The 57,671-nt window shown below is 37.1% G+C and carries 41 protein-coding genes and 1 other RNA gene (1 of these 42 running past the window's edge); 25 read left to right on the forward strand and 17 right to left on the reverse strand.

Translation table 11 applies throughout. The features are described 5' to 3' along the window. Both H344_RS0100005 and H344_RS19415 read right to left on the reverse strand, forming a co-directional pair. A partial coding sequence (locus H344_RS0100005) for an IS1/IS1595 family N-terminal zinc-binding domain-containing protein (protein ID WP_026808404.1) occupies positions 1-284 on the reverse strand: 284 nt, incomplete at its 3' end. Between the two features lie 2 nt (positions 285-286). After that, positions 287-952 carry a BKACE family enzyme gene (locus H344_RS19415; RefSeq protein WP_051253963.1) on the reverse strand — a complete coding sequence of 222 codons (666 nt, stop codon included), beginning with the start codon at positions 950-952 and terminating at the stop codon, positions 287-289. Positions 953-1,229: 277 nt separating this feature from the next. On the opposite strand from H344_RS19415, the gene H344_RS0100015 reads away from it, so the two are divergent. Continuing rightward, the gene (locus tag H344_RS0100015) at positions 1,230-2,867 is read left to right on the forward strand and encodes an ABC-F family ATP-binding cassette domain-containing protein (protein ID WP_026808405.1); all 1,638 of its coding nucleotides are present in this window, start codon (positions 1,230-1,232) and stop codon (positions 2,865-2,867) included. Positions 2,868-2,982: 115 nt separating this feature from the next. Here the strand turns inward: H344_RS0100015 and H344_RS0100020 are convergent, their stop codons facing one another. From H344_RS0100020 to H344_RS0100040, 5 genes are all read right to left on the reverse strand, one after another. Beyond that, entirely contained in the window at positions 2,983-3,591 is a 609-nt protein-coding gene (locus H344_RS0100020) for a YkgJ family cysteine cluster protein (RefSeq protein WP_026808406.1), read from the reverse strand. 393 nt (positions 3,592-3,984) lie between these two features. Continuing rightward, positions 3,985-4,176 carry a cold-shock protein gene (locus tag H344_RS0100025; protein WP_026808407.1) on the reverse strand — a complete coding sequence of 64 codons (192 nt, stop codon included), beginning with the start codon at positions 4,174-4,176 and terminating at the stop codon, positions 3,985-3,987. A gap of 297 nt (positions 4,177-4,473) precedes the next feature. Further along, positions 4,474-4,899 carry a hypothetical protein gene (locus tag H344_RS0100030; protein WP_026808408.1) on the reverse strand — a complete coding sequence of 142 codons (426 nt, stop codon included), beginning with the start codon at positions 4,897-4,899 and terminating at the stop codon, positions 4,474-4,476. Between the two features lie 310 nt (positions 4,900-5,209). After that, on the reverse strand, positions 5,210-7,000 hold the full coding sequence (locus H344_RS0100035) for a TonB-dependent receptor domain-containing protein (RefSeq protein WP_240484922.1): 1,791 nt from the start codon (positions 6,998-7,000) through the stop codon (positions 5,210-5,212). Beyond that, a complete protein-coding gene (locus H344_RS0100040) occupies positions 6,990-10,013 on the reverse strand; it encodes a tetratricopeptide repeat protein (protein ID WP_026808410.1) in 3,024 nt (1,007 codons plus the stop codon). Before H344_RS0100040 ends, H344_RS0100035 begins: the two co-directional genes overlap by 11 nt. 146 nt (positions 10,014-10,159) lie before the next feature. Between H344_RS0100040 and H344_RS0100045 the strand changes: the two genes are divergently transcribed. From H344_RS0100045 to H344_RS0100060, 4 genes are all read left to right on the forward strand, one after another. Continuing rightward, complete coding sequence (locus H344_RS0100045) at positions 10,160-10,843, forward strand: cell division ATP-binding protein FtsE (RefSeq protein ID WP_026808411.1); 684 nt, start codon at positions 10,160-10,162, stop codon at positions 10,841-10,843. Between the two features lie 532 nt (positions 10,844-11,375). Further along, the gene (locus H344_RS0100050) at positions 11,376-11,984 is read left to right on the forward strand and encodes a hypothetical protein (RefSeq protein WP_026808412.1); all 609 of its coding nucleotides are present in this window, start codon (positions 11,376-11,378) and stop codon (positions 11,982-11,984) included. A 347-nt stretch (positions 11,985-12,331) separates the two neighbouring features. After that, complete coding sequence (locus tag H344_RS20915; RefSeq protein ID WP_051253965.1) at positions 12,332-13,369, forward strand: sensor histidine kinase; 1,038 nt, start codon at positions 12,332-12,334, stop codon at positions 13,367-13,369. Then, complete coding sequence (locus H344_RS0100060; protein WP_026808413.1) at positions 13,366-14,127, forward strand: LytR/AlgR family response regulator transcription factor; 762 nt, start codon at positions 13,366-13,368, stop codon at positions 14,125-14,127. The genes H344_RS20915 and H344_RS0100060 overlap by 4 nt, the downstream gene beginning before the upstream one ends. 163 nt (positions 14,128-14,290) lie before the next feature. Here the strand turns inward: H344_RS0100060 and H344_RS19425 are convergent, their stop codons facing one another. After that, positions 14,291-17,335 (reverse strand): ThuA domain-containing protein, encoded by a 3,045-nt coding sequence (locus tag H344_RS19425; RefSeq protein WP_084148707.1) that lies wholly within the window; start codon positions 17,333-17,335, stop codon positions 14,291-14,293. 329 nt (positions 17,336-17,664) lie between these two features. Between H344_RS19425 and H344_RS0100070 the strand changes: the two genes are divergently transcribed. Together H344_RS0100070 and ppgK are read left to right on the forward strand one after the other, a co-directional pair. After that, the gene (locus H344_RS0100070; RefSeq protein ID WP_026808414.1) at positions 17,665-18,480 is read left to right on the forward strand and encodes an NUDIX hydrolase; all 816 of its coding nucleotides are present in this window, start codon (positions 17,665-17,667) and stop codon (positions 18,478-18,480) included. Between the two features lie 67 nt (positions 18,481-18,547). Further along, the gene (gene ppgK, locus H344_RS0100075; RefSeq protein ID WP_026808415.1) at positions 18,548-19,285 is read left to right on the forward strand and encodes a polyphosphate--glucose phosphotransferase; all 738 of its coding nucleotides are present in this window, start codon (positions 18,548-18,550) and stop codon (positions 19,283-19,285) included. 94 nt (positions 19,286-19,379) lie between these two features. On the opposite strand, the gene typA is transcribed toward ppgK, so the two are convergent. Together typA and H344_RS0100085 are read right to left on the reverse strand one after the other, a co-directional pair. Further along, positions 19,380-21,179 carry a translational GTPase TypA gene (gene typA, locus H344_RS0100080; protein WP_026808416.1) on the reverse strand — a complete coding sequence of 600 codons (1,800 nt, stop codon included), beginning with the start codon at positions 21,177-21,179 and terminating at the stop codon, positions 19,380-19,382. Between the two features lie 235 nt (positions 21,180-21,414). Then, positions 21,415-21,900, reverse strand: coding sequence for a DinB family protein (locus tag H344_RS0100085; protein WP_026808417.1), 486 nt, complete (start codon positions 21,898-21,900; stop codon positions 21,415-21,417). 164 nt (positions 21,901-22,064) lie between these two features. On the opposite strand from H344_RS0100085, the gene kdsA reads away from it, so the two are divergent. The 3 genes from kdsA (at position 22,065) to H344_RS0100100 (ending at position 25,222) form a co-directional block, all read left to right on the forward strand. Then, entirely contained in the window at positions 22,065-22,886 is an 822-nt protein-coding gene (gene kdsA / locus H344_RS0100090; RefSeq protein WP_026808418.1) for a 3-deoxy-8-phosphooctulonate synthase, read from the forward strand. 390 nt (positions 22,887-23,276) lie between these two features. Then, positions 23,277-23,636, forward strand: coding sequence for a hypothetical protein (locus H344_RS0100095; protein ID WP_026808419.1), 360 nt, complete (start codon positions 23,277-23,279; stop codon positions 23,634-23,636). 11 nt (positions 23,637-23,647) lie between these two features. After that, a complete protein-coding gene (locus H344_RS0100100; RefSeq protein WP_026808420.1) occupies positions 23,648-25,222 on the forward strand; it encodes an FAD-binding protein in 1,575 nt (524 codons plus the stop codon). 605 nt (positions 25,223-25,827) lie between these two features. Here H344_RS0100100 and H344_RS0100105 read toward each other — a convergent pair. Beyond that, positions 25,828-27,042 carry an NAD(P)-dependent oxidoreductase gene (locus tag H344_RS0100105; protein WP_026808421.1) on the reverse strand — a complete coding sequence of 405 codons (1,215 nt, stop codon included), beginning with the start codon at positions 27,040-27,042 and terminating at the stop codon, positions 25,828-25,830. Positions 27,043-27,423: 381 nt separating this feature from the next. Between H344_RS0100105 and ssrA the strand changes: the two genes are divergently transcribed. From ssrA to H344_RS0100180, 15 genes are all read left to right on the forward strand, one after another. After that, positions 27,424-27,821, forward strand: a transfer-messenger RNA (tmRNA) gene (gene ssrA / locus H344_RS21320). Positions 27,822-28,050: 229 nt separating this feature from the next. Continuing rightward, entirely contained in the window at positions 28,051-28,764 is a 714-nt protein-coding gene (locus H344_RS22325; protein WP_316929549.1) for a phage integrase SAM-like domain and Arm DNA-binding domain-containing protein, read from the forward strand. Continuing rightward, positions 28,736-29,302 carry a site-specific integrase gene (locus H344_RS22330; RefSeq protein WP_316929550.1) on the forward strand — a complete coding sequence of 189 codons (567 nt, stop codon included), beginning with the start codon at positions 28,736-28,738 and terminating at the stop codon, positions 29,300-29,302. The genes H344_RS22325 and H344_RS22330 overlap by 29 nt, the downstream gene beginning before the upstream one ends. 1,134 nt (positions 29,303-30,436) lie before the next feature. Next, the gene (locus H344_RS0100120) at positions 30,437-30,649 is read left to right on the forward strand and encodes a helix-turn-helix domain-containing protein (RefSeq protein WP_026808422.1); all 213 of its coding nucleotides are present in this window, start codon (positions 30,437-30,439) and stop codon (positions 30,647-30,649) included. After that, a complete protein-coding gene (locus H344_RS0100125; RefSeq protein WP_026808423.1) occupies positions 30,646-30,978 on the forward strand; it encodes a HipA N-terminal domain-containing protein in 333 nt (110 codons plus the stop codon). The genes H344_RS0100120 and H344_RS0100125 overlap by 4 nt, the downstream gene beginning before the upstream one ends. Beyond that, a complete protein-coding gene (locus tag H344_RS0100130) occupies positions 30,971-31,930 on the forward strand; it encodes a HipA domain-containing protein (protein WP_026808424.1) in 960 nt (319 codons plus the stop codon). The genes H344_RS0100125 and H344_RS0100130 overlap by 8 nt, the downstream gene beginning before the upstream one ends. A gap of 602 nt (positions 31,931-32,532) precedes the next feature. Then, a complete protein-coding gene (locus tag H344_RS0100140) occupies positions 32,533-32,940 on the forward strand; it encodes a hypothetical protein (RefSeq protein WP_026808425.1) in 408 nt (135 codons plus the stop codon). Positions 32,941-32,949: 9 nt separating this feature from the next. After that, positions 32,950-34,404, forward strand: a complete 1,455-nt coding sequence (locus H344_RS0100145) for a DUF692 domain-containing protein (protein WP_051253967.1) — start codon at positions 32,950-32,952, stop codon at positions 34,402-34,404. A 238-nt stretch (positions 34,405-34,642) separates the two neighbouring features. Next, on the forward strand, positions 34,643-36,214 hold the full coding sequence (locus tag H344_RS0100150; protein WP_026808427.1) for a M81 family metallopeptidase: 1,572 nt from the start codon (positions 34,643-34,645) through the stop codon (positions 36,212-36,214). 658 nt (positions 36,215-36,872) lie between these two features. After that, positions 36,873-37,115, forward strand: coding sequence for a hypothetical protein (locus tag H344_RS0100155; protein ID WP_026808428.1), 243 nt, complete (start codon positions 36,873-36,875; stop codon positions 37,113-37,115). A 118-nt stretch (positions 37,116-37,233) separates the two neighbouring features. Then, on the forward strand, positions 37,234-38,988 hold the full coding sequence (locus tag H344_RS19435; RefSeq protein WP_051253968.1) for a S8 family peptidase: 1,755 nt from the start codon (positions 37,234-37,236) through the stop codon (positions 38,986-38,988). A 106-nt stretch (positions 38,989-39,094) separates the two neighbouring features. Further along, on the forward strand, positions 39,095-39,355 hold the full coding sequence (locus H344_RS0100165; protein ID WP_026808429.1) for a hypothetical protein: 261 nt from the start codon (positions 39,095-39,097) through the stop codon (positions 39,353-39,355). A 30-nt stretch (positions 39,356-39,385) separates the two neighbouring features. Continuing rightward, on the forward strand, positions 39,386-39,697 hold the full coding sequence (locus H344_RS0100170; protein WP_026808430.1) for a hypothetical protein: 312 nt from the start codon (positions 39,386-39,388) through the stop codon (positions 39,695-39,697). Between the two features lie 390 nt (positions 39,698-40,087). After that, the gene (locus H344_RS0100175; protein ID WP_026808431.1) at positions 40,088-44,173 is read left to right on the forward strand and encodes a cache domain-containing protein; all 4,086 of its coding nucleotides are present in this window, start codon (positions 40,088-40,090) and stop codon (positions 44,171-44,173) included. Positions 44,174-44,429: 256 nt separating this feature from the next. Then, entirely contained in the window at positions 44,430-45,209 is a 780-nt protein-coding gene (locus H344_RS0100180; RefSeq protein WP_026808432.1) for a matrixin family metalloprotease, read from the forward strand. A 70-nt stretch (positions 45,210-45,279) separates the two neighbouring features. Here the strand turns inward: H344_RS0100180 and H344_RS20920 are convergent, their stop codons facing one another. The 6 genes from H344_RS20920 to H344_RS0100210 form a co-directional block, all read right to left on the reverse strand. Next, positions 45,280-45,777, reverse strand: coding sequence for a hypothetical protein (locus tag H344_RS20920; protein WP_051253970.1), 498 nt, complete (start codon positions 45,775-45,777; stop codon positions 45,280-45,282). 11 nt (positions 45,778-45,788) lie between these two features. Further along, complete coding sequence (locus tag H344_RS0100190; RefSeq protein WP_026808433.1) at positions 45,789-47,591, reverse strand: amidohydrolase family protein; 1,803 nt, start codon at positions 47,589-47,591, stop codon at positions 45,789-45,791. An 11-nt stretch (positions 47,592-47,602) separates the two neighbouring features. After that, entirely contained in the window at positions 47,603-50,380 is a 2,778-nt protein-coding gene (locus H344_RS20925) for a S8 family serine peptidase (RefSeq protein WP_026808434.1), read from the reverse strand. A 665-nt stretch (positions 50,381-51,045) separates the two neighbouring features. Further along, on the reverse strand, positions 51,046-52,791 hold the full coding sequence (locus H344_RS0100200) for an efflux RND transporter periplasmic adaptor subunit (RefSeq protein WP_026808435.1): 1,746 nt from the start codon (positions 52,789-52,791) through the stop codon (positions 51,046-51,048). A gap of 198 nt (positions 52,792-52,989) precedes the next feature. Then, positions 52,990-54,225: a TolC family protein gene (locus tag H344_RS0100205; protein WP_240484923.1), complete on the reverse strand. Its 1,236-nt coding sequence runs from the start codon at positions 54,223-54,225 to the stop codon at positions 52,990-52,992. 5 nt (positions 54,226-54,230) lie between these two features. Further along, positions 54,231-57,671: the 3' portion of an efflux RND transporter permease subunit gene (locus H344_RS0100210; protein ID WP_026808437.1), read on the reverse strand. Its footprint extends 360 nt past the window's final position; only the last 3,441 of its 3,801 coding nucleotides appear in the window; the start codon falls outside the window, past its right edge; it ends in the stop codon at positions 54,231-54,233.

The following is a 57,671-nucleotide window of genomic DNA, read 5'->3' on the forward strand; positions in this document are numbered from 1 at the left end:
TTCTTGTGCAGCCCCGCCATCCAAGTGCCCGTATATTCGGTAAAGCTTCTCTTGCAGGACTTGCATTTATAGCGCTGTGCACCCTTGTCCTTTCCGAAACGGACATATTTGGTATGGCCACAGTGCGGGCACTCGCCCATCATATTGTCGAGAAGATGTCGGCGGGAGGCCTGTGCCCTTGGACTTCCCGTAGTCACATCGTGCTTTTCGATATCCTTGAGCAATCTCCGCCTGTCCACCAGAGGAAGCGAAAGGATCTTTTGTTTTAATTCTTCTAGTTCCATACCTAAAGATACAAATAATAGCTATTATAAACTAGAGCCCCAATTCCTGCTAAACTAAATAAGGAATCTTTTGGAAGATCTTTTATCATAACCCCTATATGCAATAAATCTGCTTGGGCACATGCAATATTCCCCAACAATAGATTAAAATAGTAAGGAGCTTCAATAAGACCTTTTCTCTCTAGGTATTTGGCATAATTAATCATACCTATATCAAATACTTCCAATTCCGGAACTATTCCTTTTTCCTTCATAATTGCCGCCAGACCTTGTACCGTTTCGGGAGAATTTATACTAGCGGTAGCATTAAAGTTTAGCGAGCTTAGGGTTAAACTCCCATAATCTGGCTTTAAAAATCCTTCCAAAGACAGTGGATCTGCCCGTAGTTCCAATTCGCTTATATTTCTTCCACTTAAAGAAACACAAACAACCAAATAAGGAGCATATTTCCGAATTCCTTCGATTATTTCTCCATATACCTCTTTCTTGTAAGTTGGCTCCTCTGTAATATCATCCCTAGCATGTAAATGTACCATGGTTATCCCCAACTCATTAGCCCAAAGAACTTCCTCTACTATTTCCGAAACACGCACCGGAACATATTGAGTCATGCTTTTGGTAGGTATCATTCCTGTGGGGGTAAAATTGATCACTAATTTATCATCCATCGTACATTAATTAACCTCTAATAAATATAGAGGATTGATTTTTAGCGTACTATAAAAACAATATTTATTCGACATTACCTCCTTAAAGACCGTTGAAATAAAACATACACTAAATCAGCATGAGATTAATGTCCTAATTCTTTTTCCAACATCAATCCTTAGAGCGAATACCATTAACCTAAACAGCATTTAGTTTTCCCGTGAACTTTCTAATAGCATAATTTAAATAACCAAGGTATCTTACTTTTATCTAGTTTTGCACATTTAAAATCCGATTATGATTTCAGTAGACGCAATAGCGGTAGAGTTTAGTGGCGACACCTTGTTCAGTGACGTATCCTTTGTAATTAATGAGAACGATAAAATTGCCTTGATGGGCAAAAATGGAGCGGGAAAATCTACCATGATGAAGATTATCGCAGGAGAGCAAAAACCCACTAAGGGAAACATACGCTTCCCTAAGGATGCCGTTATCGCTTATTTACCTCAGCATTTACTTACCGATGATAGTTGTACTGTTTTTGAAGAAGCCTCTAAAGCATTCAAAGAAATCTTTGATATGCGTGATGAGATGGCGCGCCTAAATAAGGAATTGGAAACACGCACTGATTATGAGTCGGATTCCTATATGAAAATAATACAGAAAGTTTCGGACCTAGGGGAGAAATTCTATGCTTTGGAAGACATAAACTACGAGGCAGAAGTAGAGAAAGCCTTGCGTGGTCTCGGTTTTAAGAGAACGGATTTTAACCGACTCACTAGTGAATTTAGCGGTGGGTGGAGAATGCGGATAGAACTAGCTAAAATTTTATTAAAGAAGCCAGACCTAATTCTTTTAGACGAGCCCACCAACCACGTAGATATTGAGTCGGTCATCTGGTTAGAAGATTTCTTGTTAAACAAAGCCAAAGCCGTCGTAGTCATTTCTCACGACAAAACCTTTATAGATAATATTACCAATAGGACCATTGAGGTTACCATGGGCAGAATCTATGATTACAAGGCCAATTATTCCCATTACTTGCAACTGCGAGAAGAAAGAAGAAGTCACCAAATAAAAGCATACCAAGAGCAGCAAAAATTTATTGCAGATAACCTGGCATTTATAGAACGTTTTAAAGGGACTTACTCTAAAACTAACCAGGTGAACTCTAGGGAACGTATGCTAGAAAAATTACAGTTAATAGAGATTGATGAGATAGATAATTCTGCCTTAAAACTGCGATTCCCTCCCTCTATCCGCTCTGGAGATTACCCTGTGCGTGTAGAAGATCTTTCTAAAAGCTATGGAGATAAGGTAGTATTTAAGAATGCTAGTTTTTCTATCAGTAGAGGAGAAAAAGTCTCTTTTGTAGGTCGAAACGGGGAAGGTAAATCTACCATGATAAAAGCGATTTTGGGAGAAATTGAGGTAGAAGGGCAATGTTCCTTGGGCCACAATGTGAAGGTGGGCTATTTTGCACAAAACCAAGCCTCCTTATTAGACCCAGAATTAACCATCTTCCAAACGGTAGACGAGGTTGCTGAAGGAGAAATACGCACGCAGATAAAAAATATTTTAGGTCAATTTATGTTCAGTGGAGACGACCTAGAGAAAAAAGTAAGCGTACTATCGGGAGGAGAAAAAACGAGGTTGGCAATGGTAAAGCTACTTTTAGAACCCGTTAACCTGCTAATCTTGGACGAACCTACCAACCATTTAGACCTTAAATCCAAAGAGGTTTTAAAAGAAGCGTTATTGGCTTTTGATGGCACGCTTATATTGGTTTCCCACGACCGTGATTTTCTTCAAGGATTATCACAAAAAGTATTCGAGTTTAAAGAGAATCGAGTGATAGAACACTTTGAAACTATAGATGCTTTTCTTGTACGAAACAGAATAGAAAACCTAAAGGAAATAGATTTAAAGGCTTAAGATCTACCCTATTAAAGAATGTGAAAAAATAAAAAATCTCCTTCCCATTATTAAGGGAGGAGATGTTATTATACAATCCATAGTAGGATTAAAACACTAACTGGCTTTCTTTTTTCTAAGCAATATCTTTAAATCCATTAGGAAATGGACGGTAGGCAAAATATTGTAATACTTCCTCAAGAGCTACCTTCAATGCTTTATTAATAGGGAGAATAGAATTTCCTAATTTAAAATCGATTTGATTAAGATTCATATAGTAATCCGTGAAAACAGGAACATATAGTCCCTTTTTCATAGCCTCCACTGCATTACTATAGTTTTCTGCCAGCCCTTCTTTTATAATTTTACAAGTAGCCAAACGCAGTTCTCCAAATTTATCTCTATTGGCTCCAAATCCAAATAGCCTACAAATTAAACCACGGTAAATATAGTCCCCACACCTTCCACTGTTTTGATCTAAGACTGTAAGAGGTTGGTATACTAAACAAATAGCACTTTTGCTTGCTTTTAATTTCTCTAAAGTTTCTTCTGCCTTTCCATTTAAAAATATATGAAAAGCCCAAGGAAGAAACTCAAGTGGAGATGCCTCTACTTCTGGATGTTTACAACATTTGCCACATCCTGTTTTGCAACCCAACCCGGTTTCGGTTTGAAAAGTCGCTATTTCCTTATCTAATTTGGCAAACAATTCCTCTACTGCTTTTACTTTAACCTCTATACTCATTCAATATTTTTGACAAATTTACGCCATAAATAAAAACGGTTAACATAAAAATAATGTTTCGCTAATTTATTTTCACAAAGCGCTATCCTCCTAGTAAAGAGTAGATAACACTACACATCTAGCTTATAAAAGCCTAATTATTTTCGGCCTTTCAAGCTCAATAGGCACTTAAATAGATAGCGAAATTTAGATTATTACTCCACCCTTTTATAACCTATCTATTATTAACAGTGCAGTCAATTAACTATACAGAAATACCAACCTTGTTATAGGTCTAGGACTGTACGGTTACAGTAGTGATTCAATCAAGCCCCAATTGCAATATCCCTAAAATGTAAAAAGCCTATTCAAAAATGAATAGGCTCTAAGTCATAAGAAATTAAAAAGCACTTATTAAATTACTCTAACATTAACTGCGTTTAATCCTTTTCTTCCTTCCTTTAGTTCAAACTCAACTTCATCGCCTTCGCGAATCTCGTCGATTAACCCTGAGACGTGTACAAAATGTTCTTTTTCAGAACCTTCTTCAACGATAAATCCAAATCCTTTGGCATCGTTAAAGAATTTCACTGTTCCTTTACCCATTACTAAAAATTAAATTAATTAAATACTCTTAATCAAATATAACTCCAAAAGTTTGAATCACAAATATTTAAAACATACATTTTTTAGTAATGAACTAAAGATTTTGAAAATGACTACTAACTATTTTTTATTTTCAATTTTATAAGAGCAACCTATTACCCGCCTCTCATTAGCTGAAAGCCCCTATTTATTTTCCGCTTAAAAACAAGTACACCTTACCGTTATTTCCTTTATCTACACTACTCTAATAAGAGTATAATTAGAGTTAACAAGTAAAGCAACTCTACGAAACAACTTTTACGCTTCGCTGCGCTTTCCCATTAAGGTCATTTCTCCAATAGAAGCCTTAGCTTTCCCTGTTAATTTATCTTCCATAATTGTCAAAGAAACATCCACTTTTTCTCCTTCTACCCAAACAGAAAAATTCATTTTATTCTTTTTTAGAGACACATCGGTAGCCTTAATAGTACCGTATTGCAATTTTACTTCTACCACATATTCCTCCTTTTTTTTAGAAATTAATAAAACCCCCGTTTTATACTCATAAGGAACATCGGAAACAGTATAATCCCATGAACCTTCAAAGGAGTTTGCAACTAGAGAAAACTCTTTTAAGTCTTCTGCATTTTCAATGATAAGTGCATTTGTATTTGCAGCCGAAAGAGATGCACTTGCTACCATAAAGAATATAGCAGCATAAAATAAACGTCCAAAATTTTTCATCGTTTTAAAACTATTTAGGTTTAATATTAATTTTAGATGAAATTAACTGTATTCTATTAATATCCCTTTGTTTTACCTACTTCTGTGACTAAATGCACCATAGCTGTGACAAATGGGAAGATGTGTAGTCTCTATTAAAGTATATAATGTTCTTAATAATAGAACTGAAGAGACTTGTTAATCATTTAAATCTTCTACTATTCCGCAAACCTAAAAAAACAAAATAGGCGTATATGGAATTCACCACATACGCCTATTGATTATTGACTTGCAAGGAATATAAATCCCTACCTAAGATTTATGATATAGCTTAGAGATCAAACTTGTAGGTAGCCCCAGCCAATACCTGAAAACCTTGTACCTTAAAGTTGTTCCACCTCATATAGTTTTTATTGGCAATATTATTAGCCTTGGCAAAAACTGATAATTGCTGATTGAAACGATACCCTACATGGGCATTAGCATCAAAGTAACTTTTTAAGGTTACTGGAGTCATCGTAAAGTCTGAGGGTAAAGAACCCGGTGTAGCTACAGAGTAAACATCATCTCTTTCTCCTACAAAAAACAAATTAGCCCCCATATACCACTGCTCGTCTATCTGATAATCCAAGAACAAAGAGCTAGTAAAACTAGGAAGATTCCAAGCTGGATTACCTGTTTCGGTATCATAATCAAAAGCTTCGGCATTAATACCAATACTAAAGTTACGATTTACATCCACGTTTAATTCTCCAAAAATCCCTAAGGTTCTTACATCATCATAAAAGACCTGAAAACTATTCCCATAATAATAACCTTTCTTATCGGTCCTGTTTGTGTTCTCTGGGTTAAGCATAAAAAGCGGCTTTCTGTTTTCTGCGGTATAAGATCCTTTTAAGTTATAGCTAAGGTTAGACAATAATTGCCCTTTTATTCCTATATATCCGTCATATTGTTGATCTGTAGGCTGAATTTCTAAAGTTGGAGACACATAAGGGTTCTCTTCCACATATCCGTAAAAAGAATTTTGTTTTAGTCCCCCTTCAATACCTCCATATACAATAGCAAGGTCATCTACCAATCTATAAGAACCCGTTACTTTAGGGTACACATAAAAGTTATTTCCCTTATTTTCAATATCCATTCCGTATACAAAGGTAGCCCCTAGATTAAGGGTAATATCGTCATTTACAATTTGAATGTTTGGGTTTACTCCAACCTGCAAAAAGGAATATTTTGTTTCGGGGTCTTTAGTATCATTGCTTACTGGAGCATTTTTAAAAACACCTCCAAGGTAATCAAACTCCGCTTTTATGGTTAGCATCTCATCACCAATAGGCGCCTCAAATGTCGGCTTTAATACCGCCCTATTCTCAGCAGAGTTTGTTGCATCCCAAAAACGTCTTAATAATAGATCAGCCCCTTTAAAGAATGAATCTTCCATTTTAATATGAGCTCCCGCATGTACATTAAAATAGTTTTGTTTTTCATCGATACTGTTAACCAACTCCTCAGTATAATACCCATTAGGAATTCCATACCAATTATACATCTGATGTTGGAAACCTACATTGGCACCCCAACTTAAATACCTATCGTATTTGGAATAATTAGCATCCAATTTTGAATTGTAAAACACATTATCCAATGCAGAAGTAGGAATATCACCTCGCGAAGAATAGTGATTTAATGAAATATCTAGTCGTTCATCTCTATTTAATGCTCTACTAGTATAAAAATCTACCAACGCATTATTATAATTCCCCAAACCAATAGAGGCCGAAGAATTAAAAAGCTTCGGTGCAGGGGTCTTTTTTACTCCAGAAGCCTTCCCTTTAGCGGGAGTAAAGGTAGAAGCTACCGGCACCGAAAAGATGCTATAAGAAATTGGCTTTTTCTGCAATACTATAGAATCGTTCAACGTAGGGACAGATTTAATCTTAAAAGCATCCGAAATAGAAGGAGCATAGGCCTTTACTACAGTCACCGTTTCTGTCCCTATATCTTTTTTATCTTCTTCCTGTGCTTGTATGGTTTGTATAAGTCCGACCATTACAAACAGGCTTAATTTTATATAATTACGCATATAATGTTCTTTTTGTTGGGGTTGTCTAGTTCCCATTGGAGTTAATTGAGGAATTACTTTGAGCTTCTTTTGCTTTAATAATGGTCAACTCCCTCTTAGCTTCTTCAACTATTGAAGGATAATCACCAAAGTTTGCTATTACACTATCTAAAATATAGGTAGCCTGAAAAGCATCTCCCAGTGCGTAGAAGTTCTTAGCCATTATAATTAGGCCTTTAGCACTCCATTCCTTATAACCTGGGTAATCTTTAGCCAATTTCTGTACAGAGGCATTAGAAGCCTCATACTTTTGATCCTTATTCTTAAAATAGGCATCGTAGTAATATGCTTCTGCTGCCAATTCCCCTGTAGCAATTTTCAGCACCTCAGCATAAGCGGTTTTAGCCCTACTCTCATTATTTGTCTTAATTGCCGATCTAGCAATCATAATATGGGCATCACTCTTAATACGGTTATCAATTTTAGAAGTTGCCAATACTTTCCCCGCATAGTCCATAGTTTTATTATAATTGGACTGCTCGTAATACCCTTTCATAAGGTTAGATTGGGCATAGGTAACGTTTTGCTGGATCTGTGCTGTAGCTTCCAACTCCTCTAAATACGGAGTTGCCGCAGCATAATTATTATTACCAACATAAATTTCACAAATTCTTGTAAGGGCCTGTTCTCCATATTCATTATTACCCTTCCCTGCTACAATTTTAAAATAAGGCAACGCTTTGTCTTTCTGACCTTTCCCAAAGTAAAGTTGAGCAAGATTAAAATTGGCTTTTAAGGAATTTAAACCATTAGGAAATTGTTTTAAATAACCTTCATACCCTTTAATAGCAGCATCTATCTTACCTTCTAACTGTTGCTTGTCTGCCGACTCATAGGTTGCGTTATCCAATTCGGCATCGGTGACTTCTACAAAATCTAATCCGTCTACCCACTGCCCATATTCATTCACCCTTCCCAGGTCTACATAGATTAGTTTAGCAGTAGTTACCGCTTGTATTGCTTCTTGAGAATTAGGATAATCACTCACCACAGTCTTAAATTTCACTAAGGCCTGCTCTCCCCTATTGGCATTATAATGAATTAATCCCTGCCTCATTAACGCTTGCGGCACTAAAGAACTTCCGCGATACTCTCTAATCATCTGGTCATATAACTGCAATCCTTTTTCTGTATTATTAGATCGCACATAAGAATTTGCTAGTTCGAATAGTGCATCATCTTTAAGTGTAGATTTAGGATAATTGGAAATAAAATTACTGAGCTCTTCTATTTTTGTCGCACTCCTATCTATAAATCCATAACTCAATGCCTTTTGGTAGGCGGCATAATCCTGTTCTGGAATATTCCTTGCAATTGCTTTATTATAGGTTTCAATCGCTGGCCAGTATTTACTACTAACAAAATAGCTGTCTCCCAATCGTAAATAGGCATCGTTTAATTTCTCCGTATCATCCCCCTGTGCCGACACATAATTAGAAAAGGCGGTAATAGCCCCAGTATAATTTCTGAGTTTAAAATATGCATAGGCAAGATTATAATCTACATCTTTATATTCTGGAGTAGATTTTGATGCAGCATTCTGTTTAAATGCCAAATATCCTGCTACCGCATCTTCAAAACGGTTGGTTGCAAAATCTGATTCTGCTTTCCAATAATTTGCTCTAGCCTTAAAAACCTGATCCACTGCACTTTTCAACGATTTTTCAAAAGCCTGTGAAGCCGCTTCGTAATCGGATTCCAAAAATAATTCGACCCCTCTATAGAAAGCTACTTTCTGATAGGTAGTTTTACTGGCATAATTTTTATTGGTTTCCATGAGTACCATAGCTCCCTCAAAATTCTTTGAAGTGATATAGGAATCTACCAAGAGATCTTGAATTTCTTCCTTGTACTTATCATTTGGATATTTTTCCAAATAGGTAGTTAGCACTTTTGGTACCGGCTCATAAGCATTCCCCACCTCATAACTTAGTCGGGCATAATTTAGGTAGGCATCTTTCTGTATCTCCGAATTAAAATCCATTTGAGAAGCATTCCTAAAAGCGTTCAGGGCTTCCTGTTTCTTATCTAATTTTAGGTAACACTCTGCCAAATGGTAATAAGCATTTTGAGAAACAGCATTGTTACCATCAATAATTCTATTGAATTGCTGTACTGCATTAGCATAATCCCCCTGCATATAATAGGAATACCCTAGTAAATAGTAATCAGTATTATTCCATTTTCCTCTTTTCCCCTTGTATTGGGTTAAATAAGGAATAGCATTATCATACTGTTTAAGGTTGAAGTAGCTCTCCCCAATAATTTTATTGAGTTCTGATATTTCGTACCGGTCAGATTTTGGCAATTGCTCTTTAGCCAAAGCGATAGCCTCTTTAAACCTTCCCAATTTAAAGTTCATATCTGCCTGATAGTAGGTTAGTTTTTTATCAATTAGATCTTGATCAGTAATTTGATCGAACCTTTGATTAGCCCCTACATAATCATCTTGCTGATATGCAATATATCCCAAATAATATTTTGCTTGAGAACCGTAGGTACGTGAAGTGGTCACTTTTTCTAGGTATCTTTCTGCCTCTTTAGGTTTATTTGAGGAAAATAGCGCATACCCATTATTAAAGTTAAAGCGCTCTTTGTCTTTACGAGACAGGGCATTCTGATCTACCTTAGCGTACCATTTTAAGGCGTAAGGATATTTGCCTGTTTCAAAATAATAATCTGCTACATCTATATAGGCCGAATTTCTTTTGGTAGATGTAGGGTAGTTATTTACAAAATCCTCCATCAACCTATCTGCGCCTAGTTGATTTAAGCGAATAGCGGCATTAGCCGCATAATAAGCGCTATTTGCCTGTGTTTCCACATTCTTAGTTTTGCGCTGTACTGATTCAAAAATGGTCTGTGCTGCCTGATACTGCTTGTTATTATACAAGGCCAATGCTTCTTGATATTCCTTTTGGTCATGCGTATAAATCTTAGACTCTTGGGAAATACCATAAAATATAGACCCAGCCAAGCAAAGTATTACAGCGGTTTTTTTTCTTAGCATAATGTTCTCTAAAAGTTAAGAGTTACCGTTCATCTATGGATAACGATTAATATTGCACTCAAGTATATGGTAAAGAAAAACATTTTTCAAGTTGTTTTGACCTTATTTCAAAGGAACTTATTACTTTTATATCAACATTTATAACTATGGGCGAGAGTATATTGAAGTTGAAGGACGTAGCCGTATTTCAAGGAGAAAATTTAGTATTGAACGATATAAGCCTTGAAATTAAAAAAGGCGAATTTGTATATCTTATAGGTAAGACCGGAAGCGGGAAGAGTAGTTTTATGAAAACACTCTACGGCGATCTTCCTTTAAAAGAAGGTGATGGCAAAATTGTAGATTTCGATCTTAAAACCTTAAAAGAAAGAGACATCCCTTACCTAAGACGAAAATTAGGAGTGGTTTTCCAAGATTTTAAATTATTACCAGATCGTAATATTAACAACAACCTACTATTTGTTCTTAAAGCGACCGGCTGGAAAAACAAAAGCGAAATGGACGCTAAGATAGAAGAGGTCTTAGGAAAGGTGGGAATGAAAACCAAAGGCTTTAAATTTCCTCACGAATTGTCTGGAGGAGAACAACAGCGTATCGCTATTGCACGAGCCCTCTTAAACGATCCTGAACTTATTTTGGCCGATGAGCCTACAGGTAACTTGGATCCACAAACCAGTGTGGAAGTGATGAAAGTACTTCAGGATATTAACAAGACGGGAAGAACCATATTAATGGCAACCCATGACTATGCTCTAATCCTTAAATACCCTTCCAAAACCCTGAAATGCGATGGCAATAAAGTATTTGAAGTAATCCAAAAGGCGGTATAAGCAAAAAATAACTTTACAACCTACCTCACATATAAGTAAGCTAGGTTTACAATTTATTTTCGAAAAAGCATTCCGACTATTTCGGATAATAGCTATGGCGAAGCATATAAAAATAACAACATTATAAAGGTGAGCCTATTCCTACTAAAAAGCTACAATTTACATCTACTACCAAAAAGGAATAAACTAAATTTTAATTTGGAATGAATTAAATTACCTATCCCTCCAATTAAACTACTGTTTAATTTGCATTATATTTTTCCACAAAAAATATCTCGATAGACAATTAATACATCTCAAATTTTTGCCACGCTTCTATGTGAAACCCGCAGTGTAAAATCTAAAAAAACCGACTAAAAACAATCTCACAACCATTTGATAAACAAGAGGCTACGCATTTCACCTCCCCTATACGACGTTTCACTTCCCAATTTGTACACTTCACCCAAATATACCCAAAATCGGCTATCTATAAGCCTATATTTGTACCTGGATTAATAAAGTAAAGAAAACAAATCAGATTATAAATCTCATGAAAAAACTAAGTATATTATTAGGGATGGTGATGGTATCTACCACACTTCTATCCTTTAGCGACAAAAATAAATGTTCATTATCCTTTGATGCCAATGGGGATTTCTTCAATTTAAATGAAGTGTCCTGTCTTTTTGAAGAAGCATTATCGGATGATAGAGAGGCTAGAAATTTAAGTCTAGATGACATTAAGTTAATCAAGCCTTACGAAGAAGAGGAGATTGAACTAGACTTCAATACAGCAGAGTACCTTCCAATTGGATTCAACGCATATACCCCAATAAAATTAGATTTAGAGAATATTGTTCTCGAGGAAGTAGAAGAGGAGATTGAGCTAGATTTTAACATCGTGGAATATTTACCAATCGGCTTTAATCCTTATGCAGGAATGAAGCTAAATCTAGACGACATGGTATTAGTAGAGATTGAAGAAGAAGTAACTCTAGATTTCAATACAGCAAAATATCTACCCATCGGTTTTAACGCTTATGCTGGTATGGAGCTAGACCTTAACGATATTAAGGTAGAGGAAGTAGAAGAAGAAATTGAACTTGGCAAAGAACTGCGTAATTACCTACCTAAAGGTTTTAATCCTTACGCCAAGTAAACTACCTTGTAAAAAAACCACAAGGCACTAAAAGAAAAAACGTATTGATTTCGGGACCCGCCTGAAGGAATACGGGCAGGCCCGTCTCGGAGCATTCAAATCTCGATTATCGAGTAAAGAGTTAGTTTTATAGGTTAGTTGGTTAATTAGTTTAGATAGGTCTTTGGCAAATGCTAAGGACCTATCGCTTTTATCCCATTGCTTAGAAATCCAAAACCTTAATAACTATACTCATCCGGAATAATCTACCCTTCAACAAAAATCAAGTTTTCCACCAAAGAAATCCTAAAGACAATCACTATAAGGTTTTTGAAATAATTAGGTATCTTTAAAATTTAGATTGTAAAATGCAGCGAGTAAAACAGGTTAAATTACAGGAGATTTTAAAAATTGCTATACTAATTGCAGTATTAGTCACCCTCCCTTTAACACTAAGCCTGTTTAAATCGGTTTGGTTTACAGACCAGCCTTTCCTTAAAGACCTCATTAACGATTTTATTCTAAAACTATTATTTTTCTTTTTGTTTTCTTGGATTGCACTGCAATTCAACACTATTTGGATTTATAAAATCCCTAAAGAGAATAAGTTTATTGATCTCGGACTCCGTTTTGTGGGGAACCTAATATTATTGATCGTAACCACTACCCTATTCAGCAAATTAAACCCCTATTTTGTAGATAAGGTTATTTCTGAACGGGAAGCAGGTTTTGTAAGCTCTATTTTTATTGTGGTTCACATTATTATTCTATTTATTTCTAGAATTCTTCGCTTACAAATTATACAACGAGAAAGTGTTTTAGAAAACGAATACTTAAAACAGCAGAACTTAGAGAACGAACTTACCGCTTTAAAGAATCAGATTAACCCACATTTTTTATTTAACTCATTAAATTCTCTCAACTATCTTATCAGAGATAATAAAGAGGCTGCACTATTTGTAAAGAAACTTTCCTTTATGTATCGCTATATATTACAAAGCGGAGACAGAAATTTAGTGCTATTAAAGGAGGAGCTAAAATTCCTAGAAAGCTATACCTATCTGATAAAAACACGCTATCGTAACCGTTTCTTAATTGAGATAAACATTGATGAAACCTATCTAGAACGGAGAATTCCGCCTTTAGCACTACAGTTACTAGTAGAAAATGCTGTAAAACACAACGAAATTTCGGAGGCCAATCCATTAAAGGTCATTATCTATTCGGATAATGATTCGCTTATTATTGAAAACAAAGTTAGAGCTAGGTCCTCATTGGCGGAAGGGACTGGTAGCGGGCTATTAAATTTGTACAAGCGATATTATATGATTAGAAAACAAAAAATAGTAATTGATAGGAATAACGAATATTTCCGCGTTAAACTCCCATTGAACAAAATGTCATGAAAGTTGTAATTGTAGAAGATGAAGTTGCAGCAAGTGAAAACCTTGCTTTTATGCTTAAGAATATAGATAACTCTATAGAGATATTATCCGTTTTAGATTCGGTTAAAGCGTCTATTGCCTATTTCTCTAAAAACCATGAAGCCGAACTTATTTTTATGGATATCCATTTAGCGGATGGACTTTCCTTTGAAATTTTCGATTCCGTTAAAATAGAGATTCCTATCGTTTTTACCACAGCCTATGATCAGTATGCGTTACAAGCTTTTAAAGTGAATAGCATTGATTACCTATTAAAACCAATAGACGAAGATGAGCTGGCTGAGAGCCTAGAACAATACAATGGGCAGTTTAAAGATAAAGGCCTTTTTACAGATCAGGTAGAAGGATTATTAAACTTAATCAACACCAAAAAGACCACCTATAAATCCATGTATCTGGTCCATCATAGAGACCAATTAGTTCCTGTAAAAACTGAAAATATAGCCTACCTATATATAGAGACCGGCATTGTTAAAGCTGTAACTATTGAAAACCAGACGTTTATTATGGAACAAAATTTAGAGGATATGGAAAATGATCTTGACCCCTCTATATTTTTTAGGATAAATCGTCAGTACATTGTAAAAAAGGACGCAATAGAGAGCATAAAACAATACTTTAATGGAAAGCTTATCGTTAGCGTCAACCCACCTTCCTCTGAAAGGATTGTAGTGAGCAGAGCTAAAGCCCCAGAATTTAAAAATTGGATGAATCAATAAATTACTCCCTTATTATATAAAAGAAACCGGCCCAATAGATTATTAAAACTATTGGGCCGGCTTTTATAAGGATATTACCTCTCGTCTATTGCTACTATCCAATAAGAGTAGGGAAATTTTACAGTCACCTACAAACAAATAGACCTCAGCAATCTTTTCATAATTAGTTTCCTCCCTGGGAAACGTCAGAGGAATAAGACTTGCTCTTCAACATTACCGAATTAGTACCTGTTAGCGGCTTAACGTTATTCTCTCCTTGGTCCGTATAGGAAGCAGAGATGACCATAACCTTGCCACTATCCTCCTTGGAAGGCGTTATTACCCCAGCAGAAGGTAGGGATTTTTGCACTTTCCCAGTATTAGCCAAAGACTGAATATAGGCGGTGATTTGCCTGGCCTCATCTTGAGTCATATTAGGATGTGCCGGCATAGTCACTTCTCCCCATACACCACTACCTCCAGAAATTATTTTCCCTTGCAAGTACGTAGCAGCATTTTTATCGTTCTTATATTTTTTTGCAATTTCGGTATAATTAGGCCCAATAGATTTTTCTAATTCCTTATGACAGGTTCTACAGTCCATAGCTTGCGTTAAGGCCTTTCCTGTAACTGCCGCAGAAACCTCTTGATGCCCCATTGAAAGAGAAGCCTCATCCAAGCTCTCTAGATAATCTACAGAAACAAAAATATTATCATCTATTATCTGTGATCCATCAGGGTCACTTACTGTAACTTTATAATTTACCGGTTCACCAGGGGTAAAGAAATCGGAATCTCCTCCATTTAAATCTATCGCTACCTCGGGTCTAGAATTCCCTGCTACCACGGATACAGAATTACTTTTTGCAGATGCTCCTTTATCATCTTTAACTTCTACAGAAATAAAGTAGTCTCCCCCATCCTGATACGCATAAGAAATTTGAGGCTCGGTAGTTTCTTTAGTTTCTCCATTACCCAGATTCCACACATACGTCAATTTATCGTTTTCCCTATCAGAAGCGCTCACTTTTGCCGTGATGCTTAATGGAAGTTTCCCCGAAGTTTTATCTACTACCATCTCTTCTACCAAAGGAGGACGGTTCCCTCCGTTATAGTCGATATAGCTTAGTGCAGAATCATCATTTTTAGAGAACCATCCGCTTCCATATTCTAGAAGATATATTCTTCCATCAGGAGCCACTTCCATATCGATAAGGTTATTAAGTTTAATCTGATCGGCAAAAGGCTCCATCTTATTAAAATCCCCGTTCGGGAAGAGGCTTACTGCCATCATCCACCCACGAATCCAATCATACACAAAAACTTTCCCGTCATAATAATCCGGCAATGCATTTTCCCCATTATAGATATCCTTATAGTAAACAGGACCTGCCATAGCATTTCTTCCACCTGTACTCACCTGGGGGAATTCCTGAGATTCTACATAGGGATAATAAACAAAGGCCGGCATAGCCTTAGGCAGTTCCTTAAGACCGGTGTTGTTTCTAGAATTATTAATTGGCTTCTCGGGGTTAAACGCTTCTCCGCTTTCTCCTGTAGCATAGTTATAGCTTCGATAGGGATAATTATCTCCAACAAAAAATGGCCAGCCAAAATTCCCAGCTTTTTTCGCCTGATTTAATTCGTCGTATCCTCTTGGGCCTCTAGTCTGCATACTATCTACACGTGCATCTGGACCTACATCTCCCCAATATACATAGCCTTTTTTAGGATCCACAGAGATTCTATACGGATTTCTGTGTCCCATAGTATAAATTTCTGGTCGTGTTTTTGGAGTGCCCTCCGGGAATAAATTTCCTTCCGGAATACTATAAGACCCATCCTCATTTACTTTAATGCGTAATATTTTACCACGCAGATCATTGGTATTACCAGAAGTACGTTGGGCATCGTATTGCTCACGTCCAGGCAAGTCATTCAAGGGCGCATAGCCTCTGTTGACATACTTAACCCCCTTTTCATTAAATGGCGTACTATTATCTCCAGTAGACAAGTATAAAAGGTTATCGGGACCAAAAGCAATTGAGCCTCCAGTGTGACAACAAATTTCTCGCTTACTCTCTAATTCCAGAATAATCTGCTCAGTATCCATCTGAAGTAGATCATCCTCAAATTTAAAACGCGACAATCTATTTACCCATTTATCTCCAGAAGGACTATAAAAAAGGTAAACCCAACGATTATTAGCAAAATCAGGATCTTTTTGCAATCCCATTAACCCTTCTTCAGCATTTACTCCGGGAGTCTCTAATGTTTTGTGGTAAACATCTAAAAAGCCCACCTGTTTAACTTCATTCGTTTCATGCTTATACAATACAACTCCTCCCCTTCTCTCCGCAATAAGGACGTCCATATTTGGAAGTATAGTCATCTCAGTAGGCTCAAAGAAAGAGCCCACATTAAGAGGCACCTTGGTAAAACGGTCTGAATCTGGTGGTATTTGAGAAGTCACGTTATCATAATTAAGCTTTTTGTTTTCACCGATGGCATAATTAATTCCGCCTAAAAGATGTTTTAGGAACAAATCTTCTGAATAGCTTTCCTCTGTATGCCCTAAAGCGGTATAAAAAGCCCTTCCTCCATCATACTCATGATACCAGCTCATAGGATGAAAATCTCCATTTTCCCCACCCTCATAGGAATTCTCGTCTACCGTCATTACCACATTAACATCGGGGTTTATTTTCTTAAAGTTATACAACTCATCAGAACGACGCCATATAGTATCCTGAAACATATCAGTAGCCATAAATGTGGGGTCTTTAATAATAAAGTCGGCCTCCGGAGCTCCAGGAGGGTGACTTTGGAAATAGGCTCCCACCAACCTACCATACCAATTCCAGTCGTACTCAGTATCGGTAGCAGCATGTACGCCCACAAATCCACCTCCTGCCTGAATATATCTCTCAAAAGCGGCCTCTTGTTTTGCATCCAAGATATTCCCAGTAGTGCTTAAGAAAATTATGGCCGAATACTTTTTAAGTTCTTCATCCGTAAATAATTCCGCATTCTTGGTGGTATCTACTATAAACTGATTTTCCTTTCCCAGTTTTTGAATTGCGGCAATTCCCGCAGGAATAGAAGCATGCTTATACCCCATGGTTTTTGAGAACACTAAAACACGAGGTTCTCCTTCTCGCTTATTACTGTCACATCCCATTAATAAAACCATGGAAATAGATAGTAGTAATACAAAATAGTTTTTCATTTAAATGTTTTTAAGGTGTTTGATTGGATGGTTTGATCCATTTTAAGATTTGTAACAGATGTAGTATCTTAACTAAAATATTATTAGTAAAATCTCCTTTTATTAACAATAAATACTACATATTTTATGAAACCCTCCAAATATAATACTAATTTCAATTTATTAAACCTCAAGCCCACCTTTTTAGGAAATCAAATCCGACCACTACAATCAATTATATAAATGAGCTATAGAGAGCAGCACTTCATATTAATAATCTAGTAAATTTTAAATTCACTTTAAATTAAGATTCCATTTACCATTTAACCAATCTTTAATTTTCCAATTGCATGATCATTAAAAAGCAAACCCGAACCGCAGACAAAAAGGTAAACCCTCTAATTGGAATAGTATTGTTTTTAATTTCAATTTTACTTTTTCTGGTTACAGTACCCTTTGGTCTTGTTTTCGGACTTTTTTATTCCATCTACAAAAAAGGCTTAGCAGGTATTGGAGAGTACTCATTAAAAATGGCAGTTTCTATAGATCAATTGGGTAATGTTGCTATGCAGCATTTATTAAATGTAATCTGGATAAAAAAAAGCGGCTACAAATTTGGAAATAGGGACGAAACAATATCCAGTGTTTTGGGAAGAAATAATAAATTAAAAACCTTAACCGGTTTAGGGAGATTTATTGACAATTTCCTTAACCTAATAGATAAAGATCACTCTTTAAACTCTATAGATTACTATATAGAGCCCACTCCTGAAATCCGGGATATAGTAAGTTGGGTATGTATTGTTGATTTTAAAGTATTAGTGCTTCTTCATAAAAACACGAATACTTATAGATTACCGGGAGGTTTTAGGATAAAAAAAGAATCGGACGCCAAGGTATTAAAAATGCACATGAAGGAACTTTTAGGAGTTAATTTATTAATCCCTAGTATATCGTATCTAGGTGTATTTGAAGCACAGAGCGCTTTTCCGAAACCTGTAATTTTGGATCGAAAAACCTGTTATACCACTGGATATACAGGAGACATTTCTCCTAACCCCTTACATTTAGAGGCTGTCTGGTTTAGCTATAACGAAAGATACAAGTTAAGTGATGTAGACAAATTAATATTCGATTATCTAAAAGAAAGGGGATATTTACACTAAGGTGTAAGTCAATAGTACTATAATTAGATTTTTTTGTTACTTTGTCCTAAATACTTTAAATAATTACATGGAAATCCTAGGAATAGATGTCGGTGGCTCAGGCATAAAAGGAGCTTTGGTGAATATGGAAACGGGGGAAATGATTTCGGAACGATTCAGAATTCCCACACCCAAATCAAGAAAACCTAAGGCAATGGCAAAGGTAGTTGCTGAAATTGTTGACCATTTTAATTATAAAGGACCTATAGGCTGCGGTTTTCCGACAGTAATAAAAAAGGGTGTCTGCAAAACACCTGGAAACCTACATAAATCATGGAAAGGCATAAAAGTGGACGAACTTTTTAGTGAGGCCACTGGATTACCAGTAACTGTAGTAAACGATGCAGACGCAGCCGGCTATGCTGCTGTTAATTATGGCGTAGGTAAAAATAAAGAAGGGTTGGTTGTAATGATAACCATAGGAACCGGACTTGGTAGTGGCGCCTTTTTAAATGGAAAACTCATCCCTAATTTTGAATTAGGTCAGATTCCCTACAAAAAATATAATAAGATAGAACTATGGGCAGCAGCTTCTGCTAAAGAAAAGGATGACTTAAGTTATAAAAAATGGGGAAAGCGTTTTAATACATTCTTAGAGTATGTAGACCTTATTATTTCTCCTGACCTCATTATTTTAGGGGGAGGAACTTCTAAGCACTGGGATGAATTTAAGGAATATATCACTATATCAACTCCAGTAATCCCTTCCTTGTTACAAAACCATGCCGGAATTATAGGTGCAGCGGCAGCAGCCTACGAAAAATAAGATAGAAAGTACAATTAGCTTATTTAGAGAATATAAAAAAATCCCCAAAACAGTTGTTTTGGGGATTTTTACTTGTATTAATAATTCGGAAAAACTACGCGATTTTATTTCGCTTACGTTCGTTCTCCGTTAAATAAATCTTTCTTATACGAAGATGTTTTGGAGTAACCTCAACATACTCATCTTTCTGAATATATTCTAAAGCCTCTTCTAATGAAAACTTAATTGCGGGAACAATTTTCGCTTTATCATCTGCACCTGCAGAACGTACGTTAGACATCTTCTTAGTTTTGGTAATATTAACGGTCATATCGTCACCTCTTGAGTTTTCACCAATTACCTGACCTTCGTAGATATCCTCACCTGGATCTACAAAAAACTTACCTCTATCCTGTAATTTATCAATAGAATAAGGAATAGCTTTTCCGGTTTCCATAGAAACTAAAGAACCGTTCTGTCTTTGTGGAATATCTCCTTTCATAGGTTGGTATTCCAAAAAGCGGTGTGCCATAATTGCCTCACCAGCTGTTGCAGTAAGCAATTGATTTCTTAAACCGATAATACCACGAGATGGAATTAAGAACTCACATATCATGCGGTTACCTTTAGCTTCCATACTTGTCATTTCACCTTTACGAATAGAAACCATTTCTACCGCCTTTCCAGAAACTTCTTCTGGCAGGTCTATAGTTAAATGCTCTATAGGCTCACATTTAACTCCGTCTATTTCTTTAATAATTACCTGAGGCTGTCCAATTTGCAATTCATAACCTTCTCTCCTCATGGTCTCTATTAGAACGGAAAGGTGTAATACCCCACGACCAAATACCAAAAACTTATCTGCACTATCGGTTTGATTTACCCTTAGAGCCAAGTTCTTTTCTAATTCACGCTGTAAGCGTTCATTAATATGTCTAGAAGTTACAAATTTACCATCTTTACCAAAAAATGGACTATCATTAATGGTAAACAACATACTCATTGTTGGCTCATCAATAGCAATAGTTTTCATTTGTTCTGGGTTTTCAATATCGGCAACAGTGTCCCCAATTTCGAAACCTTCAATACCTACTAAGGCACAAATATCTCCAGTAACTACCTCTTTAACCTTTAATCTACCCATACCTTCAAAGGTATAAAGTTCTTTTATTTTGGACTTTACAATAGTTCCATCCCTTTTTACCAAGGAAATTTGCTGCCCTTCTTTAAGAGTACCTCTTTGAAGTCTTCCAATAGCAATTCTACCGGTAAAAGATGAGAAGTCTAATGAAGTAATCAACAATTGAGTATTTCCTTCCTCAGCTTCAAAAGATGGGATATGCTCTATTACCATATCCAATAATGGCTCTAAACTATCGGTCTGGTTTTTCCAGTCCGTACTCATCCAATTGTTCTTTGCCGAACCGTAAACGGTTGGGAAATCTAACTGCCACTCTTCTGCTCCCAATTCGAACATAAGATCAAAAACTTTCTCATGTACCTCATCAGGAGTACAATTTTCCTTATCAACCTTATTAATCACCACACAAGGTTTAAGACCTAAGTCTATTGCTTTTTGCAATACAAATCTTGTCTGTGGCATAGGTCCTTCAAAGGCATCCACCAATAGGAGTACCCCATCGGCCATATTCAATACACGTTCTACTTCACCACCAAAATCGGCGTGACCAGGGGTATCAATAATATTAATCTTGGTTCCCTTATACATAACGGAAACGTTTTTAGAGGTGATCGTAATCCCTCTTTCACGCTCCAGATCGTTGTTATCCAATATTAAATCACCAGTGTTCGTATTTTCACGAAACAATTGGCAATGGTGCATAATTTTGTCTACCAAGGTGGTTTTACCGTGGTCTACGTGAGCAATAATAGCTATGTTTTTTGTTGCTGCCATAAAAAATTTTTATTTGCATTTAAGTAACTTAAATGCGGGTGCAAAGGTACGCTTTTTTTTTATGTCGACTAGAAAAGGTTTATTTTTCTTATCTATTTGATAATGAATACGTTTAACACACTTTTCCACAGTTATTTCCTAGTTTCCGAGAGATTTGTTAATATCTTATTAAAAATAGCTGTAAATCACTGTTTTACAACTATATAAATAATATAAAAATCATCCTAAACACCTACTATTGTTCGTCGGCTGACGGTCCGTAGGTGGCAGGAACTGATAGATTTAACAATCGGAGATACACCCCTAATTGCGCCCTGTGATGTGGCAATTGATTAAACACCATCCCTCTCAAAACCTGATATTTAGGCATTTCCATTACCGTTTTCCCTCCCATAATCATTTTCCAATTCTTATGATATTCTTCATTAGATACTTGTAATGATTTAACTGCTTCTTCTGTTGTAGCATTCAATACTTTTACCATTTCATCTATGGTTTCATTTATTGGAGGTACATATTTATCCATAATCATCTCATCTTCTACCATTGTTGCTATAACCCAACTAGGTATTTCTGCCAAATGACTTCCTAATTCCTTTAGACTCATGGATTTTTCGTGGGGCTTCCAATCTAACTTATCCTTTGGGATTCTCTTTAAGAACTTTTCAGTAATAGCGACCTCGTGTTTTAACTCTGGAATAAACAGCTCGTACAGTTCCATGGTAGTCTACTTTATTAATTATCTCTATAATTTACAATATTCAGCCCAATTTTAAGTCCTATTCTTAGGATTTATTATATCACATCAAACAAGATTAGCATCAGTAAAATTTTGAAATAAATTACAGCGATCTAATTCCTATCTTTGCAACAAAATAATAACTAATGGATTTAGCGTTAATACCACAACTTAAACACCATCAAAGCAATAATTTTTTTCTTCTTTGCGGACCTTGCGCCATTGAAGGAGAAGAAATGGCTATGCGCATTGCCGAGAAAGTAGTAACCATCACAGACAAACTAAACATCCCCTACGTATTTAAAGGAAGCTTTAAAAAAGCAAACCGTAGCAGGGTAGATTCATTTACAGGGATAGGAGATGAGAAGGCGCTAAAAATACTTAGAAAAGTTTCTGAGACGTTTAAGGTACCTACGATTACAGATATCCATGAGGTTTCTGATGCTACTATGGCAGCAGAATATGTTGATGTCCTCCAGATTCCAGCTTTTCTAGTTCGTCAGACCGATTTGGTAGTAGCAGCTGCTGAAACCGGCAAGGTAGTTAACCTTAAAAAAGGACAATTTATGAGTCCTGAAAGTATGAAACATGCAGTGCAAAAGGTTTTGGACAGCAATAATGGTCAAGTAATGGTTACCGATAGAGGCACTATGTTTGGATATCAAGATATGATTGTTGATTTCCGCGGGATACCCACCATGAAACAATATGCTCCAGTAGTTCTAGATGTAACCCATTCCCTTCAACAACCCAATCAATCTTCAGGAGTAACAGGAGGAAGACCAGATATGATAGAGACCATTTCCCGTGCCGGAATTGCAACAGGGGTTGATGGTATATTTATAGAAACCCATTTTGATCCTGCCAATGCAAAAAGTGATGGAGCCAATATGTTGCATTTAGATCATTTAGAAAAATTGCTAACCAACTTAACAGCACTTAGAAAAACAGTCAACAGTCTAAAATAATTATAGCAGAGATACATTCCCTTAACAAAAGGAAAGGTAGTAAAATTAAACAGCTGGCTAAAATGTCAGCTGTTTGATTTTATAATAGTTAATTATCTATTGAATATCCACCGCTATAATATCTTTAGCGTCTAAATAATCTTGCAGATACAGGTATCTTTTAATCCTTTCGCAACTAAAAAATATCTTTCCTACCCCCTTTAATTTGAATATTATTTGATTAAAATAAGGAAAACACTACCATATATACGGTTTTCCATTCGGATTATACAACCAGAATACAATAAGCACATTAATTCTGTAACTTAAGTACAGTTAGCTATTTACTTAGTTATACAACTCCCCTAAATACCAATAGTAGTTTACCTAATTTTTAAATAACGGAAACCTATGAAGTCAACTGATCAAATCATCGTTGTTTTTGTATTTCTAGCATTATCAATTACATCTTCCTGTGTTAGCACCCGGGTAGAGGCAAGTCCCTATCAAGACAGTATGGAAAACTTAGAATGTAGAAAAGTTTCTAGCTGGAGCTACTATTGGGGTTTAAAACAAAAAAGAGTGGACGCCAATCCTGAGGTGGCCAATAACCAATGTCCTTGTCGCGAAGGTGCTTTATCTTGGGTAGTGGTTAAATCTTCTTTTGGCGATTTTCTATTAAGTGCATTAACATTAGGAATTGTAAATCACAGAACCGCCACCTTTGGTTGTGCGAGACCCCAACAGGGTGAGGGCAATATGGATAACTAAACAAAAATAATATGACTCCATTAGGAATAGATCCACTACCTATACAACAATGGTCTAATAAGCACCAGAATTTCACCCATGACCTCTTACCTGATTGTTCTTTTAAGCTTTGGAACCCTCCTGCAAGTAAATACAGGGATCGCTATCTTGCTACCACAAAGAATTTTCAATGGTTAATTAAAAATGCCATAAGCAAAAACCATAAATTAAGAGCAATGGGAAGCGGTTGGTCTTTTACAAAAGTTGGACTTACCGAAGGTGGGTTGATTGATACCGCAAGCTTGAATTTCTCCTTCCCTATTTCGTCTAATTATGTAAGTCCACTTTACGCCCAAGAATCCGAAGACCTATACTTTCTTCAATGTGGTGCCATAATCCATGAGGTAAACACACGTTTATCATCCAAAAATCCGCAACGTTCCTTAAAAGCCTCTGGAGCCAGTAATGGCCAAACCATCGCGGGCGCCCTTTCCACTTGTACGCACGGCGCTGCTTTTAATGTTGGAGCGGTACCTGATTTTGTTGTAGGTCTTCATCTGATTACAGGGGCCGATACGCATATATGGTTAGAAAGAGCAACCTATCCTGTAGCCTCCCATAATTTTGTAAATTGGTTGGATGCAGAATTGATACAGGATGATGCTTTATTTAATGCCGCTTTGGTAAGTTTTGGCAGTTTCGGATTTATACACGGGGTAATGATTGAAACAGAACCTCAATTCTTACTTACTGAGCATCGCCATGGTACCATAGCTTACGACGCAACCCTAAAAACTGCTATGAGTACCTTAAATTTTTCTGGTCTTAACCTACCTGGAGTTGGACAAAATGGGGAGATGTACCATTTTGAAGTGGTTTTCAATATTCATGATTTTGAACCAAACAATCCAGCGAAGGGCGCATATATCAAATACATGTTTAAAAAACCTTTTCAACTCCCTCACACCCCCTTACAAAGACGAAACGATTTTACTTATGGCGATGATCTTTTAGGAATAATTTCTACATTAATGGATAAACTACCAGGATCAGGCATGGCAGTTCCTGCATTGGTAAATTTGATGTTCAAGATGGCTTTTAAGCCAGAGCCTCCTCGAGTAGGAACTGTGAGAGAGATTTTTAATTACACTAAGTTTAGAGGCAAAGTTTGCAGTGCGGCTATAGCTATAGATATAGCAGATTCTCCACGGGCAGTAGAACTACTAGTGGAAGTAAACAAACAAAAACCATTTCCTGGCGGACTTTCCCTACGCTATGTAAAAGGCACTAAAGCGACCCTAGGATTCACCAAATTCCCAAAAACCTGTGTTTTGGAAATGGACGGAATTGACGGACAAGCCGCAAGGAAGTTTTATGAAGCGGCATGGAATAGATTGGAACAAGAAAATATTCATTATACCCTTCATTGGGGGAAAATCAATTTTAATTTAAACGAGAATCGGATAAAGAAGATGTATGGCAGTACTCAAGTCGAAGCATGGGTAAATGCTAGAAACACGTTGCTCAACATCCCGACTCTAAACGTTTTTAACAGTCAATTTTTGAAACAATGTGGCTTAGATAAAATTCATGGGGCTATAGCCTAAGTACGGGCCTTACCCTTATCGCATAATCACATCTAGATTGATAAGAATTGCGACAGAAATTCACCCATATTAAGTTAATCACACACCGTAAGTTTAATTCGATATCCTTGGCACAAATAAAGTTGCTTCCTTCTGAAATTACATCATAATTAATCACTTTATTCGGCCCAAATGGAATGTTCTAACTACATGAAAACGGCAAATGGGCATATTCCAAGATACCGAACCACTACCCCGTCGTAGATCAGCCGGTAAGACAGTTCACATCCTAAATATCCAATGTCCACATATTATTTTGAGGAAGAAAGTCTAGAATTAAAGACTCGGTTCATATTGACTACAATCTTAAGACGGACAGAAATGTATAGGCCAAAGATACCTGGCAATGCAAAAGGGCAGTGCAATTTGAAATATAAGCCTAGGAAAATCGTTTATAAGTGCTTTACTCCATACCTCTATTTAACAGAAAGACCCATACCAAGCACTATCGCTATGATACCGGCCACTGTTCATTGAATATTTCCCACCGTTTATCTTTTAATGGCCACTGCCGACTGATTAATGAGGTAATTGATTACTGAAAAAAACTGCTTACTGCTCACCAATTACTGACTACTGATCACAGGTTCAACATAATCTTGTAAGTAAGCATACCTTTTGGTTAGCTTTCCGTTTTTCGTCATCCTTGCCCTTTCTAACACCCCATTCTTATCACCATCAAAGAAGGCGGGAATCACGTGTTTTAGAAAGGCATCACCAAAACCTTCACTCGCATCCCTTGGCAATTCACAAGGCAGATTATCAACAGCCATCACCGCTATAGCATTTGGATCTTTAAAATCTATTTCCGATTCCGACAAGGGATCATAACCATAAATAGGATCGGCAATGGTACTAGGTCTTATAGTTGTTGCAACCGGACCGTCTATATCACAACTAATATCGGCAACCACCTTTATTTTAAAGTCGGGTTTCTTTGCATCTTCGCGAGTATAGAGATAAGGAGCTCCTTCCCCATAAAAATGTCCGGCTATATAAAAATCTGTCACCTTTGCAAAACGATAGAAATTGGACTTATACTCCTCTGGATTATTAAAAAAGTCTGACTTATTACCCCTAACGCCATCCTTTCGCTTGTTATATTCGGAGGCATCTATCTGGCAAAATACCGGCTGTTTAAATTCCTTTTTTAAATAATCTGCAACAGTAATTTTTTTAAGCCCCATGGCTACCAGCATTTCTTCTACTCCATTTCCAACCCTTCCTCTACCGGTGAGAAGAATTTTTATATTGGGAAGCGAAATTTTCCTTAATTCTGCAATAAGCTCCTTTTGGTCTGCCAATGTTTCAGCCTTTGGCAAATTATAGAGATTAAACTTAAGACCATATGCCCTAATACCGTTATAAGCACCTACAATTCCAGCATATCTTCCAAAAGCGACCAATCGCTGTCCTTTTACACCAGTGATAACCTCATGGTCATATAGCTCAATACCATTTGCTAAAACGGCTTGAAGCAAGCTTCTATTATAAGGTTGTTTTTTTATAGTATGTGAAAAGAATATATATTTTTTATTGGGTATTAAATTGGCAATTGGTACTTCCTTCACCCCTATAAGGACATCACATTCCTCCATTTTATTAGCTACCTCAATTCCGGCTTCTTTATAATCGGAATCGGCAAACACTCTAATTGGCGAAGGTTCTACAATAAGTTGGGCCTCGTTATATTTTCCCAACAGTTTTCTACAAGCTTCAGGAGAAAATACCACTCTCCTATCAGGTGGATTTTTACGCTCTCTAATGATTCCGAATTTCATTCAAATAAGGTTTTATAACTTTCTAAATGGTGATAGTTGTAAATATAACATTAAGCATCTAGGGATGCAAAACTTTTTTAGGAATAGTATTTGCACTATCTTTGCAGCCGCGTTAAGGACAGAGGCAAGTACCCTGTTAGCTATTAAGCAAATATGTACTACCGAAAAGCCTAGTCTAGAGCAAATTCTAAAAGGTTTCCAACAACCTTTTAGTTTATTGTGAAGAGAAACGCCCAAAAAAGGAATATACAGTTCATTGAAAAAAATCATTGAGAATTGAAATGACCTTATGGTGTAGTTTACACACTTACTTAGGGGTTCACCTGCCTTTTTGGCGGGTAATTTCAATTATGGTGCGAAAATTGCATCTAACTCATTGAAGGGGCCGACTGGTTTTGACAGCGAGACCAATTGGAATGTAAGCATGTCGAGCGCTGGGATACAGCTCGTAAATCTCATTTTCCACACTTTTTAATTGGCGAAAATAATTACGCTCTTGCCGCTTAATCTGAATTATAGTAAGATTAGCCTCGTCCCTACAAGGTAGGGAAGCGAGATGTTTCTGGGAAGCCCTTGTTGACGGCGTCCCTTTCAGAAGCACCAGCAAAGTCAACACAAGGGTAGTGAAGCTTTGGCACTATCACCAAAATTTAAGAAGCTAAGTGTGTATTAGGCGGTTTCTAGTCAGGTGCACATCGAAAATTAATTAGGAACTAAGCATGTAGAAGGCATTGTAATTGCTTGTTTGGACGGGAGTTCGATTCTCCCCGGCTCCACTGAAATAGTACCATTAAGATACAAAAACCCTGTAATCATCTGATTTACAGGGTTTTTTGTTTTATAACGTATCATATGATATCATATAATACCATCTAAAAGGTGAGTCATTCGGTGAGTACTTTTATTTTGAAAAAACACTCACCGATTTCCTTGTAATTAGCTGATATTATGTTAATTATGAAATTTTTATTTTTTGTACCTTAATTACTGTTAAAAAAGGCACTTAAAATGAGCCATATCTTTTCACAGCTTTTTTACCTAAAAAGGAAACACTCTCAAAAAGGTGTTGAAGTCCCTATTTACCTACGCTTGACAGTAAATGGACGAAGAAGCGAACTGAGCATTTCTAGAAAGGTAGACCCTGAAAAATGGAGTGCTCGAATGGGAAAAATGAAAGGCAATAACTTATTAGCAAATGATTTGAACTCGTATTTGGACAGTGTTCGAAATAAAATAAATAAGATTCATGCCCGGCTTGTAGATGAGAATACCCTTTTTACCTCTTCAGACATTAAGAGCTTGTACCTAGGGAAAGGCGAGAAATTAAAAATGTTGGTAAAACTCTTTGATGAACACAACCAACAAATGGAAAAGCTCGTAGATATTGAGTTTGCCCTTAGCACTTACAAAAGATACTACACTACGCGCAACCATGTTGCCCAATTTATAAAAGCAGAATATGGTGGATCGGATATCCCGATCAGGGATGTAAACCTAAAATTTATAAAAGGTTTTGAGTATTTCTTAAAAGTGACAAAAGAATGCAATCATAATTCTGCACTGAAATATGTCAATAATTTTAAAAAGATCATTCGTATGGCTGTAGCCAACGATTGGATTACCAAAGACCCTTTTTATAACTATAAAGCTAAGTTTAAAACCGTAGAGCGTGAAATTTTAACTAAGGAAGAACTTGAGGCTTTGTCCGCAAAAAAAAATTGACGGGGACCGCTTAAATGTAGTTAGGGATATGTTTCTATTCTGCTGCTTTACCGGGCTTGCTTATATTGATGTACAAAAATTAAATGAGGATAACATTGCAAAGCATATAGATGGAAGTCAGTGGATACATGCCACACGGACCAAAACAAAGTCGAAATTAGGTATTCCCCTACTCCCTACTGCACAGGCAATATTGCAAAAGTATCAAGACCATCCCAAAGTGGTTAACGGGGATTGTGTGTTACCCGTTTTAAGTAATCAGAAGTCAAATGCCTACCTAAAGGAAATTGCCGATCTCTGTGGCATTAATAAGAACCTGACTACCCATTTGGCCCGCCACACCTTTGCTACCACCGTAACGCTTTCCAATGGAGTTCCTATAGAGACCGTGGGGCGTATGTTGGGGCACAAGAATTTAAGGACCACACAACACTATGCAAAGATTGTAGATAGAAAAGTAGGTGATGATATGATGTTGCTCCAGAAGAAGTTGGCGGACGAAAGGCAAAAGAAAAACAAAAAAGTAAAAGGGAAATAAACCAAATACATTCGCTGATATTTTGTAATTTATCACTTCAAACCGACCTAGGAATCAACCCTTATCAATTGTTGGTGAATTAATTAAGATTATCGCAGAAGATTATATACCACATCTTAGCAACAATAATAAGAAAACGTATTTTCAATAGTTCCTAAAGCAATCTTTAAACATTACCTATCCTATTACCAATTGGGTCATATTTTTTCAATGTTTACTGGGACTCCCAAAGAATTTGACCCAATCCACGAACAACCACTAATCCTACAACATCTCCTAAACCACTAAAAACAAGTGCTTTTAAACTCGTAACGCCGCTTTAGCGTGTTACCCTCTTGCTATACCTTTTTTTTCTTCTAGAAAAGCACTATTACAATTTACCATTACTTATCCTTTAAACTAACTTTACAAATTTGACTTAATCCAAAGAATCATAATTCCCAGCAAATTATGATATATTATAGAGCATGCTGTCCCCTAAAGCTTAAATTATAGGTCGCACATAACAATAATTTTTCTTCCCATCCCTACCCTCTCCCTTTTTTTATTATTTTCCAATACGAATCCACCCCTCTGGTTTCGGCTTAAAAAGGATTTATAAAAAGAGTAAACGGAGTCGACTTGTAAAGGAGATAAAGAGCGCCTGATTATGCAATCCGATTAAGAAGAAATTGAGTAACTTTTGCATTGGAAATGAAGAACAATATATACAAATTACTCGGAAAAAAATCTTAAAATATAGGAGATTTTCTCACTTTATTTGATATCATTTAAAATTTTGATCATTAAAATAGATTTTAATGAAAAATGTCCTTGAAAATTAGTCGAATTTTAAAGCCGACTTAAGTCGTTTTATTTTTCTTAAAACGACTTGTGTCCAAGACTTTATTTACGGTGCGATTTTTCAGATCCCGATGGCTATAGGGGAAAGGAAAATGGACGGAGGTTTTGGAACATTGAAAATTATGCGCCACTACCATTAATTTACCCAGCAATTATATGCAATCGCGTATACTTTCGCTTATCCAGTTATCTTTATATGTAAATGCATATAAAAATACTCACAGTGCAATAATTATATGTTATTGCATATAAATACGTATATTTGTTATGAATTATACTTAAAAGCATATAATGGAAACATTATCCGATTTTGTAAAAGCCCGGAGGAAAGAGGTAAATCTTACCCAGCAGGAGTTTGCCGAACGTTCTGGGGTTGCCTTAACAGTTATCAGAAAAATAGAACAAGGCAAGACAAACTTGAACATGGAAAAAGTGAACCTAGTATTGAGCATGTTTGGGCATACACTAGCAGCCGTACCCATCAGTAAAACAAATGAGCTATGAGAAAGGCTAAAATATTTTATGACACCCTGCTTGCCGGAGAGCTTATAGAAACTGACGATGGGGACTATATATTCCAGTACGAAGCCGAATATACAAATAAGCACCAGGATCAATTCCTTACGTTTTCCATGCCAGTACGTTCAGCGCCATACAAAGACAATAGACTTTTTCCGTTTTTTGAAGGATTGATACCAGAAGGTTGGTTATTAAATATTGCCACCAAAAACTGGAAGTTAAATCCAAATGACCGTATGGGGCTATTATTGGCTTGTTGCCAAAATTGCATCGGGGCGGTAAGTGTAAAACCTATAGAAGAGGATTATGAATAATAAATGTTTGTATTGTTATAGGGATTTAAAAAGCGAAACCACCTTTCACGACAACTGTAGTTTGGCTTTTTTCGGAACTAAGGAAGTCCCTACATTAGAATATTCGCTGGATGATATGTCAGAACTTGCTAAAAGTGTGGTAAAACGAAGCATATCTGTTCCGGGAGTACAACCCAAATTATCAATGTCCCTTATTAACGCAGTTAAGGAGGAAAGTAATTTTAGATTGACGGTTGTAGGAGCTTTAGGAGGTAATTATATTTTTAAACCACCATCGCCCGACTATCCTGAAATGCCACAGAATGAACATGTAACTATGCGAATAGCTGAAATCTTCGGCATACAGACCGTACCCTCAAGTTTAATTCCCTTGAAATCGGGTGAACTATCCTATATTACCAAACGCGTTGATAGAACCGATGATGGGCAAAAAATCCATATGTTGGATATGTTCCAAATAACAGAAGCTTTTGATAAGTACAAAAGCTCTATGGAAAAAGTTGGAAAGGCTTTGCGGAACCATTCTGCAAACACCCTATTGGATATGGTTTTCTTTTTTGAGTTGTCCTTATTCAGTTTCTTGACAGGGAATAATGACATGCACCTTAAAAACTTTTCCATGATTAAATCAAAATCAGGATGGTTATTGGCACCTGCCTACGACCTGCTTAATGTAGCTATAGTAAATCCTGAGGACAAAGAGGAAATGGCTCTTACCCTTCAAGGAAAAAAAACTAAGTTACAAAGAGTGCATTTTGAAAATTTAGGGAAAGGACTCGGCTTAACCGAAAGGCAAATCTCGGGAGTGTTCACCCGATTCTCTGATAAAAAAGAAGACGCTATAGAATGTCTAACTAAATCTTTCTTATCCAAAACCATGAAAGCAAAGTATATTGATTTGCTTCACCAACGCTACCAAAGGATCTATAATCTAACCTCCTCTTTGGATTAATGAATAGGGTACCCATAAGGTAAAAGTCACCTATTCGGTGAGCTTTAATTTTAGGCACCCTCAAAACCCCTAAATACAGGGCCTTCCAGCGGTAGGTTCTGTTCTCCCCGGCTCAACTGAAAAAGAGACTGCCTTTTTAGACAGCCTCTTTTGCGTTCTGCCGGGTGAATCGAAGCCCACACGCCAGCCCGCTCCTTAGCTAAAATGGTCCACTGGACCATTTCTTAACGCACGGCCGTCTCCGGCTCTACATCCAAATCTATTGGCATATCTGAAATAATCACAACAAGATCTGTACATGGATAAAATATCTTATAATACCTCAAAGAGTATTACTCTATAATCTTTTTCATTATAAATATTTCAATGTCATGAATAAAGAACTTTTTTACCATTCATACATATAGCTCAGCGAGCTATACAAATTCAGCATTTTGTATAAACCATTATTTATAACTTACGTATACATAAAATCCTAAACAGCTCTCTCAATACTATAGAAGCTCGTGTTCTCCCTCTCATATTTGTTACGAATTACCTCCCGGATTAAAAGCATATTTCTCCTCGACAACTGCCATGTAACTTATAAATAAATATATCATATGGAAACTAAAATTAAACGTAGATCAAAGGGAGCCATTCGCTTGTCGATTCCCGCAAAAGTCGCTTACAATTCAGATGCATTTCGAAAAAGCATCTATAATTTATTGGACGATCTAGGCTGCCCAAAATGTTTTTCAGGTGTGGATTGCTATTTTACAAATATAAGGGATTACCTGATAAATCCTAGCGACCTCAAGGTTGCACCCTTAAATCAAATGGCAGATCCGACCCCTCAACCCAGTGTATTTAAATCGAATACAATGCAAGTAGGTCTCTCACAAAAAACGGCCTTTAGCATTGATAAGATTGACATGGTCCTAAAAGATATTTTCGAGGAAATTGGTTGTATGGCTTGTTGTTCTGGTCAAGATATTTTCTTCCAAGAACAATTTTCCCGTAACTTCTAAGTGAAAATCATGGTTACCAGTGGTAAAGCGAGTCAACTTAAATGCTTACCCCAATTGGGGGTAGGCATTATTTATTCTCCTTCTGTAGAGCGGATAGAATTTCCTAAAGGCTTAATAGACACTTTTGAAATTGAGCCCCAAACCCTTTGTTTACGGAATAAATTTAACCGACTTGTGATCCCCAATCAAGTTTTCGAGAATATTGCTGCCACGCCTTATCATAAGTTGGTACATAGTATTGGAGCACCAGTTGGTGGCAGTCTCCCTCCTGCCAAAGATCAGCTGAACTTGATTCAATACGCAACAGATATATTTGACAGTCCATGGATTACAGAGCATTTAAGTTTTAATGCGGTAACTGAATTTAATACCGGATTTTTTTTACCACCGTTACAGACTGAAAAGGGCCTTAAGCAGGCTATAGCGAATATAACCTGTTTACAAAATTCCCTTAATAAGCCCATAGCCATAGAAACTGGGGTGAATTACCTTTGTCCCAATAATCGAGAAATGGATGATGGTCAGTTTGTTTCCAAACTATGTGAAGCTACCGGATGCGGGATTCTTTTGGACATCCACAATCTTTTTGCAAACCATTTGAACGGACGTCAGAGTATTAGCAAATTTCTTAAGCAAATTAACTTGGAATATGTGGTAGAAATGCATATTGCCGGAGGGACAGAGCTTAATGGCCTTTGGATGGATTCTCATTCTGGGCCTATAGATAAAAGACTTTTGGCAATTACCCGAGAAATACTGCCCGATCTTTACAACCTCAAAGAGATTACTTATGAAATCTTCGATTCATATATTCCGGTTGTTGGCGATTCCATTATTATCCAAGAAATGGAAGGTGTTCGGAAACTTTGGGATGACCGAAATACGTCCTATAAAATTCCAAATTCTGAACGAATACCCGACGCGGTATGTGCCGTTCAGAAATTGAACCAAGAACTGGACCCATTGCAATGGGAAAATATATTAGGAAGCTTGGTCATTGGCAGGAATATAGAAACACCAGGATTCGGTAATACCTCACGTATTGAAACTTATCAATATCTTATCCGTGAATTTAGAGCATCAATGGTTGCTAGAGTTTTCAAACTAACTACAAGATATATGATGCTTATAATAGGCAAAAAAGCTTTTGCTATACTACTTCAGGATTTCTGGAACGGTTGCCCACCCGAACAACTTAGCTATAAAGAAGCTCTTAACTTTGCCGATTATTTGTTTGAGAAAAACTTTAAACTACCTTGGCTAAATCGATTGCTGACCTACGAAGTAGCGCTATTAAAAACCCTAATGGACAATGAAATCAGGATTGTGGATTTTGATGCAGATCCCACTCCTATGTTTAATGCCCTTTCCCAAGGAAAATTACCAACTGCTATTGGCGATATGGGCCATTATGAGGTGGAAATTTTACCAGATAAAGACAAAACCCAATGGCTTGTAATTTAGGTTTGAATTGGAAATTGACACGAGATAAATTGACAGAAAATCAGCCCTGTTTTTTAACGAATTCTTTTGTATAATCTGAAGTCCTATTCCATTTCTTATATCAATTTTGTGAGTATTCACTCTAGAATCTCTACTAGATTTCTAAAATTCTTATATTCGATTCCTATATTTAAATTTTAAAGGAAAATTATTGACCCTTCCTTATTTTAGTCCATTATTAACCTAAAACAACAAAACATTGAAACCAATTTACACTTACTATCTTTTAGTTTTAGTTCTTTTCTCTTCATGTAAAGAGACAGACAAACAAAAAGACCCCAAAGAACTACCCAGAATTGCAATTGCTGGTTTAGGAATTGAAAGCAGTACCTTTTCACCTGCCTTAACCCATGAAGAGGCTTTTCATGCTACCCAAGGAGATGACGTATACAAAAGATACCCCTTTCTACAAACTGATTCTATCAATAGGAACAGGGCACAATGGATCCCTACCCTAGTTGGAAAATCATTACCTGGAGGTACGGTTACCAAAGAAGCTTACGAATCTTTGGTATCTCAAACCTTGAAATTACTAAGAGAAAACGGACCCTATGACGGACTTTTCTTTGATATACACGGTGCAATGAGTGTAGTTGGATTAGATGACCCAGAAGGTGATTTAATTAAACGAATAAGAGAAGTAATAGGGACAGATGTGCTAATTTCTACATCTATGGACCTACATGGTAACGTATCCGAAAGGTTAGCCAAACACACCGATTTAATAACCTGCTATAGAATGGCGCCTCACGAAGATGCCATGCAATCCAAGAAAAGAGCAGTTGATAATCTTTTAGAGCGACTTGAAAATGGGAAAGGGAAGCCAAAATATAAGGCTTGGGTTCCTGTACCCATATTATTGCCGGGTGAAAAAACTAGTACCCGTATTGAACCCGGTAAAAGTCTTTACGCCAAAGTTCCGGATGTTGAGAAAGAAGAAGGTGTTATTGATGCTGCTATTTGGATTGGTTATGCCTGGGCAGATGAACCGCGGAATCATGCCGTAGTTATGGTTACTGGTGACGATAAGGAAAAAGTTGAAAAAGGAGCTGAGTTTTTAGCACAAAGCTTTTGGGATGTTCGAAATCAGTTCGAATTTGTTGCTCCAACTACTACTTTGGAAGAGAGTTTAAAACTGGCCTTGGCTAGTGACAAACAACCTTATATGATCAGTGATATGGGAGATAACCCTACCGCCGGTGGTGCTGGTGATGTTACTTGGACATTAAAACAATTATTAGACAGGCCAGAATTTAAGTCAGATAACGGTCCTTCTTTAATTTATGCTTCCATCCCCGGTCCTGAATTTGTTGCTAAAGCCCTTGAAATAGGGGTCGGCGGAAAAATTAAAGCTATGGCCGGTGCAGCAGTAGATGACCGATTTGCAGGTCCTGTAGAACTCGAAGGCACCATAGAAGCCATTAAAGAAGGAGACAGAAACGCAGAAGTAGAAGTAGTCGTTAAGGTAGGTAGCATACATGTAATTGTAACTAAAAAGAGAAAACCATACCATTACTTAAGCGACTTCACCAACTTAGGCTTAAATCCTAAGCAAACGGACATCGTTGTAGTTAAAATAGGCTACTTGGTACCAGAACTTTATGATATGCGTGGCGATTGGGTTATGGCACTAACCCCTGGTGGTGTTGACCAAGATCTTCATAGATTGGGCTATAAGCGCATCAATAGACCTATGTTCCCCTTAGATAGCACCATGGCAGAACCAGATTTGAAAGCCCGTTTAATTCCGGCTTCCAACTCCACCGAATAATGATTTAGAATTACCTTGTTTAATTATCCTATAAAGGGAGCATAATTTTCAATTTGCTCCCTTTTTTTAATAGATATTTATTTGATTCGAATCACTATTAGATATAACCTTGTCCGCGCACTATAAGACAAGGTGTTTAAGAAATGCCTTTACCTGATGCAGACCTATCATAAAATGATTTAATAGGCTATAAATTACAGGTATATCATAATCCAAAATTAGTTTACACCATGGGTTTTCTGGCTAAAACGAAAAATTCAAAAAAACCTCAATAAAAGCATAGTGAGCGTGATGATTAGAAAACTAATCGATTGAATCTAAATTCTAAAATTTAACCCATTATTGAATTCAATATTTCAGCTCTTTACACAGAACTATAATCGAAAAATATTGGATTGATACTGACAAGAGAAGAGTTATAGGAGAGTTTTTAACAAATTCTATACTAAATTCATAACCATTTATAAATTAAAATAGACAAAACATACAAAATACACTCTTAAAATGTCAGAAATACATTACCTTTAGAAGTATGATGGTCTAGTTATAGTCTATAGAACTACTTCCAAAAAGTTATTTACTTTTCGAACAGACTGTATAAGTATTTTCTCCCTAGCGTTTAGATAATTTTTAAAGAGCATCCTTAACGGTGTAAAAAATGGAATTGGTTATTATCACATCCAGTAAAAAAAAAGACCTTCTAGAAAATAATTTAGTCAGGAGCGTACTTGCTCCCTTTAAACCCACCCCCAAAGTAGAGCCGCTTTATCTTAATGATAAGTGCTACCATTATTTACACGTTGATGACGATGCACCTTTAGATAGCATTATCAAAACCTTAATGCAGATAGATGGTATTGAATCCGTTTATGAAAAGCCCCTCGATTTCCCTCCAATGTAATGATTTTCTTTCCTGAAAATCAAAAATGTATACCCCCTATTTTAGTATATAACCTAACTATTATTTATTAATCAGGTTGAAATAGCTGACAACTATTATCACCTATAAATTCAATCTTATGCCAACAAAAAAAAGTAGTAAAAGAATCATTGATTCTCCATCTGGATCTCCACCTGAGCTCATTGTGGTATCAAAAAGTGTTGAAGCTCCTCATGCAATGGAGGCAATGAAAGCATCAAAAGCGAAATCTAAACCATCGGCAAGCACATTAGCCGGGTTTATAGTGGAAAAGAAACTGCAATTAGTTCCGCTATTTGGGGATACCGACGAAGAGGTAGCTGAACTAGTTTCAAAGTCAAGCTCCATGGAAGGTGAAAACGATCTTTCCAAAATGCGGCAGTTTTATAAAGTGGAAACGTCGGACAGCGATAATTTAGAAAATATAGCCGCTTCCTTAAATGATCTTGAAGAAGTAGAAGGTGCATATGTAAAGCCAGGATGTCTGCCGCCAGTCTATTTTGGAGATGATGGAATGGCCGATGCACCAGACGATGATGATGTGCCCATTACCCAAAACCTCACAAACAACCAAGGGTATTTAAATGCAGCACCACAAGGAGTAGATGCGCGTTATGCATGGACTTTACCTGGAGGACGCGGTAGTGGAGTACGTATTATTGATATTGAAGGAGGTTGGAACTTTAGTCACGAAGACTTACGAACCAATGTAGGAGGTCTTCTCGGAGGAACTAACAATACCAGTGATCTCAGGTGGTTTAATCATGGAACTGCTGTTTTTGGGGAAATGACAGGGGACATTAATAGCTTTGGAGTAACCGGTATATCCCCTAGAGCTCATGTAAGAGCCTATTCAATTTTCGGAGTAGGAACTGCAACGGCCATACGTCGTGCAGCCGACAACCTTTCTTCTGGTGATGTAATGCTTATTGAGTTGCATAGAGGAGGTCCAAATTATCCAGGAGGCAACACGCAAATGGGCTTTATAGCTATTGAATGGTGGCCAGATGATCTTGCGGCATTACAATATGCTACCAATAAAGGAATTATAGTGGTAGAAGCGGCGGGAAATGGATCTCAAAATCTAGATGATGCTATTTACAATACTAGACCTAGCGGATTTCCTTCTAGTTGGAGAAATCCATTTCGTAGAAGTTCGGGACATGACAGTGGATGTGTTTTGGTAGGTGCTGGTGCACCTCCCCCAGGTACCAATGGGAGAAATTGGGGCGCAGATCGTAGTCGATTAGGCTTTAGTAACTATGGTTCCTGCATAGATGCACAAGGCTGGGGTCAAGGTGTTACTACCTGTGGATACGGAGTAGTGAGAGGGTCCGATCGAAATAACATGAATGAATGGTACACCCATTTTTTTAATGGTACCAGTAGTGCTTCTCCAATTATTACGGGTACAGTAGCCTGCCTACAAGGAATTCAAAAAGCCGCTGGCAGAGCCTTAATCACTCCCAGTAGGATGCGACAATTACTTAGATCTACAGGTTCACCTCAACAGGCCGGAGCCAATCCGGTTAGTCAACGTATCGGAAACCGACCCAATTTGAGGGCTTTAGTAGCTGCTACCGCTTTTAGAAGACCATGGTGCGGTGTGCAATTTAGAGGTAATCTTCCTCGGAGGGCAACCCGAAGATGGTTTACCCATAGCTGGCCAGATCATTGGCATGTCATCTGGACGGTAGTACCTACCGCACCAGCCATTGACGGATCAGAACAAATAGAGTTCAAGGTGAAAACTACTAGACAAGCTTTTGGTCGTATTAAATATTTCATAGAGATAAAGAACCTTAAAAACTATCCGGTTAACGTTGAAGCCCGTTACTGTGTAATAGCGTCATAAATACTTTTTTGAAATTACTTATTTCAAAAAAGCTTCTAAAAACAATAAAAATGGATTATTAACCCGGTAAGGTCCAAAAGAGAATCTTACCATAAATCGATATATTATGAGAGTAGGTGTTCAATTCACAGGCAGTCTTCCTGCCAATAGTACACGTAAATGGTTTACACACAGTTGGCCTGCCAATTGGCATGTGGTATGGTACTGCATTCCAAAAAGTCCCGTTCGCGATGGTCCCGCCCAATTAGAATGGAAGATAAAAGTCTGTAGACAGACTAGGACTAAGATTAAGTATTTCATTGAAGCAAAAAACCTTACGGGACGAACCCTGCAGTTCGATGCAAGGTATGCGATTCTTAATCTATAATTTGTTTGAATCAATTCTAAAATTTCAAATATGGATATATATATTAATATTAATGAAAAGTCCAATGACATGGATTTAAAAATGGAGGATCATACCGATAATACCAATTTTGTTCCAGATGCAGGAGCCCCTCCTGCAGATTTAGGAATATCGGAAAACGATGATTCTGACCAAATGGATGATGCCACCTCTTCAGCAGACGAAAATTTTGACATCGGAGGACCTGCCGAATGGCTTGTTCAGGTTATGGCGAATGCTTCGGATAATGAAGAAGAAAATGAAGACCTAACGGATACAGATACCGATAACTTTAATGATGGTGGAAGTGGCCCTACGGAGTAGAAAATTACTATCGTAAGGAAAACCGGCAGCGCAAACGTATTGCGGGTTTTCCTTACGGTAATATCCGTAAAATTTATTTAATTATCACCTTATAACCTAATAGGTATAAATTTAGCTAGGACACAAGCATTAATAATTTCCAAATAGTCCAAACACTTTTGATTCATGGAGGTTAGCACAAAATTATATTAAAACCTTTTTGAGTCAATTATTTATAACTGTCCCAATACCTAGCATACGTTGACTATAACAATCACTAGGTTATTGTTCCCAAAAAAAGGGCCCTAGCAATTAATTATAAAACAGGTTATCCCCTTCTGTGTTAGTAGTTCAAATTACAATGAGCTCCATTATATGCGCATGGTACTCTAATCATTTTTACTCGAACCTATGCATACCACTTCTTCATTAGCTAGCAGTAAAAGAAAGCCCTTAACCGCTAATAAAAGGCTTTTAGGTTTACTAACAGTCGCCCTAATCGTTATTGCGTTATTCTTCGCGGCATACTATTCCTATATTAAAAGCAATCAACACCATTTTCGGGAATCCAAACTACAAACATTAGATGCTGATTTTGACATTATTAAAAGGCAGTTAGACAATGATATTCAATCCTTTATTTCGCAAAATAATATTCAACTTAAAATTATAAAAGAGGACTCCCTCGTGAAATTGGTTCCTCCTATAAAATTCCATATTGAATCCATGTGGAAAAAGCAGGGCAAGTCATTTAAATTAGATAAAGCATTCGACGAGTACATGGTAACAATCAAAGATCCTTCAGGGTTACCGGATTCAACCAAGTCTAAAGAGAAAGCAAATGGGTTCTCGAAACCAATGGAGGACATTTTTAAAAGCTCACTAATAGGTACCATAAAACCACCCGACACTTTATTTAACTCCAATCTACTGAATATGGGAGTTTCAATTCCAATTCCAATTAAAGAAACTAAATATCAACTCTTTGGAAGGGAATATAATTATCAGTCGTCCTTGATTCCAAATATAAAATTGAAAATTGAAATTATTGGTCTAATAAAAGCCGACCGTTACAATGAAACTATCCGAAAAATCGATCCCTGGATCATTGCCTTGCTTACCACTTTTTTACTGCTCTCTCTCTTCGGCCTCCCGTATTTTAAAATGCTTTTTATTGCAGAAGACGAACGTCTATCTAGTAACGATGTTATTTTATCAGGAATATCCGTAGTCTTGGGCGCACCTATTATCATAATCGTCTTTCTATCTGTAATGAGCCATTTTAATGATTATTACCATAAAGTCCCGAATCAACTGATTAGATTCAGTAAGAATATCGGAGAGCGTTTTGAGAAAGAAAATATTGCCAATGTGAATAAGCTCTACAACATCTCTCTACAAAAAGAAGATTCAGTAAATATTCCAGATTCAACCCAATTTTTTGGAATATCAAATAAGAACTTCTCCTTCATGAACAATTTTAAGTTTGTTACTAAAATAAGTAAAAAGGGGAATGTACTTTATCACATAGGATTCATCGAAAATTTTGAAATAATAAACACCAAAAACCTTAGCACAAGACCATATTATAAGGATTTTGACGCATTAAAAAACATTTGGCAATCCAATGACACCATTAAATATGTAATGCGTCCTGTGGTATCCATAGAAGACCAAACAGAGGAAGCGATATATATAGTTAATAACAAGAACGATAGTCTTCCTGGTTATAGGGTTGGTTCTTCACAACTAAAATCCATTCATGATCCCATTCTACCCTTTGGTTACCAATTTCTAATTGTCGATAATAATGGTGAAGTTTGGTTTCATTCCGAATTAGGAAGGGCTACTTTAGAAAACTTCTTTGAGGTAAGCAGGCAGGTCCACGATGTTAGGGCAGCGGTACTCGGAAGAATTAACGCCAATGGATTGGTTAATTATCGAGATGAAGGGAAGTTATTTAATGTTACACCAATAAAAGGAACTAATTTAAGTGTAATTGCTCTTTATGACATAGGCCTTCTTCGTACTCGTATTTCAGAGGTATTGACTCTTGCCTTCATCGGAATAGTCCTAGCCGTTATACTCATACTCCTCATCACAATTCTTTCCTTAATTATAAGAAATCCAAAGCTGGGCTTATATCGTTACGATCGTTTTTTATTTGAATTCCTGACCCCAAAAAAGAAGGATAGAGACACCTATATATTGCTATCAATTCTCTTTTTAGGCATTCTATTAATCGGTGTTATTGTTAACCTCTATATACCCAACACAGATTCAACAAAAGTCTATATTACTTGTTTGCTATTACCTATATGGGTGTATTTAATTGTATACTACACCTTACACCCATATAGAAATAAACCCGATTTAAAATTTAGGGTACGGGATTTTCTATTGCTTACAGTCATTTTTTTTCTGAACATTCTAATGGTCAAGCTAGATTCAGATAATTATACCTTCGCAAAAGTTGCTGGTCTGTTGCAATTGGGATGTTTAGCCATAATAGTTCGCGGACAATTTTTTTCTCTACCAAATGGGATAAAAAAGTTATGTAGATACAATAAATTTAAATTCCATATTGCCTATAGGTATTGGTATTCTATTTTCTTATTCAGTTGGTTGCTGCTAGCAGCAGTGTTCCCAACATATTTGGTTTTTGTTAATTCTAAATACCTGAATGATCAGTTTTGGTCCAAATCTGATCAAATATATATGGCACAAAAATATATGGCCAAAGAGAAAGCACTCGAAGCAAATTTACCCGCATTTAAAAATTTTGATGATTGGAAAAATTGGAGAAATATAAACGACTGGAAAAGTTGGAAAGAATCTAACGAATGGAAAGTGTCCACAATCTTAAAAGAAAAATATGATACGCTCTATAATAATCATTTGATGCAAGGTCTTTATCCCGTGTATGCCAAATCTTTTAAAATAGTTACGGGGAAAAATTTTATCCGTAAGAACAAAGACAAGGACTCCATTTTTAACGAATTTCTTTGGCATACAAGACCTATTTACGACGAACGAGTGAGTCAGTTTAAGGCGCTAGTTTACAGAGGTGCACAAGACAGTTCTTGGCTAAGCGACGAAGAATCAAATACCCTTACATTAACATACTTAAACAAACCGGGTGTTGTAAGTATAATTAAGCATGATACCCAAAAAGCCATTCAAAATACTTTTACTAATAAGACCTTGATGGTAACTGGCAATCTCATAATATTAGCCATTCTATTTTCCTTGATCCTATTTTTTGTGGATCGCTTTTTTGCATTTCGTTTTCGACATTTAAGACCCAATGATTTTGATTCCAATCAAAGAGAAAACTATACAGAAAAACTTGGAAAGATGCTCCTCGCCAAAAAAGCAAACTCGGGCCTATTATTAATAGGCTTGCCTTTTTCAGGAAAAAGAACTTTTGCCCGTGAGATTCTAGAATCTGCTGGGTATAAAAAAGGTGTTTCACTCTCCATGCTTCGGCTAGATCATATCGACATCAATGCCGACATATCCATTGTTTTAAGTTTACTAGCTGGGTATACGTTAAAAAATCAAGAAGAATTTAATTGGGAGAAGCATGAAGCTTATATCATAGAACATCTAGAGCACAATATAAAATCCTTCAATTCTAACCATATAAAACTAAAGGTCATTTCTTTCTTGATCTCAAAGAAAAAACGAGTGATACTAGTATCTGAAGTATATCCTAGCCAGATATTCGCGATTTACGAGAATCCGCCTCAAGAATCTAGTCTGCCTTGGGGGAGCTTTGAAGACGACTTTAACTCCTGGCGAAATATTTTGAGCGCTTTTCCACAAGTCCTTATTGGCATCACAGAAAACAAGGAAAAGGTATATCGATTATTAGGAATTATACCAGAAAAGGAACCAACTAAATATCTTGCAACTATCACTCCTTTAATTGAAGAATTGGGACATAGTAAATTCCTGCCCACCTTGGCCCCAATAATCTTATCAAAAACACTATACGAAACCGAAAATCCGAATGAAAAATATAAGCGATTAGATAGGCAACGCATGGTGATGCATACTCAAAACCTGGGTCACGGTTATTATAACGACATCTGGAATGCGTTACCTACCAGAGAAAGGTATATGTTATATGATTTGGCCAAGGACGGGTTTCTAAACATCAAAAACAGAAATTCACTCTTCTCACTAATGAAAAAAGGGTTGGTAGTTTGGAAGGATCGTCCTACAATTTTCAACTACAGCTTTAAAAATTTTATTATGACGTCTGTTTCAATGAACGAAGCTTTACGTCTCGAAAATAAGAACCGAGGAAAGGGAACCTGGGGCAATGCCCGCATCATTCTCTATCTTATCATAATTACGACCATTGTTTTTATCGCCTTGGGTAATCCAAAGCTGATTAAAGATTTTGAGGCATTAATAGGTACTTTGGGAGGGTTAGGCGTAGTTATTCCATTGGTAAGTAGATTCCTTGCTTCGGGAGGCCAGAAGTAAAGGGTTCAATATTATAAAATTAAGATCATACTTTAAATTTCATTACCCATCTGTGATCTAATCTAAATTATTACGGTTTTTGGGCATCCTAGTCATAACAAGGACAGTGTGAGCAAAAACTAATTATAGAATAAAATTAGTACTCAAATAATGCTTTTCCAGATCGGTATAATGTGGAATTAAAGCAAAGCCATCATTTCAGATAAATTTTCGCAGAGCGTTGGCCAATAAAGTTTAACCCAATAAAAATTATATTATGACGAAAAAAACAAAAGAAGCGAATTCCAATGCCACAGCATTATTCGCATTAAAAGACAAAGAAGAACTGCTCAAGGACACAACATCTGGAATCCATCACTATGGTAATTCTTTCATTTGCACTACTGATGTATCAGGACATGCTACACCCGGAAACAGAACTCCATTAGAAATACTAGTAGATGCTAGTGAAGGCTTTATTCCATTATGGAAAAAGAGCCAGGTCCTTCGTTGGACATTTGATGAGCTTTCCCTTTCCCACTACAAAAATTCTGAAGGGGTGAAAACTTATGTTCGAGAATTGCTGGGAGAAGCACTGCTTCAATGGGGAGACTCCGTTCCCATAAAATTTAGTGAGAATGCCGATAATTCTGATTTCCAAATCGACCTCCGTCAATCCAATAACTGTAATAGTTTTGGATGCGTTCTAGCTAGTGCATTTTTTCCGGATAGTGGTAGACATAAATTGGTTATTTACCCAATGATGTTAGAACAGAGTAGGAAGGAACAGGTTGATACGATGATGCATGAGCTAGGACATGTATTTGGACTGAGACATTTTTTTGCCAAAATCAGTGAAAAATCATGGCCCGCTGAAATCTTTGGAGACCACAAACCCTTTACCATCATGAATTACGGCCATAAAAGTGTGCTCACCCCAGAAGACAAAAGAGATTTAAAGGCCCTTTATGAGTTGGCCTGGCGGGGAGAATTAATAGAAATTAACGGAACCCCTATTCATTTGGTAACACCATATCATGCTATGGGGACTGCCTAATAGGTAAAGAAACATTAGTGACAAGTATTAACCAAACTGGGCAATACAACTATTTTAGCCTAACTTGTCACTAATTATTTAACTCTGGATACATTTTTTTTGCCTTCTCAGCAATGCTCCCTATAGAATTTGGTGTGGGTGTCCTTTCCAATACGTCCGAACGTAGATCTGTGATGCTAGAGGTAGATTTTTCAGCTTGAACTGCCATTGCTCCTAAAATAAGAGCATTGTTTCTTTCCTTAACTACCTGCTCCTTAATTACCTCTTTCTGCTTTTCGGCCAGTTCACTACTCTTCTCCGCATTCTCAGCACGTTTTCTATTCACCTCCCGGCCAAATAAAAATCCTACTGCAGCGAAAACTATGGCTTCAACCCCAGAGAATAAATATATAAGCCTGCTCCAGTCTAATTCTTTGGCGTTGGACTTACCTATCAGAAAATAAATAAAAAAGCCGTATCCAATTAAGACACCAACAGCTATTATATAAGGCAGTAAATCAGAATTATTCTTGTTAGACTTTCCCTCTTTACCAGTATTTACATTGTTGCTTTCATCTTTTTCTTTCATAGTATACAATTCTATTTAGCTGGTTGAAGTTTATCTTTCTTCACTCTTTTATAAGCGAATTCTTTTGCCATAAAATCCCTGCCATTCTCATAAAGAATAGCATTAACGACCTTTTTTAAATCTTCTTTTTTCTTTGTAAACTCAAACAAATCGTCCGTACCACCATTTTCTTTTTGGTACCTTTTTGCGGCTACTGGTAACCATCTCAACAAATTGGATTCAAGGTCTTTCATCCGTCTACTATCGCTACATATTTTAAGAGGTTCTATAAAACCGTCAAAATCGCTGCCAACGCAAATGTACTTTTCAGGTGACATCTTAGGCATTGCTTTAAGACCAATGACCGCCAGCAAGTGAACGATATTAAAACAAAAACTTAGAGGGTGCATTTCTTTTTTGGAAGGCGTTAGCCAAGCTTCCTCCGAACGTATTTCTTCGGCATCGGCATATCCAATGGATTGCAGACTAGTGTATGGAAAATGAATCATAAAGTCAGAGGTGGTTATAAATTCCCAAGTATCGTTTTGAGGCATAGTGCTCGACTCATAACCCAAGATTCTTACATCAAGACTTACACCGATAATTCCTTCACTATTGACCACTTCAATGATGTCTTCATCCATCAAATTGATGGTATTCGGATTAAAAACAAACTCGTTTTTCTCATTAGACCCTAAACAACCTGCCGTTCTAGGTTTGGTAGAAATCTTGACTGTCTTAATACCCTGATCTACATGGTTCATACTTTTTTTAATGTCTAGGTTGTCCTTCCAATCATTAATGGAGTACCCCGTAACCGCTACATGGCTAGCAATTAAAGGAATATTATTATAGCCCTTGTCTTTGCGGTATTTATATAAGTCCAAACGCGATTTCAGGCTCATATGTGCAATGTCGATAAGTACAGGGCTGGGTACTTTTAATGCCTTATTACTATTGTCATGGTTGTATAAATGTTCTAAGCTATAGGCTTTGTCAATAACTTCAAATCCCAATTCGGTAATACCATTTCCAAAGGGATAAAGAGAAGGGTGTTTTAATAATTTTGTTGCAAAAGCATGTGTCGCTAGATGTTGTTCTGGAATATGTGTTATATGGGTCAGAGTGAGATATAGGATATCCAATTCGATTTTCCGAAATTTATTCACAAGGTTCTCCAATACCATTGCTGGATTTTTGGAAGCTATTGATTTTGGATCAATAACATTATTTTTGTCGGTAATCGGGAAGTCATCATATTGCAGAGCATTCCCAATTTTTTTCATACAGAGGTTATGACCACCCTCGATTGCAAAAGTTAAATTGAGTGATTTTTTATTGAAATCTTGAACATTTTCACGATTTAAAATCGCTATCGTTTTGCTTTGTTTAAGCGCTAAATATTGCTCAACTTCCCTTAAAAACAAATTTAGATAAGAGACTTTCCCTTCCTGTACTACATCGAAATATTCTTTACTGAACGGCAATTTTAAAGATGGGAGTTTTAGGTTCTTTTTTAAAAGATCCGAATAAAAACCTTTGCTTGAAGCCACACCGAACTCTAGGGCTGCAATAGCAGCAACCCCCAATTGCACCTTACCCTCTTTTAAATGATCTATACAGCACTGACTTTCTAAGATGCGTAAGATGTTCTCATCGGTAGCGTCCTTGAAAGCTTTTGACATTGGTAACGCTTTAATTATTTCTTCAATATCTTTTATTTTAGATACTTCATCTTTATTTGATTTTTCACCATTACTAGAAATTTCCATACTGTACCGAGCAAGATGGTTTTTAGCTACCGGATGAATGTGAAGGTCGAAATAATTATCCATAATGTCTTTTTTTAATTGAAGCTTTCAAAATATACTTTCAATAGTTTTTCAGTCTGGTCATCGTCAAACTCGGCATAATTTTCAAACACTTTGTTTACCGATCCCCCTGTCATTGCTGCAACACTTATTCTAGCTCTTTTTGTTAATGAATCCTGTACTATTCCACTCTCAAAACCTCGGGTCAATTTCTTTCTTGCCGTATTCCATAGAAAATGGATGGTTTCCCTAACACCAAGATCCCAAGGCTCAGGTTTCTCTTTACCATCGTACGCATTCTTAAGTCCGCTTAATAACTTATCTACTTTATTAAGATCATCTATATCGGGTAATTTCTGTTCCAATAATTTTTGAACATCCAGAATACCTGCACCAAACCTTTCTTCATCCCACATCCTTCCATTTGCTTTTTTATTGGCCGATGCCTTTAAATGGTTTCTAAACAATTCAACAGTTTGCCAAGGTTTTTTCACATGTCTTTTTAGAAATTCTAAGTGCTTGGCTTTCCACAATGCCGCAGCAGAAGCCACGTGAGGAGTAGCATAGCTTGTACCTGAACCAAAGACCATTATATCTTCCTGTTTTTTGTTCTTAAAAGGAACATAAACATCTTCCCCAGGGGCGGTAATGTCTACGGCTTTTCCATAGGAAGAATACTCCCAAATGTCATTATTAGGGTTAGATGCAGCTACAGCAATAGTACCAGGGTAAACCGCTGGCGCAATAACCGACTCTACTTTATTGCCCGCAGCACAGACCCAAATAATACCTCTTTCATAAGCTGTTTTAGCAATGCTGTAAATCATTGGTCTTGGATAGCTACCCATACACATAAAGATGATATCAGCATTAGCATTTATGGCCTGTAAAACGGCATTAAACAAGTTACGTCCCCGACCGATCAAGATAACGGATTTTGAAATACGGTAGGGAATCACTTTTACTAATGGGTTACCTAAATTATCAACTGCAATACCCGAATTCCCATCATTTTTAATAGTCTTTTTGCCATGACGTCCCACTATAATACTTGCGGTTCTAGTCCCATGTCCTGGGTGTTTTAATATGCCCACGCTCATTTCATCTCGAGCATCTTCCCCATCAATAAAATCTTCATCTTGCATAAGATCAAAACCTCCCAAAACCTTGTTGTGATCAGTATACCCCGTATCTAGTTGAACAAGACGTATCTTGCTCATGTTTTCCTTATAACTCTTAAATGGTTCCTCCTCAGAATTAATCCCCAACATATTCACGGCTTTCCTATTCCAAGACCTATAATCTTGATTCTTATCCCCTTGAATATAGGTTTTCACTAATCTGGCATTGGCCCATCTAATTTTAAATTCCCGTTCACTCTGCGCCCAATCGGCCGTTCCATCGTCTAGTGATTCTAAACTTTCATTTCCCGACCATCTATTGGAGTGTCCCGGTCTGATATCGGTGGACATCTCGAGATCAGGAGTACAGGTGTCTATTTGTGGTAGACCTTCTAGCTCGGCCGCGACTTCCCAAGGACTTTTATCTGATTTTACCTGTATGTAGTAAAAATTACGGTGAGATTCCTCAGTAGACATTGGATAAAGTGGTTCATTCAGCAATAAACCCGACACCAAACTCGCGGCGTTTTCTTTCCAATCATTCTGCATTTCCTTAACTCCCGATAACTGTATTTCAAAATATTGGGTATTGGTATTTAAGTCTGTACTTTCGGTACGGTTCATAGTATAATAATTAGGTAAGCCCTCTGTTTTTTCTGTATGAATTGTGGAATGTTCAGATTGCCGAAATTTCCCGAGTAAATCAACTTTAATCTTTTCCATTGATTTTGCCACTGGTATTCTTTCGATCATATTTAAAATACTACTGACCCGAATACCTTCGTTGCCCATCCAGTCTATAACACTATCAGAATCTCCAGGCTGTACTACCGATCCATCTTTCCGTAACCATTGTCCATGTCTATTTTTTCTGGGTACGCCACTATGGTGTAAAGCAACAACCTCTCCAGTACCCAATCCAAGAACCATACTGCCCGAAGAACCGGGTAAAGTATCAGATTCATAGATAAGGAAATCGTCCTTAAGTACCAACATACGGATATCTCTCATGACGATTTTTTTATAATCGCCTTTAGGATGTTGCACAATAACACAATTTTCACCATCTATAATCTTCCCTAACTTTTTATCCAATCGAGCTACTGGAAAGTCAGTTATTGGAGTGCCTGCTTTTGATATCTCAGCTACCGCTACTACTGTAAAATCTAGACCGCTGTTTCTATCATCTGAATCCTTCTTATAACTTGAGGTGATAAAAAATTCGTTTGGTAGTAGATTAAAACTTTCTGATTTGCCTGGATTCCCTCTTTGATCAAGTTCATAATTGAATTGTATGGTAGAATTGCTTGCTGCTTCAGGGCTCGAAAGCACATGATTATTAGTAAGAATAAGATTGGGCGCTATTAAAAACCCTGTGCCATAACCCGTATTACCTAATCTTGAATTGGTAGTGATTCGGCCTACTGCTTTTGAAAGCTGTACTATTCTACGAATAATACGAATATCTTGAAAATTGGCTTCCCCATTAATACGTTCTAGAGCTTGCAATTTAGCAGTTCCCTCGCGCGAAATTCTGTTGGACAGTCTTACTTTGTCGGTCTGAATTTCTGATAATTCAACTTTTCCCTGTCGCACATTGGTTATATCCGTTTTTATTCTATCTATGTCTCCTAAGACACTAGAGTAATTGGAATGTGCCTGTTCAGCCAAGTCTCTGAGTATATCTTCCATAACGGTAAAGAGTTAATAATATAAGGTTATTGTAACTTTAACTATCGGTAATTAAACAAGTAGTAATACCCTAAAGCGTTTTACAGCTTTAGATTATCAAACAAGGATACTATTAGCTCTTTTCCAAATGCACTAACACGGAAAAATTCTACATATCATTAAAACCAATAAATGAATTCTTATAATTCTTGGAGGGAAGATATTTCTACTACAATTTACAATTTTTTTCTAAATTTTGGTAAGTAAAATCAACTAGTTTTATGTTTTTATTATTAAACCAGGACATTTTTTATGAATAACCATAGGGTTTAAAATAACGTCCATGCCATCTATTCTTGAAAACCAAAACACCATTAATGCTTTTTTCGATTATATAAATAGCGATTGTTATTTATTTTGAGTCAAGACTTGTCTCCAAAAATTCTGATAATTCAGATATTAGCTAGTTGTGCAAAAGGAACTAAGTAGGTAGATATCCCATGAATTTTCATGATTATAGAATGAACTATAAGGATATTTTAATCCACTAATACGAATACTTCTTTAAAACTTACAAATTTTATAATGTACAATTAAGTGATTTAGCCTAGGAGATGTGATAGGTGGTATGATTCAAATTATCATACCACCTTCATAAGTACAAACTATCTTATTAGCAATAAACGCTAATCAATTTCATCCGTAACTTCCCCACAACGAAGCATACTAGCCCCGAAATACGGATTTAGGATTTCTTCCTCAGTACTCAGCCAAAATGCCCCCACATCATTATTCACCATAGGGCAATATTCCACATACACTTTTTGGTCTATGCCAAAAGTTTTTACTGCATTAATTAAATGTGCCGAAAGTGCGATGAAATTATCCCTCTGCATTTTAATATCTGAGGTTTTGGAGATTTCGGTAGCCGCTTCTTGAAGCTCTTTATCTAACTGCATCCATTTATTGTGAGCAGCGTCATCTTTTAAAAGTTTCATATCCACCTTCTTAATACTTTTAAGCAAAGAACTAGCAGTATTTTGTGGGATTTCTGAATTGTCTTGAACCAGTGCATTTTCCATAACCATATAATCATTAAAAACTGCTTTCAATTGTTTACGGAACTCAGAAGGCACTTCTAATCTCTCTATACCATCTAAATGATGTAAAGGATCTATTTCAATTTCCTCTCCAACATTCATCATACTTCTTTTGCCTTGTAATTGTGCCGCCGCATCTACTGTAAAGGTGCCATTGGTCACCACCTCTTCTCCGTTGGAAAGTCCATCAATTATAGTGTACAGGTCGCCACTTTTAGCTCCTAAACCAACTTCACGCATTTCAAAAACAGGTTCATCCGGATTGGTTTTTACGTAAACTAAAGACCTATTTCCCGTCCATAGCACTGCCGAAGCTGGGATGCTTATTTGCTCCTTATTTTCATTACCAGATGCCATTTGCACCTTGGAAACAACAAACATCCCTGGTTTTAAAACTCCCTCTTTATTGTTTAAGGTAGCCCGTACCGATACAGTTCTAGATTGGGTGTTTAACCTTGGGTCTATAAATGATACCACAGCCTCAAATTCCTTATTGGGATACGCATTGGCGGTAACCGTTATTTTCTGACCTTCTTTTAGCTGAGAAATCTGATTCTCATAGGCGTCAAAAATAGCCCACACCGTTCCTAAATCACTAACCTTTACTATTGGTTGTCCTTGACTAACGTAGTCTCCCACCTCAGCTAGTTTTTCGGAAACAGTTCCCGAAACTGTGGCATAAATAGGAAAGTTTTCGCTAACCTTTCCCGAAGTTTCTATTTGCTCGATTTGCTTTTCTGTTAGTTTCCATAATTTTAATTTATTGCGAACTGCATTATACAGTGCAGGTTGCGACTCCTTCATGGTAGCTGCTGTTAAGAGTTCCTGTTGTGCAGCAACAAGGGCTGGGGCGTATATAGTTGCCAACAATTGCCCCTTTCTAACTTTTTCTCCAGTGAAATTAACGTTCAGTTTTTCTATTCTCCCTTCAAAATAACTGGCTTGCACCGCATTAGCCTCTTCATTAGGCATAATTTTTCCAGAGAGCAACAAGGAGTTATCCTCACTTTCGGTAGCATCCCCCACAATGGTAGTTTGAATATTGGCTAGTGACATTGCATTCTTGGTCATTCTTATCTCGTTTGGCGATAGACCTTCTGCACCTTCTTCTGCAGGAATTAAGTCCATTCCACACAGCGGGCATTCCCCAGGTTCTGGCTGCATTATTTGGGGATGCATAGAACAGGTCCACATTTGATTTTTTCCCTCCGCACTTTCTATAGAATGAGAATCGTGATTATCTGAAGCCACATCACTGTTAGTTCCAAAAAACACATAGCCCAAGGCCAACCCTAGAACTAATATTGCGAAATAAATGATATATTTTTTCATGATCGTTTTATTTTATTTTCCCTTCACTCACTTAATGAGATTTAATTGCTTTGCTATTTACTTTAATAGAATTGACTTACTTGTTACCCGTTGTTGCGCTAGGGATTGCAGCGGCATCCTTTTTTCCTTTTAAAAAGATATAGCGTAAAGCCCGCCCGAGCGCCATAGCATTACAATTTAAATACTGATAGAATAGTTTTATTTTATATAATAGTTAATGATACTCATTTGCTTAAAATAGTCGCCAATAGCTTCTACACGATTCAGCTGAATATTTAATTGCAACTCTTGGACATCTAGGACTTCCCTAAAATCCATAGTTCCCGTTTCATAATTCTTAAACAATATTTCAGTAGCTTGCTCTGCTTGCCTTAGATTTTTATCATGGGTCTCTAAACTGATACGTGCCGCATTTCTACTTCTCACAGCAGATTGTAATTGGGTTACCAATGAGTTTTGTGAGGCTTGTTTTTGAATATCTAGTTCCTCATATTTAAGTTTGTTCTGCCTAGCAATTGATTTATACCTTTTATTAAAAATTGGAATAGAAAGAGACACCATAGGCATTAGCATATTAGGGTTCTCATTAAACAGCATATAGTCCATTCCTATTCCAAATTCTGGCGCACTTTCTTTTTTATTAAGTGCATCTGCATGGGAAACCACCTTATTTAACTCCTCATATTTTGCTAATTCGGGATGCAGCTCAAGATTATTAAAATCGATTTCTATATCCTTTTCCGGAACTGCTAGGCTATCTATAATGGCTACATCTGCAACTTCCTTTCTGTTCATTATCTTATTAAAAGCAATTAGTTCTGCCTCATAATCCTGCTCTAACACTAATTTTCTTTCTATAAGGTCGTTTTGCCTCATCTGAAGTCGCAACACAGATACTGCAGAGGCTTTCCCCACCTCCACCGAGGTTAGCGCCAACTGCTCATACACCTTTAAAAGTTGAATATTGGAATCCAATACCTGTTGTTTTTTCACAATTTCATATAAGCGATAATAGGATTGGGACAATGCCATGGCAACCTTTCTTTTGGCAATTTCAATCTCCAAAAAATCGGCATCTGCCATTGCCGCAGCATATTTACCACGTGTGGCAAGAGTACCAAACCAAGGAAACATTTGCATCACAGAAAATTCGCCCTCTTGCATCATGGCCATATCACCTTTCCCAACCATATATCCAGCGGAAAACTGAGTGTTAGGCAGCGAATTGACCTCTGAGATCTTTTCTGTAGAAATTGCGTATTGCTTTTCCACTGCTTGAATACTAGGATTATTCATGATCGCTTCTTTAATATACGATTCTAACTGTTGACCTTCTGCAGGCCAAACAAAGACCAAAAGGGAAACTAGGAATACCCCCATTTGGTGGAACCGCGATTTGCGCAATCTTTTTGTTGTATTAATAATTAGATTCATTATTTCTAGATTTCTTTAAGGGTTCTTAGTTGTCTTTTCAATTTCGCTTCCTTTCTCCAACTGAATAATACAGGAACTACAAAAAGAGTTATTAGCGCTATCAACATCCCACCAAAACTAGGAATAGCCATTGGGATCATAATATCACTACCCCTTCCTGTTGAGGTGAGGATTGGCAATAAGGCCAAAATAGTGGTAGCTGTTGTCATTAAACAAGGACGTATTCTCTTCATACCTGCCTCTAATACGGAAGCTCTAATTTCCTTAATCGTTCCTGGATCGTTCTTATCAAAGGTCTGGGTGAGATAGGTTGCCATTACCACCCCATCATCAGTAGCAATACCAAAAAGAGCTATAAACCCTACCCAAACGGCCACACTAAGATTTATGGCATGCATTTGAAACATATCCCGTAAGTTTTCTCCAAAGAAGTTGAAGTTTAAAAACCAGTCCTGGCCATAAAACCAAATCATAAGAAAACCACCTGCAAAGGCAACAGCTATACCTGTAAACACCATTAACGAAGTAGCAACGGAACGGAATTGGAAATAAAGAATCAAGAAAATAATGACCAACGCCAAAGGAACAATTACCGAAAGTGTCTTCTCTGCCCTTAACTGATTTTCATAAGTTCCGGTAAACTGATAGTTTATCCCTTGTGGCACAATAAGGTCCCCGTTATCTATCTTTTCTTTAATTAATGCTTGCGCATTTTCTACAACATCTACTTCCGCAAACCCTTCCATTTTATCGAACAATACATAACCCACTAAGAAAGTATCCTCACTTTTAATCATCTGTGGTCCCTGCTCATAGCGTACCTCAACAAGTTCTCCCAATGGCACGGGATTCCCTTTCTCAACAGGTACATAGATATTCTTAAGATCTTCGGGGTTAGCTCTCAATTCACGTGGGTATCTTACACGAACTCCGTATCGCTCTCTACCTTCTACTGTTTGTGTTAGTGGCATCCCCCCAACTGCAACTTGAAGCGTTTGCTGAACTTCTTCAATAGAAACTCCGTAGCGGGCTAATCGGTCTCTTTTTATATCTATAAGTAAATAAGGTTTCCCTACAATACGATCTGCAAATACGGCTTCTACTTTTACCCCCTCCGCATGCTTTAGTATTTCTTCCAACTCTATGCCGAAAGCTTCTATCTCGTGAAGATCTTGCCCCTTTACCTTTATTCCCATTGGGGCACGCATACCTGTTTGCAGCATCACCAAACGGGTTTCAATAGGCTGCAATTTTGGAGCGGAGGTTACACCGGGGAGTTTGGTTACCCGCACTATCTCATTCCAAATGTCGTCCGGAGAATTTATTTCCGGTCTCCAATTCCTATAAAACTCACCATCATTATCAGCAATAAGATGCTGGTATTCCACAAAATAAGGATCACCAATTTCTGAATCCTCATAATGGATACTATCATCAATTTCACTATTGGGATTAACCACTAGGCTTCCATCTTTAAGAACGAACAACCCATCCTTGTTGACTTTAAACCTTTGGCGTTTTCCGTTTTCATTTAGCATATATTCTGACTTATACAGAATAATATTTTCATACATCGCTAATGGTGCTGGGTCAAGGGCCGACTCTGTACGTCCCGCTTTTCCAACCACTGTTTTAATTTCCGGAATGCTCGCCACTGCCATATCCAACTGCTGCAAAACACGTTTATTTTCCTCTACTCCCGAGTGCGGCATGGAAGTAGGCATCAGTAAAAAGGAGCCTTCATTTAGGGATGGCATAAATTCCTTCCCAGTATTCTGCCAGATTAATACCCCGAAAACAACAATAAGCGTTGGTACTGAAAGAAAGACTATTTTATTACGGAGTGCCCATTCTAGAATACGGGAATAGTATTGCAAGAAAATCCAAAAGGCTCCTAACAGACCAAAACAAATGAAGCCTACGAATAATAGGTTCCAGAATATATTTTTATCTAGCCCGAGTGGACGCCAGAATTCTGCCAATAAGAACACAATTGCCAAGGCAGAGATAGCTATATTTAAAAAATTGGCTCGTTTCTCAGTAAGGAAAAGCTTCTCTGATATTTTGGAAGCAATTTCCTTATTTTTTAATAAGCCGGTGATACCGAAGCCTATTAAGACAAGCCCCAACCAATAACCAAAACCAATCCCAGCAACTCCTAATAAAATTAATATTCCACTGATTAGATACCCTGTAGTTTTTCTGATGCTTTTTCTACGGAATAAATAGGCTGCAAAAGGAGGAATAAGGAATAATGCAACCACAAAAGCAGCCACTAATGCCATAGTTTTTGTAAACGCCAAGGGCCTAAACAACTTACCTTCCGCTCCTATCATAGTAAATACCGGAATAAAACTAATAATAGTAGTCAGTACCGCTGTAAGTATAGCCCCAGAAACTTCAGCACTAGCATTATATACCACTGTATTTATAGGTTGTTTAACTCCCGTTTCCTTAAAACGCTCCTCTTCCTCATCTAGGTGCCGTATTATATTCTCGGAAAGTATAACCCCAATATCTACCATAGTACCAATGGCAATGGCAATACCAGATAATGCAACAATATTGGCATCCACATTAAAGAACTTCATCGCTATGAAGACCATTAATACCGCCACCGGCAAAAGACCCGAAATAAGGATAGACGCTCTTAGGTTGAAGACCATAACGATTATCACCAATATGGTAATAAGTATTTCTAGACTTAAGGCTTCATCCAAGGTATCTAGCGTTTCCTGAATAAGTTCTGATCTATCATAGAAGGGAACAACAGTAAGCTGAGAAATAGTACCATCTGAAAGTTCTTTAGAAGGCAATCCAGCTTTTAGTTCTTCTAACTTATCTTTTACATTATTGATCACCTCCATGGGATTAGCACCGTACCTTGCCGTTACTACTCCTCCTACGACCTCTGCCCCTTCTTTATCTAAGATTCCTCTACGTGGCGCAGGCCCCAAGCTTACATTGGCGATGTCCTTAATACGTATAGAAGTGTAATCTTCAGAAGTAACTACAGCGTCTTCTATATCCGCAACAGATTTTATATACCCAAGGCCTCTAACCAAGTATTCCACTTGATTGATTTCCATTGTTTGGGCACCTATATCCTTATTACTTTCTTTTACTGCTTTTACGATTTCCCCTAGTCCAATATTGTATTGGCGCATCAGTTCTGGCTTTACATCTATCTGATATTCCTGCACATAGCCCCCAATAGAAGCTACTTCAGAAACGCCACTTGCCGAAGAAAGCGCATATTTCACATAGTAATCCTGTATGCTGCGCAATTCGTGCAGGTCCCAACCACCGGTTACATTGCCCTCCTTATCACGACCTTCTAGCGTATACCAGTAAATTTGACCCAATCCTGTAGCATCTGGACCCAAAGATGGATTTACACCATCGGGTAACAGACCTGCAGGTAAGGAATTAAGCTTTTCCAAAAT

The organism is Arenibacter latericius DSM 15913 (assembly GCF_000424985.1).
GTDB classification, from domain to species: Bacteria; Bacteroidota; Bacteroidia; order Flavobacteriales; family Flavobacteriaceae; genus Arenibacter; species Arenibacter latericius.

Excerpts from the sequence above, each read along its gene's own strand:
- H344_RS19415 (WP_051253963.1), bottom strand. The coding sequence starts at position 952 with ATGGATGATAAATTAGTGATCAATTTTACCCCCACAGGAATGATACCT.
- H344_RS0100015 (WP_026808405.1), top strand. The coding sequence starts at position 1,230 with ATGATTTCAGTAGACGCAATAGCGGTAGAGTTTAGTGGCGACACCTTG.
- H344_RS0100020 (WP_026808406.1), bottom strand. The coding sequence starts at position 3,591 with ATGAGTATAGAGGTTAAAGTAAAAGCAGTAGAGGAATTGTTTGCCAAA.
- H344_RS0100025 (WP_026808407.1), bottom strand. The coding sequence starts at position 4,176 with ATGGGTAAAGGAACAGTGAAATTCTTTAACGATGCCAAAGGATTTGGA.
- H344_RS0100030 (WP_026808408.1), bottom strand. The coding sequence starts at position 4,899 with ATGAAAAATTTTGGACGTTTATTTTATGCTGCTATATTCTTTATGGTA.
- H344_RS0100035 (WP_240484922.1), bottom strand. The coding sequence starts at position 7,000 with ATGGGAACTAGACAACCCCAACAAAAAGAACATTATATGCGTAATTAT.
- H344_RS0100040 (WP_026808410.1), bottom strand. The coding sequence starts at position 10,013 with ATGCTAAGAAAAAAAACCGCTGTAATACTTTGCTTGGCTGGGTCTATA.
- H344_RS0100045 (WP_026808411.1), top strand. The coding sequence starts at position 10,160 with ATGGGCGAGAGTATATTGAAGTTGAAGGACGTAGCCGTATTTCAAGGA.
- H344_RS0100050 (WP_026808412.1), top strand. The coding sequence starts at position 11,376 with ATGAAAAAACTAAGTATATTATTAGGGATGGTGATGGTATCTACCACA.
- H344_RS20915 (WP_051253965.1), top strand. The coding sequence starts at position 12,332 with ATGCAGCGAGTAAAACAGGTTAAATTACAGGAGATTTTAAAAATTGCT.
- H344_RS0100060 (WP_026808413.1), top strand. The coding sequence starts at position 13,366 with ATGAAAGTTGTAATTGTAGAAGATGAAGTTGCAGCAAGTGAAAACCTT.
- H344_RS19425 (WP_084148707.1), bottom strand. The coding sequence starts at position 17,335 with ATGAAAAACTATTTTGTATTACTACTATCTATTTCCATGGTTTTATTA.
- H344_RS0100070 (WP_026808414.1), top strand. The coding sequence starts at position 17,665 with ATGATCATTAAAAAGCAAACCCGAACCGCAGACAAAAAGGTAAACCCT.
- ppgK (WP_026808415.1), top strand. The coding sequence starts at position 18,548 with ATGGAAATCCTAGGAATAGATGTCGGTGGCTCAGGCATAAAAGGAGCT.
- typA (WP_026808416.1), bottom strand. The coding sequence starts at position 21,179 with ATGGCAGCAACAAAAAACATAGCTATTATTGCTCACGTAGACCACGGT.
- H344_RS0100085 (WP_026808417.1), bottom strand. The coding sequence starts at position 21,900 with ATGGAACTGTACGAGCTGTTTATTCCAGAGTTAAAACACGAGGTCGCT.
- kdsA (WP_026808418.1), top strand. The coding sequence starts at position 22,065 with ATGGATTTAGCGTTAATACCACAACTTAAACACCATCAAAGCAATAAT.
- H344_RS0100095 (WP_026808419.1), top strand. The coding sequence starts at position 23,277 with ATGAAGTCAACTGATCAAATCATCGTTGTTTTTGTATTTCTAGCATTA.
- H344_RS0100100 (WP_026808420.1), top strand. The coding sequence starts at position 23,648 with ATGACTCCATTAGGAATAGATCCACTACCTATACAACAATGGTCTAAT.
- H344_RS0100105 (WP_026808421.1), bottom strand. The coding sequence starts at position 27,042 with ATGAAATTCGGAATCATTAGAGAGCGTAAAAATCCACCTGATAGGAGA.
- H344_RS22325 (WP_316929549.1), top strand. The coding sequence starts at position 28,051 with ATGAGCCATATCTTTTCACAGCTTTTTTACCTAAAAAGGAAACACTCT.
- H344_RS0100120 (WP_026808422.1), top strand. The coding sequence starts at position 30,437 with ATGGAAACATTATCCGATTTTGTAAAAGCCCGGAGGAAAGAGGTAAAT.
- H344_RS0100125 (WP_026808423.1), top strand. The coding sequence starts at position 30,646 with ATGAGAAAGGCTAAAATATTTTATGACACCCTGCTTGCCGGAGAGCTT.
- H344_RS0100130 (WP_026808424.1), top strand. The coding sequence starts at position 30,971 with ATGAATAATAAATGTTTGTATTGTTATAGGGATTTAAAAAGCGAAACC.
- H344_RS0100140 (WP_026808425.1), top strand. The coding sequence starts at position 32,533 with ATGGAAACTAAAATTAAACGTAGATCAAAGGGAGCCATTCGCTTGTCG.
- H344_RS0100145 (WP_051253967.1), top strand. The coding sequence starts at position 32,950 with ATGGTTACCAGTGGTAAAGCGAGTCAACTTAAATGCTTACCCCAATTG.
- H344_RS0100155 (WP_026808428.1), top strand. The coding sequence starts at position 36,873 with ATGGAATTGGTTATTATCACATCCAGTAAAAAAAAAGACCTTCTAGAA.
- H344_RS19435 (WP_051253968.1), top strand. The coding sequence starts at position 37,234 with ATGCCAACAAAAAAAAGTAGTAAAAGAATCATTGATTCTCCATCTGGA.
- H344_RS0100165 (WP_026808429.1), top strand. The coding sequence starts at position 39,095 with ATGAGAGTAGGTGTTCAATTCACAGGCAGTCTTCCTGCCAATAGTACA.
- H344_RS0100170 (WP_026808430.1), top strand. The coding sequence starts at position 39,386 with ATGGATATATATATTAATATTAATGAAAAGTCCAATGACATGGATTTA.
- H344_RS0100175 (WP_026808431.1), top strand. The coding sequence starts at position 40,088 with ATGCATACCACTTCTTCATTAGCTAGCAGTAAAAGAAAGCCCTTAACC.
- H344_RS0100180 (WP_026808432.1), top strand. The coding sequence starts at position 44,430 with ATGACGAAAAAAACAAAAGAAGCGAATTCCAATGCCACAGCATTATTC.
- H344_RS20920 (WP_051253970.1), bottom strand. The coding sequence starts at position 45,777 with ATGAAAGAAAAAGATGAAAGCAACAATGTAAATACTGGTAAAGAGGGA.
- H344_RS0100190 (WP_026808433.1), bottom strand. The coding sequence starts at position 47,591 with ATGGATAATTATTTCGACCTTCACATTCATCCGGTAGCTAAAAACCAT.
- H344_RS20925 (WP_026808434.1), bottom strand. The coding sequence starts at position 50,380 with ATGGAAGATATACTCAGAGACTTGGCTGAACAGGCACATTCCAATTAC.
- H344_RS0100200 (WP_026808435.1), bottom strand. The coding sequence starts at position 52,791 with ATGAAAAAATATATCATTTATTTCGCAATATTAGTTCTAGGGTTGGCC.
- H344_RS0100205 (WP_240484923.1), bottom strand. The coding sequence starts at position 54,225 with ATGAATCTAATTATTAATACAACAAAAAGATTGCGCAAATCGCGGTTC.